Below are 43,357 nucleotides of genomic sequence, written 5' to 3'. Positions count from 1 at the left end.
CCCCGCCGCACCGACCTCGAGGCGACCTCGTTCCTGTTGAGCCCGCCGCAGTGGCTCCAGGACGCGGCCGACGCCGCGGGCATCCCGGACCGGCGCAAGTCCAGCAGCGACCAGGAGCCCGCCGCGTCACCGGCCCCCGGCCCCGGCACGACGCCGCCCGCCGCCGCGTCCCCCGAGCCACCGCCGACCGGGCAGCCGTTGGGCGCCGCACCGGCGGCGTCCCCCGGCGCCGGTGCCGCGGTTCCACCCGCGGGGCACGCCACGCCGCCGGCCGACCCCCAGGCCGCCGCCTACCCCCCGCCCACCGGCCCGGCCTGGAACATGGCCGCGCCCGACGGGCCGTCGAACACCGACGGGGGTGCCGCCGGGCCTCCGGGGGCCGGGACCGCCCCGACGCCCTGGGCCGGCACCGACACCACCGACACCGGGCACGGCGACTCCGTGGCGCCGCCGCCCACGGTGTTCGCCCCGCCGCTGACCGCCGACTCCGACGATGACGCGCCCACGGGGCCCACCACGTCGTCCGAGGCCAGGACGGAGTTGCTGCCCGCCGGCAGCATGGACCCCAACAGTGCGTTCGCCAAGGCCGGGCGGGCCGCCCTCGGCCTGCCCTCGCCGGAGGACCAGGCGGCGCCCGGGGCGGGCGACCCCACGCCGCGGCAGGCCCCGCAACCAGAGCCCGGCCCTCCCGGGGAGGGCCCGCCGAGCCCACCGGAGCCGGGCAGCGACAGCCTGGCCAGGACCCTGCTCGTCCCGCCGGTGGACGGCTCGTTGGGCGGGGGGCAGCACCCCGCCGCCCCGCAGCCCCCGGACCCGCAGGCCCCCGGGCCGTACCAGCCCGGCGCCCCGCAGCCTGGCCCCCCGCAGCCCGGCGCGCCCGAGCCACAGTCGCAGCCGGAGCCGCGGCGCAGGCGCGGACTGCGGTTCGGACGGAAGAAGAACGCCGCGGAGGACCAACCCGCCGCCCACGCCGGCCCGGGTGGGGAGCCGCAGCCGCACCAGGGGTTCGGCTACGGTCACCCCGGCGGAGGGCCGGGCGTGCCCCCCGTGGGGCCCGGAGTCGGACAGCCCCAGCCGACCAGCGGGCCCGAACCGGGCGCCGGCACACCACCACCCGCGCCGGGCGCCGGGTCCCCACCGGGGATGGGCGGACACGCCGCGCCGACGGTGCTCGCCCAGCCGCCCGCCGGCCCCGGGGCCCCGCTCCCGCCGCCCGCGGCGGCCCCGGCGGGTCCCCAACCCGGCGCTGGCGCCCCGCCGGTGAGCGCGGGCCCACCCCCGCCGCCGCCCCCACCGGGGCGCGTCGGGCCGGACATCGCCTCGGCGAGCACCCAGCGGGCCGAGCCCAGGCCCGGTTCGGCCACCCCGCCCCAGCCCCCGGGCGGCCCTTCGGCGGGCGGCCCCGCGGCCAGCGGTCACGTGCCCAACCAGGGTGTGCCGCCCCGCGGTCCCGGCGAGCCGGCCGCTGCCGGTTCCGGCCAGGTCCCGGGCCAGCGCACCCCCCAGCCCCCGGGGGCGCCGCAGCCACCGGCCGGGGCCCAGCCCCCCGGTGCCGGTGCGCACGCCGCGCCGACGGTCCTGGCCCAGCCACCCGGCCCGGCCGGCCCACCGCCGGGCATGGCCCAGCCCCCGGGCGTGGCCGGCCCGCCGCCCCCCGGCCCGCACACGCCGCCGCCCCCGGTGCCGCCGGCCCCGTTCCCCGTCCAGCCCGGGGTGCCCACCGTCGGCCCCGGCTACATGGCGGTGCTGCGCTACCGCGCGCCGGACGGCTCGGAGCAGCAGATCATCCGGCGCAGCGCACCGGGCACGCCGCACCCCGAGTGGCAGATCCTGTACGAGCTGCGCAACCTCAACGTCCCGCCGCAGCAGGTCCTCGAGCTCCACACCGAGCTGGAGTCCTGTGACCTGCCCGGCGGCTACTGCTCCCGCATGATCCGGGAGTCGTGGCCCTCGGTGCGGATCAGCCACACCGCCCCGTACGGCCGGGACCACGCCTCCCGTCAGCAGGGCGTGAACCACCTGATCGAGCACCAGGGGGAGTTGCACCAGGTCGCCGGTGGTCCCGCGCGGCCCCGTCCGCAGCGGGTTCCGCTGCCGCACCCCAGCCAGGTCCAGCGGATTCCGCTGATCCCGCCGGACGGCATCGGGCAGGAGCTCGCCCAGGCCTTCGGACCGCAGGGCGTGTTCCGTTTCGACCAGCGTGCGGTGTCCCGGGGCGGGGTGCCGGACGCGGTGGCCCAGACCCTGGTGTGGGCGGGTCTGCCGAGGGACTTCGGGCCGTTCTTCTGGGCCCAGGCCCTGCCGGGCCGGCCGGTGCCGACGCTGGCGGAGCTGGCCGTGGAACGGGGCCGGCAGCCCGGCCCGGACGCCGCGTCCTACCTGGTGATGGGCAACGACTACGGGCGGCAGTTGTGCGTGCAGTACGGCTCGGCGGCCATCGTTGCGGTGCCCCTGGAGGCGGACCCGAGCGGTCAGCCGGCCGTTCCGCAGTTCGTCAACACCGGGCTCCCCGAGTTCGTGCGCTGCCTCGCCCTGCTCGGTCGGATGTGGCGGCTGCGGCTCGGGCTGACACCCGACCAGGCGGGCCGGTGGACGGTGGACTTCCAGGCGCACCTGGCCGGCCTCGATCCGGCGGCGCTGGCGTCCCCGGACAACTGGTGGTCGGTGCTGCTGGAACAGATGTGGGACGGGTTGTTGTAGTGCGGCCGTGCTCACCGAGGACGGTCAGGCGCAGGGGAGAACGGAATGGAGCCGACCGCGTCGTCGGGCGGTCCGCACGACTCGGAGTTCCGCTCCGGGTTCGGCCGCGGTTACCGACCCGATCAGGTGCGGGCCGTGCTGGCGACGCTGACCGCGGAACGGGAGGCCGCGGCCGAGCGGGAGGCACACCTGGCAGCGGTGGCCGACGAGTTGCAGAGCTCGTTGGCCACGCTGCGCCGACAGGTGGCGGCGCTGCCGCCGCCCGCCTTCGAGCACCTGGGCAAACGGGCCAGGACGCTGCTGGACCTGGTGGAGGAGGAGGCCCGGGAGGTGGCGGCCGGCGGAGAGTCGGCGGCGGACGCCGAACGGGACCGTGCCCGCCGGCTGGGCCGGCAGGAGCTGGACCGGGCCGCGGAGGCCGCCGAGCGCCTGCGGGCTGAGGCCGAGCGGTACGTCGAGCGGGTGCTCGACGACGCGGGGAAGCGGGCCGCGGTGCTGCGCCAGGCCGCGGAGGACGACGCGGCCCGGGTGCGCGAGGAGGCGGAGCGCGAGGCGGCCGGGGTCCGGGAGAGGGCCGCCGGCATCCTCGCCGACTTCGAGAAGATGCGGGAGCTCCAGCAGCGCCGTGCCGAGCAGGAGTTGGCGGGGCGGGAGGCGGCGATGACGGTGCGGCTGCGCCGGCTCGACCAGGAGGTCCGGCGCCGGCTCGTCGCGGCGGAACGGGAACACGCCGAGGCGGAGAAGACCGCGCGGCACGACACTGAGGACGCCGCCGCCCGCGCCAAGGCGCTGCTCACCAGGGCCACCGCCCAGGCCGAACGGATACGCAGGGAAGGCGAGCGGTTCCAGCGCGACCACGACAAGCGCCGTGACGACCTCCGGGCGTACCTGCGGCACGTCCGGCTCAGCCTGGCGGCACTGACCGCGTCCTCGATCGTCAACGACTATCCGGACGAGCCGGAGGACCTCGAGCCCGGCGACGGTGACACCGGGCGTTAGGTGTTCGGCCCACGGGTCGGGCGTCGGCGGACGGTGATCACCTCTGGGGCGCGCCGGGGTCCTCGACCCGGTCAGGTGCCGGTGGAGCCCGGTGGGCCGGGCAGCAGGGCCCCGGTCAGCTCTCCAGGACGGCGGTGAGGAACTCCCGTGCCCAGGCCAGCAGTTCCCGCCCCACCACCGGCTTGCCACCGATGCGGGCGGTGGCCGGTCGTGGCACCAGGAGCTGCCGGGTGGCCGGCTTGACCACGGAACGCGGGTAGAGCCGGCCGAGTCGCAGTTCCTGGGACTCCCGCAGCTCCACGGGGGAGAACCGGACGTTGCCGCCCTGCAGGGTGATGTCCGAGACGCCGACCCGCCGGGCCAGCAACCGCAGGCCGGCCACGAGCAGCAGGTTCTCCACCGGTTCCGGGAGCTGGCCGTAGCGGTCCACGACCTCCTCACGCACCGCCGCGATGTCCTCCTCCGAGTTCACCGAGGCGATGGAGCGGTAGACCTGGAGCCGCAGCCGCTCCCCCGGGGCGTACTCGTGCGGTACGTGGGCGTCCACCGGAAGTTCGATCTTGACCTCGAGCGGGAGTTCCTCGACCTCGGCGCCACCCGCCTCCAGGGTCGCCCGGTAGTCCGCGACGGCCTCGCCGACCATCCGCACGTACAGGTCGAAGCCGACGCCGGCGATGTGCCCCGACTGCTCGCCGCCGAGCAGGTTCCCCGCCCCGCGGATCTCCAGGTCCTTCATCGCCACGTACATGCCGGCGCCCATCTCGGTGTGCTGGGCGATGGTGGCCAGCCGCTCGTGGGCGGTCTCGGTGAGGGGTTTCTCCGGCGGGTACAGGAAGTAGGCGTAGCCGCGCTCCCGGCCGCGCCCGACCCGCCCGCGGAGCTGGTGGAGCTGGGAGAGGCCGAAGACGTCGCCGCGTTCCACGATCAGGGTGTTGGCGTTGGAGATGTCGATGCCGGACTCCACGATCGTGGTGGAGACCAGGACGTCGAACTTCTTCTCCCAGAAGTCCACCACGACCTGTTCCAGTGCGGTCTCGGACATCTGGCCGTGCGCGGTGGCGATCCGGGCCTCGGGAACGAGGTCGCGCAGCCGGGCCGCGGCCCGGTCGATCGACTCGACGCGGTTGTGGATGTAGAAGACCTGGCCCTCGCGGAGCAGCTCCCGGCGGACGGCCGCGGCGATCTGCCGTTCCTCGTAGGGGCCGACGAAGGTCAGCACCGGGTGCCGCTCCTCCGGTGGCGTCGTGATCGTGGACATCTCCCGGATACCGGTGACCGCCATCTCCAGGGTGCGGGGGATCGGGGTGGCGGACATGGTGAGCACGTCCACGTTGGCCCGGAGCTTCTTCAACTGCTCCTTGTGCTCCACCCCGAAACGCTGCTCCTCGTCAACGATCACCAGGCCGAGGTCCTTGAACTTGGTCTGCGAGGAGAACAGCCGGTGTGTTCCGATGACCACGTCCACCGTGCCGTCGAACAGGCCGTCAAGCACGGCCTTGGCCTCGGTGTCGCTCTGGAACCTGGACAGCGCCCTGACCACCACGGGGAACTGCGCGTACCGCTCGGAGAAGGTGGCGAAGTGCTGCTGGACCAGGAGGGTGGTGGGGACCAGCACGGCGACCTGCTTGCCGTCCTGGACGGCCTTGAACGCGGCCCGGACCGCGATCTCGGTCTTGCCGTAACCGACGTCGCCGCAGATCAGCCGGTCCATCGGCACCGGCTTGCACATGTCCTCCTTGACCTCGGCGATCGTGGAGAGCTGGTCCGGGGTCTCCGCGTAGGGGAACGCGTCCTCCAGCTCCCGCTGCCACGGGGTGTCCGGGCCGAAGGCGTGCCCCGGGGCGGCCATCCGCGCGGAGTACAGCCTGATCAGGTCCGCGGCGATCTCCTTGACCGCCCGCTTCGCCCGTGCCTTGGTCTTCGTCCAGTCGGCGCCGCCGAGCCGGTGCAGCGAGGGGGCCTCGCCGCCCACGTACTTGGTGATCTGCTCGAGCTGGTCGGTGGGGACGAACAGCCGGTCACCGGGCTGGCCCCGTTTGGCCGGCGCGTACTCCAGCACCAGGTACTCGCGGGTCGCGCCCTGCACGGTGCGCTGCACCATCTCCACGTAGCGGCCCACCCCGTGCTGCTCGTGCACCACGTAGTCACCGGAGACCAGGGTCAGCGGGTCGATGGTCTTGCGGCGCCTGGACGGCATCCGACCCATGTCCCGGGTGGACGACCGCTGTCCGGTGAGGTCGGTCTCGGTCAGCACCACCAACCGCAGTCCGGGATCGACGAAGCCGTGCTCCAGCCGTCCGCACGCCACGTGCACCAGCGCCGGCCCCGGGGGAGCCGCCAGGTCGGTGTCGAGTCGCGCCGCGATGCCCTCCCCGCCCAGCACCTCGACCATGCGGGCGGCCGGGCCCTGGCCCTCGGTGAGGAACACGGTGCGCCAGCCGTCGGCGAGCCAGCCCTTGGCGTCGGCCAGGGCCCGTGCCGTGTCCCCCCGGTAGTTCTCCGGGGAGCGCATCCCCAGCCGCAGCGAGTCGTCCTCTTCGGTGACGCCGGCCTCGGCGGCGAACTGGCTCACCGACCACCACGGCATCCCGATCTCCCTGGCCCGCTCGCGGACCTCGGCGATGGACCGCAGGGAGGCGGAGCCGAGGTCTATCGGGGCCTCGCCGCCGCCGGCCGACGCCGCCCAGGAGGCGGTGAGGAACTCCTGGGAGGTGGCGACCAGGCCCGTGGCCCTGGTGCGCACCCGCTCCGGGTCGCAGACCACGGCCAGGCTGCCCTGCGGCAGCACGTCGATCAGCAACTCCATGTCGTCCACCAGCACCGGTGCCAGGGACTCCATGCCCTCGACCGCGATCCCCTCCGCGATCTTCCCCAGCAGGTCGGCCAGCTCCGGATGCTGCTCGGCCAGCCGGGCGGCCCGCTCCCTGACCTCGGCGGTCAGCAGCAGCTCGCGGCACGGGGGCGCCCACAGGCCGTGCTCGGCCACCTCCAGGGAGCGCTGGTCCGCCACCTTGAAGTAGCGGATCTCCTCGATGTCGTCGCCCCAGAACTCGAGTCGCAGCGGGTGTTCCTCGGTGGGCGGGAACACGTCGAGGATTCCGCCGCGCACCGCGAACTCCCCGCGCTTCTCGACCAGCTCCACCCGGGCGTAGGCGGCGGCGGCCAGCCGTTCCACGACCTGCTGGAGGTCGGCCCGCTCACCGGTCCGCAGGGCCACCGGTTCCAGGTCGCCGAGCCCCGCCACCTGCGGTTGCAGCACCGAGCGGACCGGCGCCACCACGACCTGCACCGGCCCGGCGGCCGGGTCGTCCCGGCGGGGGTGGGCCAGCCGCCGGAGCACGGCCAGCCGGCGGCCCACGGTGTCTGAACGCGGCGAGAGCCGCTCGTGGGGGAGGGTCTCCCACGCCGGGTACTCCACCACCGCCTCCTGGGGCAGCAGCGACCCCAGCGCCGCCACCAGGTCCTCGGCCTCCCGCCCGGTGGCGGTCACGGCCAGGATCGGCCGTCCCGCCCGGGCCAGCGCGGCCAGCGCGAACGGCCGCGCCGCGGGTGGCCCCACCAGGTCCAGGTACGGGCGGTGGCCATCCCGAGCGGCTGCCACCGCTTCGGCGAGGGCAGGGTCCTCAACGACGACATCGAGCAGGCCAGTCAGGCTCATGGGTGGTAACGTCCCGTGACTTCCGGATGACGGACAACGCGAAACCGCCCGGCGCTGTCGCGACCGGGGGGTTCCCAGCCTACGACTGTTTGTTGTCCCTGCGCGTGTTCGCCCGCCTCCAGCCGTGCGGAGCCCCTGCCCGAGGTCCCCGCGCAGCGCGCTCACCCCTGCCGGCGGCCGCGCGGGGTCACCCCGGGACGGCGTGGCCGGTCCCGGGGCGGTGGTTCGCCCACGGCGGGGTGAGGGTGCTGCCGTCACCGAGGGTGGCGGTGAGGCCGACGCGGGTGGTGACCCACATCCGTGCCGGCTCGTCGGTCCGGTTGGCGACCGCTATCCGGGAGCCGGCAGGGGCGACGGCCGCGTCGCCGGGCAGCAGGTCGGCGGTGTCGCCGTCGATGGTGAGCCGGACCTCGCCGGACAGCAGGTAGAAGACCTCCTCGTGGGAGACGACGTGGGGGACGGGTGCCGATCCCGCCGGGACCTCGGTGCGCCAGGCGGCGAGGTCCCGGCTGCCGGTGCCGGGGTTGGCGTAGGCGGTGAAGCGCGCGCCGTGGACCTCATGGGTGACGGCCTCGGCGCCGCGGACGAAGGGCATGACGACCTCCTTGATGGACAAGCTCCTTGTCCATATAGACAAACCCCTTGTCTGGTTATAGTCAAGTCATGGATGACGCCCTGGCTTTCTCCGCTCTGGTGCTCGCGCTCTCGGGACAGTTGGTGCAGGAGATCCACTCCCGGGTGTCGCAGCAGGGGTTCGCGGACCTGCGCCCGGCCCACGGCTTCGCCTTCGCCCGGATCACGGCAGGCGCCACCACGACCGCGCACCTCGCCGATCACCTGGGGGTGAGCAAGCAGGCGGCTGCCCAGCTCGTCGAGGAACTCGTCCGCAAGGGCTACGTGGTGCGCCGCCCGCACCCCGGGGACGCCCGGGCCAGGCTCCTGGAGCTGACCGAACGGGGATGGGCCGCCACCCGGGCCGCGGATCGAGCGGCGCGGGCCGCCGTGGCCCCGTGGCGGGAAGCGCTCGGCGACGCGCGGTTCGGTGCGCTCGTCGCCGACCTGACCCGGCTGCGACCCTCGGGACCGATCCGTCCCGCGTGGTGATCCGGCCGGCACCGGTCACCCGGCCGGAGCCGCCGCGGGCCCTTCCCCAGGCTGAGCTGTTTGCCGTTGTGGCAACGAAGCTTGCCGACAAACGGGTCGGTGGTCGAGGCTCTCCCGTGACGCGGGCGCACCGCCGCTCGACCATTCGACGACGGAGGACAGGCCGATGACCGACGACGAGACGCACCTCTCGGCCGAGGAGTACTGGAACGCCCGCTACGGCTCAAGCGAACGGATCTGGAGCGGGAAGCCCAATGCCGTGCTGGTCCGCGAGGTGACCGGACTGACCCCGGGCCGGGCCCTCGACCTGGGGTGCGGCGAGGGAGCCGACGCGGTCTGGCTCGCCCGGCAGGGCTGGCACGTCACCGCCGTCGACGTCTCCTCGGTCGCCCTCGACCGTGCCCGGGACCACGCACGCCAGGCCGGCGTCGCGGACCGGATCGACTGGCAGCAGCACGACCTGGCGGTGTCCTTCCCCACCGGGACGTTCGACCTCGTCTCCGCCCAGTTCCTGCACTCGCAGTTCGAGCTGCCCAGGGAACGCATCCTGCGCACCGCCGCGGCGGCCGTCGCCCCCGGCGGGGTACTGCTGGTCGGTGGGCACGCCGGCCACCCCACGTGGTGGGAGCACCCCCACCCCACCATGCGCTTCCCCACCCCGCAGGAGGTCTTCCACGACCTCGGCCTGCCGGCCGACGCGTGGGAGGTGCTGGTGAGCGAGGAGTACGAGCGCGACGTCACCGACCCCGAAGGGCGGCCGGCCGTCCGCACCGACAACGTGCTGAAGGTCCGCCGGCTGGCCCGTTGACCCGGTGGACGGCAACCCACCCGGTGACCAACCCGGACGGGCTCGCGAGGGTCGGGCGGGACGGGACCGCGGCGCCGCGGGAGGCAGACGGGGCGCCGTGGCCCCGCCGGTGAGCTGGCCCCGCCGGTGAGCTGGCCGCGGCGGTGTTCCCCGCCGACGTTCGGCGTGGCCGACGCGAAGGGACGGCGAACATTGCCGGAACACGGCAGTGTGCGCCGGGTCCGACTCTGGCAGTTTCGTTGTCGGAACCGAGGTGCCCGGCGCGGACGGGGAGGGGGAGGCCGTGACGTTCCTGCTCGTTGCCGGCATCGTCGGGGTCGTCCTGCTGGCGCTCTCCCTCGTCCTCGACGGCGTCCTGGAAGGGGTCTTCGACGGCGTTGACGCCTTCGGGGGCCTGTTCTCGCTCCCGGTGGTGACCGCGTTCCTGTCCATGCTCGGGTTCGTCGGCGCCATCGTGCTGGGCACCACCGAACTCGGCGCCGGGGCCGCTGCCCTGGTGGGCGCGGGGGCAGGGGTGGGCACCGCGGCGCTGGTGTGGTGGCTGGGCAGGGCCCTGATGCGTGACCGCGGCGGCGCCCCGCGCAACGAGGACCTCGTGGGCACGTCGGGTTCCGTGGTGACCGCGATCCCGGCCGGCGGCTACGGAGAGGTGCTGCTGCACCTGTCGGGCCAACCGGTGAAGCTCGCCGCCAGGTGTGCCGTGGCCCTGGCCCGTGGCACGGAGGTCTGGGTGGAGGCGGTTCCGTCGCCCACCTCGGTCGCGGTGCGCCCGGTGGAACGCTGACGTCCGTTCCGGCCGGGCCGAGTCCTGTACGTCCTGCCCCCGCGTGGGGCCCGTTCGAAGGGCACTGCCTTGAGTCCTGTTGTCATCGCCACGCTGGGAATCGTGGTGCTCCTGGTGCTCCTGGCGCTCGCCGTGATCAGCCGGTACAAGGTGGCGGGTCCCAGTGAGGCGTTCATCGTCACCGGACGGCGCGGCCAGAGGTCCACCGATCCGCAGACCGGACGGGTGTTCACCGACAACAGCGGCCAGAAGGTCGTGGTTGGCGGCGGCGTCTTCGTGGTGCCGTTCGTGCAGCAGAGGTTCTCCCTCGACCTGTCCAGCCGCCACATCCCGGTTGCCGTGCGGGGCGCGGTCACCCTGCGCGGGGTGAAGGCCAACCTCGAGGGCGTGGCCATCGTCAAGGTCGGCGGCACCGAGGACTCGATCCGCGCCGCCGCGCAGCGCTTCCTCCAGCAGCAGAGCGGGATCGTCGGCTTCACCCAGGAAGTGCTCTCCGGGGCGCTGCGGTCCATCGTGGGCCGGATGTCCGTCGAGGACATCATCCGGGATCGGGCGGCGTTCGCCGGGCAGGTCGCCGAGGAGGCCGAGGCGAGCCTGTCCGGGCAGGGCCTGGTCCTGGACGCCTTCCAGATCCAGGACATCACCACGGAGGGCTCGTACCTGGAGGACCTCGGTCGCCCGGAGGCGGCCCGGGCCAGGCAGGAAGCGGACATCGCCGAGGCCGAGGCACGGCGCGCCGCCGAGCAGGCCAGGCTGAAGGCGGAGGAGGAGATCGCCGTCGCCCAGCGGACCCTGTACCTGAAGCAGGCCGAGATCAAGGCCCAGACCGACGAGGCCGCCGCCCGGGCCAACGCCGCGGGCCCGTTGGCCGAGGCCGCGCGCCGGCAGGAGGTCCTCAGCGAGCAGGAGAAGGTCGCGGCCCGGCAGGCCGCGCTCACCGACCGGGAGCTGGACACCCAGGTCCGCAAGCCCGCCGACGCCGCCAGGTACCAGGCCGAGCAGGAGGCCGAGGCCCGCCGGGTCGCCGCGGTCAAGGAGGCGGAGGCCGCCGCGGAGCGGTCACGGCTGACCGGTGAGGGCGAGAAGGCGCGGCGCGCGGCGCTGGCCGACGCGGTGCGCATCGAGGGCGAGGCCGAGGGGGCGGCGATCTGCGCCAGGGGTTCCGCGGAGGCCGAGGCGATGCGGAGGAAGGCTGACGCGTTCGCCCAGTACGGGGACGCGGCGATGCTCCAGATGCTCGTCGAGGTGCTGCCGCAGGTCGTGGCCAAGGCGTCGGAGCCGCTGAGCGCCGTGGACACGATGACGGTGATCTCCACGGACGGTGCCGGGCGGCTGCCGCGCGCGGTCGCCGACAACGTGGCGCAGGGCGTCGAACTCCTCCGCTCCACCACCGGGGTGGACCTCGCCGCGCTGCTGAAGGGCGTGGCCGCGAAGAACGGGGGCGGACTGCCGGTGCCGGGGACCCCGGCCGGTGCCGAGCCCGTCCCGGCGACCACCTCCGGCTGACCGCGGACCGCGGCACCACGACCGACGGGCCCGGCTTCCGAGGGGAAGCCGGGCCCGTCCGCTGTCACCGCCGTGGCGGCTAGTCCGTCGCGATGGCGTTGAGGACGTTCATCCGGCCCGCGCGGTAGGCGGGGATGACCGCCGCCAGCAGACCCACCACGGCCGACCCGACGAAGACGTAGGCGATGGTGGCCCAGGGGATCTCCAGGACCTTCAGGCCCCCGAGCTCCATCAGCTTCTGGGCGGCGATGCCCCAGGCGAGGCCGAGCCCGAGACCGAGGATCGCCCCGAAGAGGGAGATCACCACCGACTCCAGCCGGATCATCCGCCGGGTCTGGAGGCGGGACATCCCGATCGCCCGGATCAGGCCGATCTCCCTGGTGCGCTCGACCACCGACAGGGCCAGGGTGTTCACCACACCCAGGATGGCCACCACGATGGCCAGGCCCAGCAGGCCGTAGACCAAGTTGAGGAGCTGGCCGACCTGGTCCTCGAGCACCTTCTTGTAGTCGGCCTGGTCACGGACCTTGACCTGCGGGTACTCCTCCAGGTTCTGCTTGAGCACCGTGTACGCCTGGTCCTCCTGGCCGTCCTTGGCGCTGGCCAGCATGATCTCGGCCAGGGGGCGCTTGTCCTCGGGGAGGTTGCGCTCCATCGTGGCCGTGCTGATGAAGCGGGCACCGTGGCTGAGCATGGTGTCGTCGGCGGTGATCGCGGCGATCCGCAGCGTGGCGGTCTTGCCCTCGACGAAGGCGACGGTCAGCTTGTCACCGACCTTCAGCTCGTTGTCCTCGGCGAATCCCTCGGGGACCGAGACGGTGTTGACGGTGTTGTAGACGGTGGCGAGGTCACCGGCCACGGCCTTGGTCCGCACGTCCTGCATGTACGTCGGGTCGGTGGCCTCCAGGGTTCCCTTCTCGTCCTTGCCGCCCGGGGTGGTCACCTTGGCGTTGACGGACCGGAAGTTGGTGATGTGGTCCAGCTTCCCCTTGGCCGCCACGACCGCCTGGGTCACCTGTGGTGCCAGCGGCTGCCCCATGTCGGAACCCACGATGAAGTCCGCGCCCACCGACTTGTCCAACTCGTCGGTGGCCGACGCCACCATGGAGGAGCTGACCACGGCCAGACCGGAGACCAGCGCCAGACCGATCATCAGGGCGGCGGCGGTGGCGCCGGTGCGCCGCGGGTTGCGCAGCGCGTTCCGCTCGGCCATCCGGCCGACCGCACCGAACACCCGCAGGCCGAGGAAGCCCAGCACGCGGACCACCACGGAGGCCAGCAGCGGCCCGATGACGATGAACCCGATCAGCGTGAGCAGGATGCCGAGGCCGAGGTACTGGCCGGCGACGCCCCCGTCGTCCTCGGTGGTGGCCAGCACCAGGCCGGCTCCGCCGACACCGGTGATCAGCAGCCCGAGCGCGGCCCGCACCTTTCCTGACTTGCCGTCGGCCGGGGTTCCGGCGTCGCGCAGCGCGGCCATCGGGGACACCTTGCCGGCGCGGCGGGCGGGCAGGTAGGCGGCGAGGACGGTGACGACCACGCCGAGGACCAGGCCGATGAGCGGGGTGGAGACCTTGATGGTGAGGTCGGAGGTGCTGAGGTGCATGCCGGCCTTGCCCATCAGCTTCATCAGGCCGACGGCCAGGCCGATCCCGGAGGCGATGCCGAGCAGGGACCCGACCACGCCCAGCAGCACCGCCTCGACCAGCACCGAACGGTTGACCTGCTTCCGGCTGGCACCGACGGCGCGCAGCAGGCCGATCTCCCGGGTGCGCTGGGTGACCAGCATGGAGAAGGTGTTGACGATGAGGAAGATGCCGACGATGACCGAGACGAGGGCGAAGGCCAGCATCGCGTACTTCATGAAGTCGAAGAAGCTGCCGAGGTCGTCGGCCGCGTCGTCCGCGGTCTCGGACTGGGTCTTCACGTCGTAGTCGGAGCCGAGGGCGGCCAGGACGTTCTTCTTCAGCTCGTCGTTGCTCACCCCGGCGGCGGCGTCGAGGTCCACCTCGACGGTCTCCTTGGTGCTGCCCAGCAGCTTCGCCTGCGCGGTCGGGGTGTCGAAGATGACCAGCGTGGCGCCGGGGTTGGTGGCCGTGAACGAGGCGATGCCGGTGACCTTGACCTCGAAGGTGCCGGGGATGGCGATGACCTTGAGGGTGTCGCCGATCTCCACGTCCTTCTTGTCCGCGGTGTCCTTGTCGAGCACGGCCTCGCCCGGGCCCTTGGCGAGCCGGCCGGAGCTGAGCTCCAGCGGGTTGCGGTCGGACTCCTGCCAGTTGACGCCGACGGTGGGGGCGCCACTGGTGGGGCCGATGTTGTCGTTGTCGGAGTCAACAACAGTGATCTTGTCGGAGGAGACGTCCAGGTAGGCGGCCTTGACGCCCTCGATCCGCTTCGCCTTCTCCAGCAGGGTGACCGGCACGGTCGCGACCTTGCCGTTGTCCTGCGCGTCGTCGATCTCCTTGGCGGAGATGGTGACGTCGGCCGCGCTGTCGTTGAACAGCTTGTCGAAGGTGTGGTCCATGGTGTCGGTGAACACCAGCGTGCCGCAGACGAACGCGACCGAGAGCAGGACGGCTATCCCGGAAAGGATCATCCGTCCCTTGTGCGCGAAGAAGTTGCGCAGGGAGGTCTTCAGGACCGTCATGCGGTCCTCCCCGAGCCGAACTGGGACGTGGAGGGGTGACCGGGCTGTGCCGTCTCGCTGGCGGTGAAGCGCAGCATCCGCTCCAGGACCGCCTCGGCGGTGGGGTTGTGCATCTCGTCCACGATGCGGCCGTCGGCCAGGAAGAGCACGCGGTCCGCGTAGGACGCGGCCACCGGGTCGTGGGTGACCATCACGATGGTCTGGCCCAGTTCGTCCACCGAGCGGCGGAGGAAGCCCAGGATCTCCGCGCCGGCGCGGGAGTCGAGGTTCCCGGTCGGCTCGTCACCGAAGATGATCTCCGGGCGGGCGGCCAGGGCGCGGGCGACCGCGACGCGCTGCTGTTGGCCACCGGAGAGCTGGTTGGGGCGGTGCTTCAGCCGGCCGCCGAGGCCCACGGTCTCCACCACCCGGTCCAGCCACTCCCGGTCGGGCTTGCGACCGGCGATGTCCATGGGGAGGGTGATGTTCTCCGCGGCGCTCAGGGTGGGAAGCAGGTTGAAGGCCTGGAATATGAAGCCGATCTTGTCCCGGCGCAGCCGGGTGAGCTTGCGGTCGTTCAGCTTGGTGATCTCGGACTCGCCGATCCAGATGCGCCCCTCGGTGACGCTGTCGAGTCCGGCCAGGCAGTGCATCAGGGTGGACTTGCCCGAGCCGGACGGGCCCATGATCGCGGTGAAGCGACCGCGGGCGATGTCGACGTCCACGTTGTCCAGCGCCACGACACGGGTCTCGCCGGAACCGTAGGCCTTGGTCACCTGGCGGGTGCGGGCCGCCACGGCGGTGTGTCCTCCGCTGCCCTCGGTCTGCGCTGTGGCCACTACCGTCGTCACTGTTGTCTCCTGCGGTTCTCGTTGATCATGTGTCGTCGGCGACTGGTTGGTTGCGTACACAGCCTGCCGTCCGGCCGTCGTGGCTGCGATGGGGCGTGGCGCCGTCTTGGACCGGGGGTAAACCCCACCCTCCTGGTCCCGCGGGCACCCGGGTGCCCGCCGAGTCGCTTCCCCCCACAGAGCCCGTGAAAGCCCTGAGCCGACCTGCGTGACCCACGATATGGTCGGCCGCGCGACGGGGCCCTCATGCCGGGGGACGAACCCTGCCACCGAAAGTCGTACGCGGTGCCCCTAGGGGCTCATACCAGCGACCGGCCAGTGTGCGCCCACCGTGGCGCTGGTTCCCGCCCCCGTTGCCCGGTGTGCCCGGCCAGGGCGCCCCCCTGCCTGGAACACACGGGGGAAAAGGCGCGAAAAGGGGCGGGTTGGCTGGGTGGAGTGCCTCCGTCGGGAGGAGGACACGACGGTCGGCCCTGCTCGGGGGGCTCCCAGAGTTCCCACAGCGGGAGTTGACGCCGGGTCGGCCGCGTGCCGGTGCGGACGCCGGCCCGCACACCCGCCGGTGGCCGAGGGGCGGGGCCGGTGCACGGACGGCGGGAGGAAGAACGGCGGAGGGAGCGTCATGAAGGAGTCGGCTGGTGCGTCACGGCAGGGGGGCACCGGGCGGAACGGTGGGTCCTCCGGGCACCCTCCGGTCGGTGCCCCGGGAGGACCGGGCTCGGAACCCGGTGGGGAGGCGCAGCAGCCGGGACACCGCCGTCTGCTGGTGCTCGCCCTGATGCTCACCATGGCGCTCGCCGCCATGGACAGCACCATCGTGTCCACCTCGGTGCCCAACATCGTGGGCGACATCGGTGGCTTCTCCATCTTCAGTTGGGTGTTCAGCGCGTACCTGCTCGCCCAGACGGTGACCATCCCGGTGTACGGCAAGCTCGCGGACCTCTACGGCCGCAAGCCGGTGCTCGTCGCCGGAACCCTGACCTTCCTGCTCGGCTCGCTGCTGTGCGCCGTGGCGTGGAACATGCCGTCGCTGATCGTCTTCCGGGCCGTGCAGGGGCTCGGCGCCGGTCCCATCCAGGCCACCGTCCTGACCCTCGCCGGTGACCTCTACCCGCTCAAGGAGCGCGGTCGCATCCAGGCCGCGCTGTCCACGGTCTGGGGGGTGGCCGCGGTGGGGGGCCCCGCGCTCGGCGGGGCGTTCGCCGAGTACGTGTCCTGGCGGTGGGTCTTCCTGGTCAACCTGCCCGTGGGGGTGGCCGCGCTCGCCCTGATCGTGCGGCACCTCCACGAGCGGCGGCGCCGGGGCAGCGCCACCGTCGACTGGCTCGGCGCCACCGTGATGCTGGGCGCCGGGGTGAGCCTGATCCTCGCCCTGCTCCAGGGCGGGGTGGCCTGGTCCTGGGGATCGCCGCCGAGCCTGGCGCTGCTGGGGACGGCCGCGGTGCTGGTGGCCCTGACGGTGGTGGTGGAGCGGCGTGCCGAGGAGCCGGTGATGCCGCCGTGGGTGTGGACCCGCAAGGTGCTCGCCGGGATCAACATCTCCCAGCTCTCCATCGGCGTGATCATGATCGGACCAGGCGTCTTCCTGCCGGTGTACGCGCAGGAGGTGCTGGGCCTCGGGGCGATCCAGGCGGGTCTGGTGATGGCCACCATGACCATGAGCTGGCCGGTGGCCTCCGCGGTGTGCAGCCAGTTGTACCTGCGGATCGGCTTCCGGGACACGGCCCTGATCGGCGCGGCGGTGGCGACCCTGGCCGCGGGGTGGATGCTGGCCCTCCCCTTCGACCCGCCGCTGTGGCACGTGGTCGGGGCGACCCTGCTGCTCGGCGCCGGACTCGGCCTGTTCTCGCCGACGTTGGTGGTCGGGGCGCAGAGCACGGTCGGGCACCGGCAGCGCGGCACGGTCACCGCGGCGGTGGTGTTCTCCCGCTACCTCGGCCAGAGCCTGGGCGCGGCGATCCTGGGCGCGGTGTCCAACGCCGCGCTCCGGGCGAGCCTGGACGGGGCCCCGGCCGGCCTGCGGGGTGAGGTCCCGGACGACGTGGACGACATCGGTGAGGTCCTCGGGTCCGACGGCGCGCTCAGCCCGGAGGCCGCCGACTACCTGCGGCGGGCCCTGGACCTGGCGACCCACCGGGTGTACGTCGGGGTGACGGTGGTCTGTGTGGCCGCCGTGCTGTTGTTGCTGGCCATGATCCCCCGCAGGTTCCCGGTCTCCCAGGAGGAGCCCGAGGCCGAGCCCGGGGACGTCAGGGGCACGGAGGCTGGTACCTCACGTGCGGGAAGTACTTCGCCCACTGCTCACGGGTGATCTTGGGGCGGGCGAGTCGGCAGATGTTCGAGACGATCTCCTCCGGGTTGGTCTCCCACAGCCGGGCCGTGTGGTCCTGGCTCGCGGTGGCCAGGACGTGCCCGTTCGGGTGGAACGACAACGCGTAGACGTGGGCCGTGTGGCCGGTGAGCGCCGCCAGTTCCTCGGGTTCGTCCGGGTCGGAGGCGTCCCACAGCCGGACGGTGCTGTCCGCGCCCCCGGTCGCCAGGGTCTGGCCGTCCGAGCTGAACGCCACCGAGTAGACGGCGCCGACGTGGTTGTTGAGCGTGGCCGCGGTGGTGAGCCGGCGTCCGTTGGTCACGTGCCACAGCCGAACGGTGCCGCTGAACCCGGCGCTGGCCAGGGTCCGGCCGTCGGAGCTGAACGCCACCGAGGTGACGCGCTCGTCGCGGCTCGACACGCTGGTCAGGACCCTCGGCTCACGCGGGTGCCGGACGGACCAGAGCTGCAGGGGCCGGTCGTCCCCGGCAGCCGCGAGCAGGTCGCCGTCCGGGCTGAAGGCGACGGTGGTGACGTTGCCGGGCTGGAGGGCCCGGGAGTGCAGGGCACGGGACATCTCGGGGTTGCCCACGTCCCACAGGCGGACGCCACCGCTGCCGCCGGCGGCCAGGACGCGACCGTCCGGACTGAACACGATCTCGTGGATCGCCCCCACGCCCGCGTCGAGGCGCCTCAACAGCCGGGGGTGCTGGGGATCGGCGAGGTCCCAGAGCTGCACCGAGTGGTCCAGGCTGGCCGTCGCCAGGACGGAGCCGTCAGGGTTGAACGCGACCCCGCACACGGCTGCCCGGTGACCCGGGAGGGTGGCCAGGCGCCGGGGTTGCCGGGGGGTCGCCGCCGTCCACAGCCGCGCGGTCCTGTCCCACCCACCGGTGGCGAGGACCCGCTGGTCCGGGCTGAACGCCACCGCGCACACCGCGTCGGAGTGGCCGCTGACCGTGGGGTTGGGGATGTCCCACAGCCGGATGTCGTGGTCGCGGCTGGTGGTGGCGAGGACCTTCTCGTCCGGGCTCAGGGCCAGACCGGTCAGCGCGTCGGTGTGGCCGCTGTGGGTGACGGCCAGCCGGGGCAGGCGCGGGTTGGCGAGGTCCCAGGCCCGGGAGGTCTGGTCACGGCTCGCGGTGACCAGCACGTCGCCGTGCGAGCTGAACGTGGCCGCGCTCAGGCCGTCGGTGTGCCCGCGCATGGTGGACAGGCGCACCGGCCGGGCCGGGTGGGCGGTGTCCCACAGCATGGCGGTGCGGTCCTCGCTCGCCGTGGCCAGGACGGATCTTCGTCGCGGCGCGAAGCCCACCCAGGTGACGGCCCCGCGGTGCGCGTCGAGCCGCTTCGCCAGGCGCACCCGCGTGCCCTCCACTGCCCGGGCGTGGCCCCTGACCTCCCTCCGGATGGTCCACAGCCGGACGACGCCTTTCGCGTCGCCGCTGGCCAGCAGGTCGTCCCGGGGCGAGAAGGCCACTCCGAGGACCGGCCCGGCGTGCTCCAGCGGGGACGTCAGCGCGGTGGGGTCCCGGGGGTCGGAGATGTCCCACAGCCGCAGCCCGCCGTCCCGGGCACCGGTGGCCAGGAGCCGGCTCCGGCTGTCGAAGGCGACGGCGTCGACCTCCTGGGGGTGCGCGATGGCGGCCAGCTCCCGCGGGTCGTGGGGGTCCGAGACGTCCCACAGCCGCACCCGGTCGCCGGCGCCCGCGGTAGCGAGCAGCGTGCCGTCCGGGCTGAACTGCACCACGGTGACCGGACCGCCGGGGTCGCTCCTGGTGGCCAGCCCGAGCGGCTGGTGGGGGTCCGCGACGTCCCACAGGCGCAGCGTGCGGTCGTCGCTGACGGTGGCCAGGACCCTGCCGTCGGGGCTGAAGTCCACGGCGTTGACCGCCTTGGTGTGGCCGGTGAGGACCGCGGCGTAGGTGGCCGCGAACGTGCTCAGCAGGCTGCCCCTGGCCTCGTCGGTGGGGGAGAGCCGGTAGGCCGCGAGGCTGAGTTGGCCGGCCAGGGAGGGATCGGTGGCGCGCAGCCCCGCCGCCTGCCCGGCGACCGTCTGGGAGAGCGCGGAGTTCCGCTGCTTGGTCGCGGTGTTCCTGGCGCGGACGGCGTACAGCGACACCACGGAGACCAGCAACAGCAACGCCGTCAGCAGCGCCGCCAGTTGGCGCAGCCGGCGGGTGCGGCGCCGCTCGGTGAGCTGCTCCCGGTCCTGCGCGGCCAGGCTGGCGTTGAGGAACTCCAGCTCCCGCGCGGTCAGCGTCCGCTCGTCCGCACGGGCCAGCCAGTCCCGGGTCAGCTCGAGCCGGGTCCCCCGGTACAGCGCCCCCGGGTCGTGGCCGAGCAGTTCCCAGGACTCCGCTGACTGGGTGAGCTGACGGTGCAGCCGCAGCCCCTCCCGGTCCTCGGTGAGCCAGCGGCGGAGCCGCGGCCAGGCGGAGATGACGGCCTCGTGGGTGACCTCCACGGTGTTCCGGTCCAGGACGATGAGCCGGGCGCTGGCCAGCTCCTCGAGCAGGGACTCGATCTCGTCGGCGAGGGGCAGGCCGGCGATCTCGGCCCGGCTGATCCTGCGTCGGGTGTCGTCGGTGCCGTCGCCCAGGGCGGTCAGCCGGACGAAGACGTTGCGCAGCGCCTGCTGCTGCCGCGGGGTGCAGCGGGTGTAGACCTCCTCGGCGGTCTGGGCCACGGCACCCTGGACGCCGCCGCTGGCGTGGTAGTCCGTCAGGTGCAGGGCGGCGCCCTGCCGGCGGTGCCAGAGCTGCCGCAGCAGGTGCGCCACCAGGGGCAGGCTGCCGGGTTGGTCGGAGGCGTCGGCGATCAGGGTCGCCAGCAGGTCGGCGTCCACCGCCACCCCGCGGCGCCTGGCGGGTTCCACGATCAACTCGCGTAGCTCGTCGGGGGCGGGGGGGCCGATCGGCAGTTGCACGCCGTCCCTGAGCGCGCCCACCAGACCGGGGTGGGCGGAGCAGTGCGGGTAGAAGTCCGCGCGGACCGTGATCAGCACCCGCACGCGGTTCTCCCCGGAGTTGGCCAGCAGCGCGATCGCGTCCAGGAACGCGTGGCGTTCGGCCTCGTCGGCACAGACCGTGAAGATCTCCTCGAACTGGTCCACGACCAGCGCCAGCCGCGTGGCGTCCGGCTGGGTGAGGAGCCAGGTGGTCAACGCGACGTCGGCCGCCGACGGGTCCCCGGCCAGTTCGCGCCGCAGGTCCCCGGCCCCGCCACCGGTGTCGGTGTCGGTGGCGGCACCCTCGGGACCGGTGGCGCTGGCCACCGCGGCGGCCAGCGCGGTGAGCGGTGTGGCGCCGGGGGTGAACACCAGGGAGCGCCAGTGCCCGGGGAGGGAGGGCAGCACCCCGGCCCGCAGCAGGGAGGACTTCCCGCTCCCGGAGGCGCCGAACACGGCGACGAGCCGGGCGTTGCCGTCGCGTTCCAGGTGGTCTGCGACCTGCCCGATCAGGTTCTGCCGGCCGAAGAACAACTCGGCGTCCTGTTCCTGGAACGCCGCGAGGCCCGGGTAGGGGCAGGGCGGTCCCGGGTCGGGTGAGCCCGAACTGCCGTGCGGCCCCGCCGGCTCGCGCGGGTCGGCCACCCCGGGCCCGCCGGCCGACGGGGCCACCAGTGCGGCCGTCGCCTGCCACCTGGTCTTCCACTCGGCTTCCGGGCCGCCGCAGGCCCGCACGTAGGCGAGGGTGACCTCGAGCGTGGGCAGTCGGTCGCCCTTGGCGGCGTCCGCCAGGGTGCTGGCGGCGTAGTGGGCCTTGCGGGCGAGTAACCGGTAGCTGGGGGACCCCGCCTCCTCCCGCAACCCCCGTAGCTCCCAGGCCAGTCGCTGTACCGGTCCCGCATCCGGGTCCACCGGTCGCTCTGGCCGCCCCGCGCCCCTTCTCACCACAGCGTCACGCCATTTCCGGCCCACAAAGGGAGCACTCCCTGCGCTCCGCATCGATTGTTCGATTGTTTGTCCTGGTGGACCAGTGCTTCCGGACAATCTCCAGCCGCTCCACAGTCGAACTGTTCCGGTTGCTCGAGCGAACCGGTCATCGTCTCGAGCTGGACCCCATCCGATTGGGGGGCCGCCAACGGCACAGGGGGACGCTGGCGGCTTGTTGGCTGTTCACCCAGGACGGGGGCGATCGGGGAAGTGCGGCCCGGAGCGTTCGACGCGAACGCCGGGCGGCCAACGGGGGTCTTCGACGGCATGCGGGGGCTGAGGGCCGTTGGACCGGAACACGCGGGAAAGGTCGGTGGCGTCAACGGCACCGACTGGCCGGCGGACGTGGACAGGGCTCACACGTCCGCCGGCGCCGGCTCCCCCCCCACAGGGCATTCGCCCCTCGGCCCGCAGCGGGTTGGAGCTGCGGGGAGCCGCGAGCCGAGGGCGACGGTGGCGCCGGAGCCCACCCCCGTGAGGCTCCGGCGATCGGAACACCACTGACAGTAGGAGGTTCCCGGGCACCGGGCGTCAGGTGGTGGTGTGGGGTTTTACCCCCAACCGAGGACCTACGGGGACGGGCGTCTACAACCAACGTGGTAGGACAACTGCCCCACCTGCTGTTGACGGTTTGGCCCGGGGCCGCGGGCTACGCTGCGGCGATGCGGACCGGAGCATCGCTGATCAGACGGCTGACGACCACGAACCCGCTGGTGGGGGACGTGGCGTTGGCGGCGGCGGCGTCCGTCGTCAGTCTGTTGCTGACGCATGAGCGGACCCCGGAGAACGGTCTTTGGGCGCCGACCGACACCACGGGCCAGATCCTGATCGTGCTCAGCAGTGCGCCGCTGGTCGCCCGGAGGCGCGCGCCGGTGGTGACCTGGGCACTGGCCTGCGCGGTGTGGACGGTGGAGATGGCCAGCGGCTACTGGCCGGTCGCGGCGAGCTTCGGCCCGTTGCTCTGCCTCTACACGGTGGCCGCCGCCCGGCCGCCCCGCACCATCGCGGTGTGCACCGTCCTCACCTGCGCGGGGTGGGGGTACTCCGCGGTGGTGGACGAGATCAACGCTGTTCCGGCGCTCGTCGGCAAGGTGGTGGTGACCGCTGTGCTGTGCGCGCTCGGACTGACCCACCGGGAGTTGGCGCGGCGCAACGAACGACTGGCCACGCTGACCGAGCAGTTGCGGCGCGAACAGGAGGAACGGGCACGGCGCGCGGTCGCCGAGGAACGGGTCAGGATCGCCCGTGAACTCCACGACGTGGTGGCTCACCACATGTCGGTCATATCGGTGCAGGCGGGTCTCGCCGGGTACGTGTTCGGCTCGGACCCGGGGACCGCGAGACAGGCCCTGGGCACGATCGCCACCACCAGCCAGGAGGCGCTGGAGGAGATGCGCCGCCTGCTGTCGGTGCTGCGGGTGGACCAGCGCGGGGAGGGGGGCGTCCCCTACGACGCGGTGCCGGGGATGGCCCGGATCGGCGAACTCGCGGAGCGGGTCGGCGCAGCCGGGGTCCAGGTGGAGGTGCGGACCAGCGGTGAGCCGCGTGCTCTCGCCCCGGGGGTCGAGCTGTGCGCCTACCGGGTCATCCAGGAAGCGTTGACCAACGTGCTCAAGCACGCCGCTCCCGCGCGGGCGGTCGTCCGAGTTCAGTACCATCCGCACCAGTTGGTGGTGGTTGTCACCGACGACGGTGCACCGGCGATGCCCCCGCGTGCCGCCGATGGCCTGTCGTCCTCTGGCCATGGCTTGATAGGCATGAGGGAGCGCGCCAGGCTTTACGGGGGAACGGTGACCGTCGGTCCGCGGCCCGAGGGAGGGTTCGAGGTCCGGCTCACCCTGCCGACGTCGGCGCGCGCCGACTGACCGGGCTAAGGGGCGTGCGGATGTGACCAGGGTCCTCGTGGTGGACGACCAGATCCTGGTCCGGGCCGGCCTTGCGGCGCTGCTGCGCGCCGCCCCCGGAATCGAGGTGGTCGGCGAGGCCGCGGACGGAGCGGAGGCGGTGGCCGTCGCCGCCGAGACCCGACCGGACGTGATCCTGATGGACATCCGGATGCCCGGGATGAGCGGGGTGACCGCGACCGAACGCATCCTCGCCGAAGCCGCCGGGCACGACGGCGTCCCCCCGCCCCGCGTCCTGGTCCTGACCACGTTCGACCTCGACGAGTACGTGTACGCCGCCCTGCGCGCCGGGGCCAGTGGCTTCCTGCTGAAGGACACCGGGCCCGAGCGGCTGCTCGCCGCGATCGGTGCCATCGCCGCGGGCGACACCCTCTTCGCGCCCAGCGTCACCCGCCGCCTGGTGGCGGCCTACACCCAGCGGGCCGTCCCGGTCTCCCGGTCCGTCACCGAACTCGGGGCGCTGACCGCCCGGGAGCTGGAGGTGCTCCGGCTGATCGCCACCGGGATGTCCAACGCGGAGATCGCCACCGAGCTGGTGATCAGCGAGGCGACCGTGAAGACCCACGTCAACCGCATGATGGCCAAGTTGGGGCTCACCAGCAGGGCGCAGGCGGTGGTGGTTGCCTACGAGTCCCGCCTGGTGGTCCCGCACTCCGGGGCCGCCACCGGGGACTGAACCGCGGCCCGCCACGGCCCGGTCAGAGACGGTCCCGTTTCACCAGAAAGTGCGGTGCGCCGCAAGGATGCGCCATTCTGACGGGTCATGGCCACATACATGCCCTTCCCCCGCTCGGTGACGGCGGTGCTGGCAGCCGCCGGGATGCTCCTCGCCGGATGCGGTCCCCTCCAGGACGGCGCCCCCGACGGGCACCGGGGCGGCACCTCGGCCGGCCCCCCGGACGGACGCGGGCCCGCCGCGCCGGACGGCCGGGGGGGCAGCCCGCTCCAGAACCCGGACGGCACGAAGCCCGGGCTCGGGCCCGTGAGCACGGACGCGGACAGGGCCGAGGCCCGCGCGCTCATAGCGGACCTGTCCACGAGGGGACGGGGCCCGAAGACGGGCTACGACCGGGACGCGTTCGGCTACGCCTGGATGGACACGGCCGACGGGGTGCCGCTGGCACGCAATGGTTGTGACACGCGGAACGACCTGCTGAAGCTCCATGGCCGGAACGTCCGGTTCCGAGCTGGTTCCGACTGCGTGGTCGTTTCGATGGACCTGTACGACCCGTACACCGGCAAGGACATCGCCTGGAAGAAGGCGAAGGCGGCCGAGGTGCAGATCGACCACGTGGTCCCGCTCTCCTATAGCTGGCAGATGGGCGCCGCCCGATGGACGGAGAGCAAGCGCAAGCAACTGGCGAACGACGTGCTCAATCTGCTTCCTGTCGAAGGGCGCGCCAATTCGGCGAAGCGGGACTCGGGGCCCGCGTCCTGGCTGCCGCCGAACAAGAAGATCCGCTGCTCGTACGCGGTGCGGTTCGCACAGGTCGCCGACAAGTACGAGCTTCCGGTGACGACGGCGGACAAGGCGATGATGCTGAAGCAGTGCGAAGGCTGATCGAGCCGCAGCGACCTGGGAAAACGCCATCGGCTTCGGGCTGTGGGACACGTACGCTCCCAACCGTGGCTGACCACATACAGAAGATCGTGACGAGGTTGCCAGGCTCGAAGAGTGTCACCGACGTGTGGAAGGCGGCTGACCGCAGGCTCGCCGACCTCGGTGTCGCTCTCGCTGGGGCTCACGGCTCTGACGCCGGGCTACGGGGCCGGGACGGCCCGCATCGCGCGGCGGAGACCGGCCACGATGCGGCGAACCCGCTGGGGGCCAGGCTGATCGGGCGAGCGAGCCTGCAGGTGCCAGAAGCCGCTCCGTATACTCCTCGGGGCATGTTCACGCCACCGACCGGGCCAGCCGTCCGCGCCGCCCGATCGGCCACGGGCGTACAGGGGAAAGGTTCGTCGTCGGAAAACTTGGGGGTTCTCATGAATTGCTTATCGCACCTGCGTCGGCAGAGTGAGAACGATGGTCCCGAACGAGAATTCCGAGCGAGCCCGAAGGTTGAGCATGAGCGACTCCCTCCCCCCGCTGTCACCTAACTACGCCACGCTGAAGAATCGTTCCTTCACGGAAAGCGTGGAAATGCACGGAAAGTGGCCGGTGGAATTCCAGTTCCGCCCGGCCCGAGGGGACCACCGGCATCTGCTCGTGGTGTTCTCGTCGGTGGGCAGCAAGTACGGGTTCGGGAACATGCTGGAAATGGTCCAGTGCAACATCCTGCGGATTCGTGACCACTTCGACGGGGCGGCCTCGTACTATGTGGCCAGGAACATGGACTTCAGTGTCTCGGACTCGATCCAGTCCCTCATAAGAAGCTACATGGACCGGCTTCGGGTCACCCGGAACGAAGTCACCCTGCTGGGCGCCTCGAAAGGCGCGAGCGCGGCTCTCTACTACGGCGTGAAGTACGACTACAAGAACATCATCGCCTCGACGCCGCAGTACTGGTTGGGAAGCTACTCCAAGGGGCACGGTCAGCTCGGGGACGCGGTCCTCGGAGAGGGGCAGCCGGACGAGAACGTGGCCGTCATGGACGCCGTCATGAAGGACGTCCTGGCGAAGGAGGTGGACTTCGACCGGAACATATACGTCATCTCCTCGCCCGGCGACTACCAGTACGAACAGGAAGTGAAGTACTACCTCCCCGCTCTCCGGGAGTACCGGAATTTCAACTTCCTCTTCGTGGACTCGCCCACCGTGCGGCGGCACGAAGAGGTGGTCAGGCAGGGTCTCCCGTCGATCTGGAGCATCATCCACTCCCTGACCGAAGGCGCCGCACCGCGCTGGGGCGACGTCCGGATCGGCCCCGCCGCCCCCGAGGACCCCGACGAGGCGGCGGAGTACCTGGAGAAGCTCCGGAACAGCAACACCGCGCTGGCCGTCCTCACCAGGATCCTCGGTGTCGGAGGGAAGGTGCAGATGAACGGTCACGCCTTCATTCCCGGAGTCTCCCCCGAGGGCGTGGCCGAAGAGACCAAGCGGCTCGTCCTCGAGCGGGACGGCAGGACCTGGGTCTACCCGCTGGAGACCACCAAGGAGATGAGGCTCTACCGGGAGTACTTCGACGAGTACTTCTGCGAGTACGAGATGGGCGGCTTCGCCACCCAGGAGGACCTGTCCTTCGAATCGCTCCCCCGGGGGACCTACGACGTCTCCGTCTGCATCACCAGCGAGAACGAGGGCATCGAGCGCAGGACCCGCCTGATCTCCCCCAAGGTCGTGGACAGGCGGCAGGCATGTGGTGACTCGGAGCTCCTCGTCAGGGGATCCAGGGGCGGGGTCAAGGTCATCAAGAGGGACATCGTCGGCAACGACTCCCCCGGCGTGGTCTTCACCGTCGAGAACAAATGGGAGCGTGACCAGAGGCTCCACGCGGAAGGGGTGTTCTTCCTGCCGGGAAGGAGCGCCGGCGGGGAAACCCACTCCATGTACTACCTCGCCCTGCAAGGCAGGTCCCAGTGCTACTCGTTCCCGTTGGAGGCGAGGAAGAACCCCAACGTGGTGCGCCCGTGCATTCCCGCCGGGGACATCGGCAACTACGACTGCGGGTACTTCAGCACGCCGGGGGACAAGGGCGTGGACACCACCGACGTTCCGGCCGGCAGGTACACCGTGTGGGTCTCCATGAGCACGGGTGGGGCGCTGTTCAGCAAGAAGGTCGGCAAGTTCAGTCTGAGGAAACCGCGTTGACCCGGCGGCGCGAGGGGGCGCCCCCCGTCGAGGGCCGGACGGCGGCGGCGTAGGCTGCGCCCTGTGATGGGAGACTCAGGGACGTCGCCGCGGTGCCGGCGGACGACGCCGGGCGGGGCATCGTGGGACGAATCCCCCCTCACGCTGGATCTGGGGCCCATCCTGTCCATATTCTCGATCTCGCGCATACTCTCGAGCGAGAGCCGGCAGCACCCCGCATCGGTCCTGTCCCGCCAGGAGGTCTAGTGATCCGCCGCCCCGCGTCCGCATCCCGCTTGGCCGTGCGTCGCACGGCGGTCCTGGCTGCGGGCGTCCTATTCGCCGGGATTCCGCTGCTCACCGCGTGCGGCACCCCCCACCAGGGCGCGGCAGCCGTGGTCGAGGAGGACCAGATCAGCGTCTCCTCGCTCCAGTCCCAGGTGAACGACGTGCGGGCGGCACAGGCCAAGCTGCCGAACGGGGACCAGCTCCGCGAGCAGTCCGGCAACCTGTCCAGCTCGACGCTGTTCAACCTGGTGCTCGCCCGGGTCACCGACCGGGCGCTGGAGGACGCGGGCCTCACCATCAGCCGCCGCGAACTCCAGGACTACCTCAAGGACAACGAGCAGTACATCGGCGGGCGCAAGGTGCTGGAGACGGTGATGCTGCAACAGCGCGGCGTCGCACCGGACCAGATCGATGCGTACCTCCGTACCGATCTCGCGCTGAACAAGCTCGCCGAGCACATCGGTGCACGCCGGGACAGCCCGGAGGGGCAACTCCGGCTCGGGGAGTTGCTGACCAAGACCGCCAAGTCCATGGACATCAGCGTCAACCCCCGGTACGGCAAGTGGAACTCCACCGACCTCACCATCGACCCGACCGCCGAGCCCTGGCTGCCCAAGCCCACCGGGCCGGGCGCCGTCTGAGCCCACCCCGCGGGACGGGAGGTTCACCCGAGGTAGTTTCGACGGGTGAACGCGCACGCTGATGACCCAGGCCGCCTCGTCCTGCTCAGTACCAGCCACCGGGTCGCCCCCGGCCTGCTGTCCTGGCCCGCCTGGCGGGCCCTGCACGCCGCGGACCTGGTGCTGTGCCCGGACCCGGAGCACCCCCAGTTGCCCTACCTGCGGGACGCCGGGGTTCCGGTGGAGACCGGCGCGGTGCCGGTGGCCCGGGAACTGCTGGCCCGGTGCGCCGGTCGGACCGTGGTGGTGGTCACCGGTGCCGACCCCGGCTCCGCGGCGCTCGCCGAGGAGCTCGCCGCCCTGGCCGGGTCCGGGCAGGTCACCCCGCCCGAGCTGGAGCTGCTGCCGGCCTCCTACGACCTGCCGGGAGCCCGCCTGCTCGACCTGGTCACCGTCATGGACCGGCTCCGGGGGCCGGGAGGCTGCCCGTGGGACGCCGAGCAGACCCACACCTCATTGGTGAAGTACCTGATCGAAGAGGCGTACGAACTCGTCGAGACCATCGAGGAGGGGGACCGGAAGGCGTTGCGCGAGGAACTCGGCGACGTCCTGCTCCAGGTGGTGTTCCACGCCCGGATCGCCGAGGAGGACGAGAAGGACCCGTTCTCCATCGACGACGTGGCCGGCGGCATCGTGGACAAGCTCGTCTACCGGCACCCGCATGTCTTCGGCACCGGTGAGGCGGACACCGCCGAGCAGGTCCAGGCGAACTGGGAGCAGCTCAAGGCCGCCGAGAAGCGCCGCACGTCGGTGACCGAGGGGGTGCCGCTGGGGCAGCCGGCGCTGGCCCTGGCCGCGAAGCTGATCACCCGGGCGGAGAAGGCCGGGCTCGACGTCTCCGTCACCACCCCCGTCACCCGTCCGGAGCACCCGGACGCACACTCCGTGGGTCAGCTACTGCTCGCCGTCACCGCCCTGGCCTGTGCCCACGGGATCGACGCCGAGGACGCGGCGCGGTCGGCCGCGCGGGAGTACCGGAATCGGATTCTGGACGCCGAACGCGGGTAGCCGCGAGGTATGCGATCACTGAGCATGGAACTGACAGCGTCGCTGGTGAACGCGCTGGCCGGGCTCGGCCCGCTGATCGCCGGCGTCCTGTTCGTGGTCGGGCTCATGGTGGCGCGCGTCCTGTGGCTCCGCCGCAAGCGTGAGGAGCCTCCGGTGCCCGGCCGCCAGCCGCGCGCCGGGGCCTGGCAGACCAGGGACGAACTGGACCACGAGCCCCCGCCTGACCACGGACCGGGGCACCAGGACGGCCCGCCGCCCAAGGAGTACGACTACAGCGAGGCGCCTCCGGAGGAGGTGGACCACGACAAGCGGCGCTACCCCGGTGAGCTGGGCAACGACTACCGCACCAGCCCACCCAAGTAGGCCCCGCCGGGTACCCCGGTAGGGTCCTCCCCGGCGGGGCCGGCGCCCCGCGGGGGGGATGGGACCGTGGAGATCGAGGTGCCGCACGCCTGGCCTGACGACGAGGCCGAGGCACTGCGGATCCAGGACGCCCTGCGCCCGCTGGTGGACACCGTGGGCCCGGGCCCACGCGCCCCCCGCACCGTCGCCGGCGTCGATGTCGCCTACGGCGCGGACCGCCCCGACGGCAGCACCCCGGTGGCCGCCGCGGTCGTGGTCCTGGACACCGTGACCCTGCGGCCGGTCGCCACCGCGACGGCCGTGGGATCGACCACGTTCCCCTACCGCCCAGGACTGTTCGCCTTCCGCGAGCTCCCCACCGTCATCACGGCGCTGCGCTCCCTGCACCACACCCCCGACCTGCTGCTCTGCGACGGACAGGGCCTGGCCCACCCCCGCAGGTTCGGGCTCGCCTGCCACCTCGGTGTCCTCACCGGGCTGCCGACCGCCGGAGTGGCGAAGAACGCTTTCGTCGGCACCTTCTCCGGACTCGGCACCGAGCGCGGCGAGTGGGCCCCGCTGCTGGACGGCACCGAGGTCGTGGGCCGCGCCCTGCGCACCCGCTCCGGGGTGAAACCGGTCTTCGTCTCCGTGGGACACGCCATCGACCTCGCCACCGCCTCCCGTCACGTCCTGGCCCTCGCCCCCGGCTACCGCCTGCCGGAGACCACCCGCCTCGCCGACCGCCTCTGCCGTCAGGTGCTGCGCGGCTGAGCCCCGGGTACGGGGGAGGCGGCTGGGGCGTCGGGCCAGTGGTTAGGGTCGTGGGGTGCCGGAGAAGAACCCCCACCCGCTGTTCACCCAGGAGTTCGCCGCGGACCCCTACCCGGCGTACGGCTGGCTGCGCGAGCACGCCCCGGTGCACCGCACCACCCTGCCGAGCGGGGTGGACGCCTGGCTGGTCACCCGGTACGCCGACGCCCGGCAGGCGCTCGCCGACCCCAGGCTGTCCAAGGACCCCGCCCGGCACAGCGCCCGGGCCCACAGCAGGGGCAGGATCGGCATCCCGGGGGAACGCACCGCGGACCTGGTGTCGCACCTGCTCAACATCGACCCACCGGACCACACCCGGCTGCGCCGCCTGGTGTCCGCGGCGTTCACCCCGCGTCGGGTCGCCGAGTTCGCCCCGCGGGTGCGGGAGCTGACCGACCGGCTCATCGACGGCTTCGCGTCCCGGGGGAGCGCCGACCTGATCGCCGAGTTCGCGTTCCCCCTGCCCATCTACGCCATCTGCGACATGCTCGGGGTCCCCCGCACGGACCAGGACGACTTCCGGGACTGGGCCGGGATGATGCTGCACACCCCGGGAGCCGGGGGCACCGGGTCCAGGGGCGGGGTGGCCCGCTCGGTGAAGCGGATGCGCGCCTACCTGGCCGAGCTGATCCACCGCAAGCGCGCGGACCCCGGCGACGACCTGATCTCCGGTCTGATCCAGGCCAGCGACCACGGCGAGCACCTGTCCGAGAAGGAGGCCGCGGCCATGGCCTTCATCCTGCTGTTCGCCGGCTTCGAGACCACGGTGAACCTGGTGGGCAACGGCACGCTCGCCCTGCTGCGCGACGACGCGGAACGGACGAGGCTCCAGCGTTCCCTGGACCGCGGGGAAACGGAGCTGCTGGCCACCGCGGTGGAGGAGCTGCTGCGTTACGACGGCCCGGTCGAGCTCGCCACCTGGCGCTTCGCCACGGAACCGCTGCGCCTGGGCGGGACGGAGGTGGCGCCGGGCGACGCGGTGCTCGTGGTGCTCGCCGCCGCCGACCGCGACCCCGAGCGATTCGACCGCCCCGACGTGCTGGACCTGGGCCGCACCAGTAACCCGCACCTGGGGTTCGGGCACGGCATCCACTACTGCATCGGGGCCCCGCTGGCCCGGCTCGAGGGGCGGACGGCGCTGGCCGCCCTGCTGGGCCGGCTGCCTGACCTCGCGCTCGCGGTGCCCCCGGAGGAACTGCGCTGGCGCGGTGGGCTGATCATGCGAGGGCTGCGGGCGCTCCCGGTGACGTTCACCCCGGAATCGTCCGGGATCGCCCCACACCCAGGGTAGTTGTCCGGTAATCGGCACGTGATAATCGCTACACCAGCTTGTGATCTGATCGTTTGTCGCCCTACGGTCGGGGACGGCCCGCCGCTCGCGGGCCCCGTCGCCGGACCGCCGAATCCCGCCGCCGGTTGACGGGACGTTTGCCACGACCTGACCGAAGGCGGGAGCGGGGGAACCACGTTAGGCGCCGAGCCACCACCGGCTCGGCTCGGGGTGAAGCCGCCTCAGCGACGAGCGGCCGGGCCACCTCACGGCCCGAACCCGACAGCTCACCTCGTAGGCGTCGGAGAGGGACACGTTCATGCTGCGGTCCGGCAACGGACGCCACCGTCGCCCACGCCAGACGCCCAGGATCGTCGTCGCCGCCGGGGTCACCGGCGCCAGCGTCGCCATCCCGTTCATCGGTGCCACCAGCGCCTCGGCCACCTCGAACGCCGCCTGGGACAAGATCGCCACCTGTGAGAGCGGCGGGAGCTGGAGCGCCAACAGCGGCAACGGCTACTTCGGCGGCCTCCAGATCACCCAGAACAACTGGGACGCCTACGGCGGGAAGAAGTACGCGCCCCGACCCGACCTGGCCAGTCGCATGGAGCAGATCAGCGTGGCCGAGCGGCTCCTCGCCGCCCAGGGCCCCCTGGTGTGGGCGTCCTGCGCGGTCGACGCCGGCATCGGGCAGGACGACACCCCCGCCCCGTCGGACACCGACACCGCGGCCACCGAGGACCCCGTCGCTCCGTCGCCGGACGGCCAGGGCACCGACGAGCCCTCCGCCGAGGTGTCACCCACCGCGACCACCACTCCGTCCCCGGACGCCTCCCCCACCGGGGAGCCCACCGCCGACACCACCCGGGACACCGAGCGGTCGCAGACCCCGCCGTCCGCCACCACCTCCCCCACGGCGGACCCGTCCGCCACCGACCGGGTCGAGCGCCCCACCGGCGACCAGTCGCTGACCACCCCCGGCACCACCGGCGGGGCCCCGCGGCACGCCGCTCCCCGGAGCCCCGAGGGGGAACCCGCCGCGGAACGCCCCTCCCGCGGCGGAGGCAAGCACCGCGCCCCCGACCGCGTCCAGGACCAGGACCAGGACCGGGGCCAGCGCCCCGCCGACTACACGGTGGCCCCGGGCGACAGCCTCTCCGCCATCGCCGCCGACCACGACTCCCCGGGCGGCTGGCGCGACCTGTACGACGCGAACCGGGACACCATCGGGGACGACCCCGACCTGATCATCCCGGGGCAGCGGCTGCTGCTGCCCGGAGGCGAGTGAGCGCGGGACCGATGAGCAGGTGAGGTTAGGCTCAGGCTGCAAGGCTCCACACACAGCCATAAGGAGATGCTCGTGCCCTCCATCGACGTCGTCGTAGCCCGGGAGATCCTCGACTCACGAGGCAACCCCACCGTCGAGGTCGAGGTAGGCCTCGACGACGGGAGCACCGGGCGGGCCGCGGTCCCCTCGGGGGCGTCCACCGGTGCGTTCGAGGCGCTGGAACTCCGGGACGGCGACAAGTCCCGTTACGGCGGCAAGGGCGTCGAGAAGGCGGTCCTCGCCGTGATCGAGCAGATCGGTCCCGAGCTCGTCGGCTACGACGCCACCGAGCAGCGGCTGATCGACCAGGCGATGTTCGACCTGGACGCCACCCCGGACAAGTCCAGCCTCGGGGCCAACGCCATCCTCGGCGTGTCCCTGGCCGTGGCGCACGCCGCGTCCGAGGCGTCGGACCTCCCGCTCTTCCGTTACCTCGGTGGCCCCAACGCGCACCTGCTGCCGGTCCCGATGATGAACATCCTCAACGGCGGTTCCCACGCCGACTCCAACGTGGACATCCAGGAGTTCATGATCGCTCCCATCGGCGCGGAGTCCTTCTCCGAGGCCGTGCGCTGGGGTGCCGAGGTCTACCACACCCTGAAGGCGGTGCTGAAGGAGCGCGGTCTGTCCACCGGCCTCGGCGACGAGGGCGGATTCGCCCCGAACCTGGACAGCAACCGCGAGGCCCTGGACCTGATCATCGAGGCGATCCAGCGGGCCGGTTACACCCCGGGGCAGGACATCGCGCTCGCCCTGGACGTCGCCGCCAGCGAGTTCCACGACGACGGCACCTACACCTTCGAGGGCTCCTCCCGCACCGCACAGGAGATGACGGACTACTACGCCGACCTGGTCGAGTCCTACCCGTTGGTGTCCATCGAGGACCCGCTGAACGAGGAGGACTGGGACGGCTGGAAGGCGCTCACCGAACGGCTGGGCGACAGGGTCCAGATCGTCGGTGACGACCTGTTCGTCACCAACCCGGAGCGGCTGGCCAAGGGCATCGCCTCCGGTACCGCCAACGCCCTGCTGGTCAAGGTGAACCAGATCGGATCGCTCACCGAGACCCTGGACGCCGTCGAGCTGGCCCAGCGCAGCGGCTACACCTGCATGATGTCGCACCGCTCCGGTGAGACCGAGGACGTGACCATCGCCGACCTCGCGGTCGCCACCAACTGCGGGCAGATCAAGACCGGTGCCCCCGCCAGGTCGGAGCGGGTGGCCAAGTACAACCAGCTCCTGCGGATCGAGGAGATCCTCGACGACGCGGCGGTGTACGCCGGACGTTCGGCGTTCCCGCGTTTTAAGCTCGGCTGAACACGTGTCCACCCGTCCGGCGCGACCGCGCCGGACCGGAGGCACGTCGTTCCCGGGCGATGGACGGACGAGTTCGTCCGCCGCGACACCCCCCGGCGGGGGCGTCGCGGCGGACGGGCGGCAGGAGGGCAACGTGGGTGCGGACCGGGACCGTGACCGGGCCGACCGCTTTCCGGCGACCAGCGCCCGGCTGCGGGCGTTGGGCAGGCAGGCACAGGCGCGTGTGTACCGGGCGTCAGGTCGGCACCCGGGTCCGCCCCGGCGCAGTCGGTTCACGGGGCGTGCCGCGGTGCTCGCGTTCGTGGTGTGCACCCTGGTGGTGGCCCTGGCCTACCCGACCCGCCAGTACGTCGCCCAGCGCGCGGAGATCGCCGAGCAGCGGAAGCAGACGGAACAGGCGCGGGAACGGGTGGCGGAGCTGCGCCGCACCAAGGCCCGCTGGCAGGACCCGGCGTATGTGAAGGCCCAGGCCAGGGAGCGGCTGCACTACGTGCAACCCGGTGAGACCGGGTTCACCGTGGTCGCCCCGGAGCAGCAGGGCGACGCCGAACGCTCCGCGAGCCGGACCGACGCCGGCCGCACCTGGTACGACAAGCTCTGGCGGGACGTGGACCGGGCGGACTCCCCCCGGGCGGCTGCGGCAAGATAGTGGTCCGGACGACCAGCAGTCGGCCCGACGAGCAGCCGGCCAGGCCCGCGTGCGCCGCGGGCAGCCGACTGGACGAGCAGAGATGATGGACGCGAGAACGCCCTGATGGATTCCTCCTCCGTGCCCCCGTCCCGGGGCACCGCTCCCGGCCCCGCTGACCCGGCGGACCAAGCCCGAGGCGTCACCGACGTCCCCCGCGTGGCCGAGACCGACCGCGCCGCCGTGGCCGCCCAGCTGGGACGGACCCCCCGCGGGCTGCGAGCCGTCGCCCACCGTTGCCCGTGCGGGCTGCCCGACGTGGTGGAGACGGCCCCCCGCCTTGAGGACGGGACGCCGTTCCCCACCCTCTACTACCTCACCTGCCCGCGGGCGGCCTCGGCCATCGGCACCCTGGAGGCCGACGGGGTGATGCGGGAGATGACCGAGCGCCTGGCCACGGACGAGGACCTGGCCGCCGCCTACCGCCGGGCCCACGAGGACTACCTCACCCGCCGGGACGCCATCGAGGTCCTGGCCGGCTTCCCCAGCGCCGGTGGCATGCCGGACCGGGTCAAGTGCCTCCACGTCCTGGTCGGTCACGCCCTCGCCGCGGGCCCCGGGGTCAACCCGCTGGGCGACGAGACCCTGGCCATGCTCCCCGAATGGTGGCGCAAGGGCCCCTGCGTCACCCCGCCCCAGCCCGCCGACCAGCAGCACGGTGCCGCCCCAGCGCCGGGGGACGCCGCCCCGCGTCCCAACCCGCCGGAGGCGAGCGAACCCCGGCGCGACGTGAGCGAGCCAAAGGCCGCTGCCCCGGCCGAAGAGACGAAGCCCGCGACCGAGGAACGAGGGAGCGCGCTGAGGAACGCCGGCGGGGGCCCCGCAAAGCGGCCGGCGGCGAGCGAACCCATAAAACAAAACGTGAGCGAGCCAAAGGCCGCGCCCCTGCCAAGAGACGATGCCAGCGACCGAGGAACGAGGGAGCCGGCTGAGGAATGCCGGCAGGGGCACCGAAGGCGGCCGGAGGCGAGCGAACACAAAAGGCGAATCGCCGCCATCGACTGCGGGACCAACTCGATCCGTCTGCTGGTCGCCGACGTCGATCCGGTCACCGGTGGGCTGAGGGACCTCGACCGCCGGATGACCATCGTCCGGCTCGGCCAGGGGGTGGACCGTACCGGGCGGTTGGCACCGGACGCCCTCGCGCGGACGTTCGACGCCTGCCGGGAGTACGCGGGGGTGATCCGGGAGCTGGGTGCGGAGCGGGTGAGGTTCATCGCGACCAGTGCGTCCCGGGACGCGGAGAACCGTCAGGAGTTCGTGGACGGCGTGCGGGAGATCCTCGGGGTCGAGCCGGAGGTGATCACGGGGGCGCTCGAGGCGGAGCTGTCGTTCACCGGGGCGACCCGGGAGCTGGCCGGGCGGGCCGACCTGGCCAAGCCGTTCCTGGTGGTGGACATCGGCGGCGGGTCCACCGAGTTCGTGGTGGGCGAGGACCGGGCACGGGCGGCCCGCTCGGTGGACGTGGGCTGTGTGCGGCTGACCGAGCGGCACCTGGTCCGGGACGGGCGGGCCCTCGATCCGGCCCCGCCGGAGCGGGTGGCGGCGATAAGGGCGGACGTCGAGGCCGCGCTCGACCTGGCGGCTCGGTCCGTACCGCTGGGGGAGGCGCGCACCCTGGTGGGCCTGGCCGGCTCGGTGACCACGGTGGCCGCTGTGGCGTTGGGGCTTCCGGAGTACGATCCGACGGTGATCCACCACGCCCGGATCTCCCTGGAGCAGGTCCGCGAGGTGACCGAGCGGATGCTGTCGATGACCCACGACCAGCGCGCGGCGATCCCGGTGATGCACCCGGGCCGGACGGACGTGATCGGTGCCGGCGCCCTGGTGTTGCTGACCATCATGGAACGTGTCGGCGCCGCCGAGGTGGTGGCCAGCGAGCACGACATCCTGGACGGCATCGCCTATTACACGGCCGAGTCGCCGTCGTAGGCCACCTCGACGGGATCGCCCGGTCTTCGGTCCGACCGCCTACAGGTTGCGGTAGACGTCCCGCCGGTCGCCCACCTTGACGACGAGGATGACGAGTTCACCATCGTTGATCTGGTAGGCGACCCGGTAGCTTCCGACCCGGAGCCGGTAGAGCCCCGACGGGCCGGTGAGCTTCTTGACGTCGGCGTCCTCGCGGTACGGGTCGTCGCCGAGCGCGGTCAGTGCGGTCAGGACGCGCATGGCGTCGGGCCGGCTGATGGCCCGGAGTTGCCGCTGCGCTGCCGTGGTGAACCGGAAGGCGTACTTCACGCCGCTTCGCCGTCGTGCTCGGTGAACAGATCCGCCAGCAGTTCCGCCATCGTCACGGTGGGACCGCCCTCGGCCAGGACCGCTTCGGCTTCGCGCGCCAACATCACGTCGGCCGCCTCCTCCAGCGCCTCGAAGTCCGCGATCGGAACCACGGCCGCCACCGGAGCGCCGTTGCGCGTAATGACGGTCGGAACGCCTTCCTCGGCCCGGTTGATGTGGTCGGCGAGGTGCGCGCGGGCTTCCCGTACGGTCACGGTGTTCTCAGTCATGCGGACAGTGTACGCATCAGCGTGTACACGGCGCATCCGTGAGGGAAGTGCGCTCGTGCGCGATCCTCGACGGCATCGCCTATTACACGGCCGAGTCGCCGTCGTAGGCCACGCCGACGGGACCGCCCGGTCTTCGGCCCGACCGCCTACAGGTTGCGGTTCACGTCCCGCCGGTCGCCCACCTTGACGACGAGGATGACCAGTTCACCATCGTTGATCTGGTACGCGACCCGGTGGTTTCCGACCCGGAGCCGGTAGAGCCCGGACGGGCCAGTGAGCTTCTTGACGTCGGCGTCCTGGCGGTACGGGTCGTCGCCGAGCGTTACATATGAGGGTTTGAGTGTGAGGGACGAGCGACGCCACGGGCGCCCCGTGGTCCCCGCCCTTGGGCTGCCGGCGGGGTCGAACTCCCCGTCCGCGGGCGGAGTTGGGGCCGTCGGGGGAACTTCGTGAATTTCTTCACATGAAGAACCCCGGAAATATCCCCGAGAGGGCTACATGAGGGGCGCCTGGGGCTTGTGGGCCGCCGTTCCAGGGGTCTCCGCGTCCCCCAGGGGGCGGAGCGACGCCGACGGAAGCTCTCGTTCCATGAAGAACGCCGCTGCTCAGCGAGGGTTCACAGGGAAACGTCCGAGGGGTGGACAGCGGGGGCGGGGAGTGTAGCACGATGGGTGGGGGAGCTTGTGACTGGCCTCACGAGGTTGTGCCCCCTTCGTCCGGGATACTTCTTGTTATGAGCACCACGGAGCGTCCCCGGATCCTCGTAGTCGGAGGCGGGTACGTCGGCTTGTACGCGGCGCGGCGCATCATGAAGAAGTTGCGCTACGACGAGGCGACCCTCACGGTCGTCGACCCCCGGTCGTACATGACGTACCAGCCCTTCCTCCCCGAAACTGCCGCCGGCAGCATCTCCCCGCGCCACGTCGTGGTCCCACTGCGGCGGATGCTCCCCAAGGCGGAGGTCCTGACCGGTCACGTCACCTCCATCGACCAGGAGCGCCGGGTCGCCACCGTGGCCCCGCTGGTGGGCGACCCGTACGAGCTGCGGTTCGACTACCTGGTCATAGCCCTGGGTGCGGTCTCCCGCACCTTCCCCATCCCGGGCCTCGCCGAGAACGGCATCGGGATGAAGGGCGTCGAGGAGGCCATCTCCCTGCGCAACCACATCCTCGAGCAGCTCGACAAGGCGGACTCCACCACCGATGAGGAGGTCCGGCGCAAGGCGCTGACGTTCGTTTTCGTCGGCGGCGGCTTCGCCGGGGCGGAGACCATCGGCGAGGTCGAGGACATGGCCCGCTACGCCACGAAGTACTACCGCAACGTCAAGCGCGAGGACATGCGCTTCATCCTGGTCGACGCGGCGAACCGGGTGCTGCCCGAGGTCGGCCCCAAGCTCGGTGCCTGGGGGCTGAAGCACCTCAAGGAGCGTGGGATCGAGGTGTACCTCGAGACCAGCCTGGTGTCCTGCGTGGACAAGCACGTGGTGCTCAAGAACGGCCTCGAGGTGGACGCCTCCACCATCGTGTGGACGGCCGGGGTCAAACCCAACCCGGCGCTGGCCAACTTCGGGCTGCCGCTCGGACCCCGTGGCCATGTGGACACCGCGCCCAACCTCCAGGTCCGCGGCACCGACTACGTCTGGGCCGCGGGAGACAACGCCCAGGTGCCGGACCTGGCCGTGGGAGAGGGCGCCTGGTGCCCGCCGAACGCCCAGCACGCGCTGCGGCAGAGCAAGGTCCTGGCGGACAACGTGATCGCGGCGATGCGCGGTTTCCCGCAGGTCGAGTACAAGCACAAGAACAAGGGCGCGGTCGCCGGCCTCGGCCTGCACAAGGGCGTGGCCCTGCTCTTCGGGAAGATCAGGCTGAAGGGCCGACTCGCCTGGTACTGCCACCGCGGGTACCACGGGCTGGCGATGCCCACCTTCAACCGCAAGATCAGGGTCTTCGCCGAGTGGCTGCTCGCCGCCTTCCTCAAGCGCGACGTGGTGTCCCTGGGCGCCATGGAGCACCCCCGCGAGGAGTTCTCCCTGGCAGCGGCCCCGCCGCAGCCGCTGGTGCAGCAGCCGCAGCAGCAGCCGTCGCACGGGTCCGCGGAGCGGATCGCCGAGCTCGGCAGGGTCAGTCAACGGGAGCGAGTGGGATGATCCCGCGTGGCCCCGGGGGACCGGGGCCACGCCAGGCAACGCCGACGCGCCGACGACGGGCGCCCGCCATCCGTGGGGCGGGCGCCCGTCGCGCGTTGGCCGGGCGGTGCGACGGGTTCCTCGCGGTGAGGAACCCGTCGCCGTTCCGTCAGTCGCTCTTGATGGCGGCCAGCACGTTCAGTCGGGACGCCCGCCGGGCCGGCCACAGCGCGGCCAGCACCCCGATGGTGGCGGCGAGCACGGTGAAGATCCCCAGCGTGGTCCACGGCATGACCATTCCGTAGCTGGCCATCTTGTCGGTGATCAGCTCGCCGGCGCCCCAGGCGAGGAACACCCCGAGGCCGATGCCGAGCGCCGCGCCGAACAGCGAGATGGCCACCGACTCCAGCCGGACCATCTGCCGCACCCGGCGCCGGTCGAGTCCGACGGCGCGCAGCATCCCGATCTCCCGGGACCGTTCGAAGACGGACATGGCCAGGGTGTTGACCACGCCCAGCACCGCGATGACCACCGCCATCCCGAGCAGGCCGTACATGATGCTCAGCGTCATGCTGATCATCTTGTTGATGTCGTCGGTGACCTCGGCGTCGGTCTGCACCTTGACGGCCGGGTTGTCGCCCAGCGCCTTCTCGATCAGGTCCCTGGACTCCTGGCTGACACCGGCCTCGGTGTTGACCATGATCCGGGGGTCCCGGATGTCCCGCAGGTGCGGGTCGAGCGTGGCCGTGGGCAGCATGATCCCGTCCATCATCTCGCTGCCCCGGTAGATGCCGCGGACCGTCAGCCGTTCGGTGGCCTGGTCACTGCGGTAGGTCAGGGGGACGGTGTCGCCGACCTGCCAGCCCCGGTCCTCGGCGGTGTCGTCGTCCACGATCAGCCCGCCGTCGTCGATCCGGTCGAGGGAACCGCTGGTGAACTCCAGGTTGAGCAGGCTGGAGACCGTCCGGGGGTTGACCCCGGTGATGGTCTCGTGGTGTCCCTGCACCTCGGTGTCGGCCAGGCGCATCGGGCTGACCTCGGTCACCCCCGGGGTGTCGGCCAGCATCTCGGCCACGTCCCCGGACAACGGTGCGAAGTTGGCCATGCTGATGGTGTAGTCGGCCTTGATCGAGTCGGCGGCCATCTTGTCGATGCTGTCCTGCAGCGAGGACGCGACCACGGTCAACGTGGTGATCAGTGTCAGGCCGATCATCAACGCCGCGGCGGTGGCGGCCGTGCGGCGCGGGTTGCGGACCGTGTTCTGCCGGGCCAGCTTCCCGGAGACCCCGAACAGCCGCAGGACGGGTTCCGCGAGCGCCATCGCCGGACGGGACAGCAGCGGGGTGAGCACGATGAAGCCGGTCAGCGTCACCACGGCACCGACACCCACCCACGGGGCACTGGCGTCGGCCGCGCCGAGCAGGACCAGTGCCACGCCCAGCGTGGTGAGGGCGGCACCGATGGCGTTGCGCACCAGCAGGCCGCGGGTCGTCGGAGCCTGGTCCACGCTGCTCATCGCCGCCACCGGCGGGATCTTCGAGGCCCTGCGGGCGGGCAGCCAGGCGGCGAGCATGGTGACGAGAACGCCGACCAGCACCGCGGCCAGCACCGTGCGGGGCGCCACCACCAAGGGGCCCTCGGGCACGTTGCTGCCCATCAGCGAGCGCATGCCCATCGCGATCAGTATTCCGAGCCCGAACCCGGCGCTCGCGGCGACCGATCCCACCACGAACGACTCGGCGAGCACCGAACGGGTGACCTGGCGACGGGTGGCGCCGACGGCCCGCAGCAGCGCGAGTTCCCGGGTGCGCTGGGCGACCAGCATCGAGAAGGTGTTGGCGATGACGAAGATCCCGACGAACAGGGCGACCGCGGCGAAGGCCAGCAGCACGGTGCTGAGCGTCTTGGTCGCCTCGGCGATGTTGTCGGCCTGCTCGTCGGCGAGGTAGGTACCGGTCTGCGCCTCGGTGCCCTTCGGGAGGAGCTCCTCCACCTGCTGCTTCAGCTTCTCCTCGGAGGTGCCGGGGGCCGCCTTGAGGATGATCTCGTTGTACTTGCCGGGTTCGGCGAAGAGCTTCTGGGCGGTGGGGGTGTCGAACAGGGCGAGGCTGCCACCGGCCGCCACCTGACCGTCATCGGTGGTGAACACGCCGACGAGCTTCTGCTTGAGGACCGGGCCGTCCACCGAGAGCCGGATGGTGTCACCGAGGGCGTACCCGGTGCGGTCCACCGTCTCGGAGTCCAGGGCGATCTCGTTGGGCGCGGCCGGTGCCCGGCCCTCCACGAGCGGGTAACGGCTGTCGCGGGTGCCGGAGTAGTTGCCACCCCGGGTGGTCCAGCCGTCGCCCACCAGGTCGCCGTCCTTCTCGGCGATCGCGGTGAACCCGCTGAGCGAACCGGTGACGGACGCGGCGCCGGGCAGCTCGCCGAGCTGGTCCAGCAGGGACTGGTCGAGGTAGGTGAGTTCCTCCGGTGCCTCGCCCGGGTCGCTGTCGCCTACCGCGGTGGCGTTCTCCGCGCGGACGGCGACCGAGGTGTTGGCGAAGCTCTGGGCGGAGCTGTTGGTGTACGCGTCCCCCACGGTGTCGGTGAACACCAGGGTGCCGGAGACGAAGGACACGCCGAGGAGGACCGCTATCACGGTCATCATCAGCCGGGCTTTGTGCGCGAGGACGTTGCGCAGGGCAGTGCGGAACATGGGCAGTCCAGGGAGAGGTGGGAGCGGTCGGGCCGGCGGGTGGTCAGCTCGTGCGACCCCTGCCGTCGAACCGCTTCATGCGGTTCAGCACGTCCTCGGCGGTCGGGTTGGCCAGTTCGTCCACGATCCGGCCGTCGGCGAGGAAGACCACCCGGTCCGCGTAGGAGGCGGCCACCGGGTCATGGGTGACCATCACGATGGTCTGTCCCAGCTCACGTACCGAGTTCCGCAGGAACCCCAGGATCTCCGCGCCGGAACGCGAGTCCAGGTTCCCGGTGGGCTCGTCAGCGAAGATGATCTCCGGCCGGGAGGCGAGCGCGCGGGCACAGGCCACCCGCTGCTGCTGCCCGCCGGAGAGCTGGCCGGGCCGGTGGGACAGCCGCTCGGACAGGCCGACCGTGTCGATCACCTGGGAGAGCCACGCCTGGTCCGGCTTGCGTCCGGCGATGTCCATGGGCAGCGTGATGTTCTCCGCCGCGGTCAGGGTGGGCAGCAGGTTGAACGCCTGGAAGACGAAGCCGATCTTGTCGCGGCGAAGCTGGGTGAGCTTCTTGTCCTTCAGTGCGGTCAGTTCGACGTCACCGATGCGCGCCGACCCGGACGAGACCGAGTCCAGACCCGCCATGCAGTGCATGAGGGTGGACTTCCCGGAGCCGGACGGGCCCATGATGGCGGTGAACTCCGCCCGCCGGAAGTCCACGGAGACCGCGTCCAGGGCGACCACCCGGGTCTCGCCGGCGCCGTAGACCTTGGACAGCTCCGTGGCGCGGGCAGCCACGGCGTCCCCGCTGCCTTGGGGCGCGGCGTACTCGGTGGTGCTGATGGTGGTCACGGGAACTCCTGACGGGGATGTGTTCGGTGGACGTTCCCATGGTGGGTGGCCGTCCCGGCACTGGAGTCAGACCGTGCTGCTGTTCTCGTCCCACTCTCGGGGCGTACTCGATATCCGCCCGATCCTCCCCAGGTATGACCGAACCCCGAGTGGGCGGGGCGCGGCGCGGGGCTCATGTACCGGTTCGTGACAGTGAGCGTCCGGTGACGGCGAGTTTGCGTCATTCGTGCGCAATCGACGGGGAAGAACGCAGGAGGGGCGTCACCAAGAGCGGCCAGTAAGTGGGCTTATCCGTGCGCCGCCGACTCTGCTGATGTGTCGTCAGATGTCAATGAAATAAGACAACATGGCGCTAGCAGTGTGCTGTCACCTGGTCAGGAACAGCTAGTCTCGTTGTGTCGCCGGAACCACTTCTGAACAGGCCGCATGCACCTTGCTGCCCGGATGGTGGAATGCAGACACGAGGAGCTTAAACCTCCTTGGCCCAGAGGCCGTGCGGGTTCAAGTCCCGCTCCGGGCACTCGGTGTGGTTCCAGCG

At 72.0% G+C, this 43,357-nt stretch carries 30 protein-coding genes, 1 tRNA gene, 1 pseudogene and 1 riboswitch; of the genes and pseudogenes, 22 read left to right on the top strand and 10 right to left on the bottom strand.

Going from position 1 to position 43,357, the window contains the following annotated elements; genetic code table 11:
* Positions 1–2,700: SUKH-4 family immunity protein (locus tag A3IG_RS0118595; protein WP_018385099.1), on the top strand; the 2,700-nt coding region annotated here is incomplete at its 5' end.
* A 45-nt stretch (positions 2,701–2,745) separates the two neighbouring features.
* Positions 2,746–3,699 (top strand): coiled-coil domain-containing protein, encoded by a 954-nt coding sequence (locus tag A3IG_RS30345; RefSeq protein WP_018385098.1) that lies wholly within the window; start codon positions 2,746–2,748, stop codon positions 3,697–3,699.
* A 115-nt stretch (positions 3,700–3,814) separates the two neighbouring features.
* Here the strand turns inward: A3IG_RS30345 and mfd are convergent, their stop codons facing one another.
* Together mfd and A3IG_RS30340 are read right to left on the bottom strand one after the other, a co-directional pair.
* On the bottom strand, positions 3,815–7,357 hold the full coding sequence (gene mfd / locus A3IG_RS0118585; protein ID WP_026220403.1) for a transcription-repair coupling factor: 3,543 nt from the start codon (positions 7,355–7,357) through the stop codon (positions 3,815–3,817).
* 187 nt (positions 7,358–7,544) lie between these two features.
* Positions 7,545–7,952 carry a cupin domain-containing protein gene (locus A3IG_RS30340; RefSeq protein ID WP_040911867.1) on the bottom strand — a complete coding sequence of 136 codons (408 nt, stop codon included), beginning with the start codon at positions 7,950–7,952 and terminating at the stop codon, positions 7,545–7,547.
* 68 nt (positions 7,953–8,020) lie between these two features.
* On the opposite strand from A3IG_RS30340, the gene A3IG_RS0118575 reads away from it, so the two are divergent.
* The 4 genes from A3IG_RS0118575 (at position 8,021) to A3IG_RS0118560 (ending at position 11,559) form a co-directional block, all read left to right on the top strand.
* Entirely contained in the window at positions 8,021–8,461 is a 441-nt protein-coding gene (locus A3IG_RS0118575) for a MarR family winged helix-turn-helix transcriptional regulator (RefSeq protein ID WP_018385094.1), read from the top strand.
* Positions 8,462–8,627: 166 nt separating this feature from the next.
* Positions 8,628–9,269: an SAM-dependent methyltransferase gene (locus A3IG_RS0118570; protein ID WP_018385093.1), complete on the top strand. Its 642-nt coding sequence runs from the start codon at positions 8,628–8,630 to the stop codon at positions 9,267–9,269.
* Positions 9,270–9,552: 283 nt separating this feature from the next.
* Positions 9,553–10,053: a hypothetical protein gene (locus A3IG_RS0118565; RefSeq protein WP_026220402.1), complete on the top strand. Its 501-nt coding sequence runs from the start codon at positions 9,553–9,555 to the stop codon at positions 10,051–10,053.
* Positions 10,054–10,122: 69 nt separating this feature from the next.
* A complete protein-coding gene (locus A3IG_RS0118560) occupies positions 10,123–11,559 on the top strand; it encodes a flotillin family protein (protein ID WP_040911861.1) in 1,437 nt (478 codons plus the stop codon).
* 79 nt (positions 11,560–11,638) lie between these two features.
* Here A3IG_RS0118560 and A3IG_RS0118555 read toward each other — a convergent pair whose 3' ends face one another.
* Both A3IG_RS0118555 and A3IG_RS30335 read right to left on the bottom strand, forming a co-directional pair.
* Complete coding sequence (locus A3IG_RS0118555; protein WP_018385090.1) at positions 11,639–14,209, bottom strand: ABC transporter permease; 2,571 nt, start codon at positions 14,207–14,209, stop codon at positions 11,639–11,641.
* A complete protein-coding gene (locus A3IG_RS30335; RefSeq protein ID WP_169366230.1) occupies positions 14,206–14,985 on the bottom strand; it encodes an ABC transporter ATP-binding protein in 780 nt (259 codons plus the stop codon). Before A3IG_RS30335 ends, A3IG_RS0118555 begins: the two co-directional genes overlap by 4 nt.
* A gap of 676 nt (positions 14,986–15,661) precedes the next feature.
* On the opposite strand from A3IG_RS30335, the gene A3IG_RS0118545 reads away from it, so the two are divergent.
* Positions 15,662–17,350, top strand: a complete 1,689-nt coding sequence (locus A3IG_RS0118545; RefSeq protein WP_018385088.1) for an MDR family MFS transporter — start codon at positions 15,662–15,664, stop codon at positions 17,348–17,350.
* On the opposite strand, the gene A3IG_RS0118540 is transcribed toward A3IG_RS0118545, so the two are convergent.
* On the bottom strand, positions 17,289–21,212 hold the full coding sequence (locus tag A3IG_RS0118540) for an nSTAND1 domain-containing NTPase (protein WP_026220401.1): 3,924 nt from the start codon (positions 21,210–21,212) through the stop codon (positions 17,289–17,291). The two genes, A3IG_RS0118545 and A3IG_RS0118540, sit on opposite strands and share 62 nt — an antisense overlap.
* Positions 21,213–21,949: 737 nt before the next feature.
* On the opposite strand from A3IG_RS0118540, the gene A3IG_RS0118535 reads away from it, so the two are divergent.
* From A3IG_RS0118535 to A3IG_RS35285, 13 genes are all read left to right on the top strand, one after another.
* Positions 21,950–23,152 (top strand): sensor histidine kinase, encoded by a 1,203-nt coding sequence (locus A3IG_RS0118535; protein ID WP_018385086.1) that lies wholly within the window; start codon positions 21,950–21,952, stop codon positions 23,150–23,152.
* Positions 23,153–23,174: 22 nt separating this feature from the next.
* Positions 23,175–23,867, top strand: a complete 693-nt coding sequence (locus A3IG_RS0118530; RefSeq protein WP_018385085.1) for a response regulator — start codon at positions 23,175–23,177, stop codon at positions 23,865–23,867.
* A gap of 87 nt (positions 23,868–23,954) precedes the next feature.
* On the top strand, positions 23,955–24,752 hold the full coding sequence (locus A3IG_RS0118525; protein ID WP_051087552.1) for an HNH endonuclease family protein: 798 nt from the start codon (positions 23,955–23,957) through the stop codon (positions 24,750–24,752).
* Positions 24,753–25,259: 507 nt separating this feature from the next.
* The gene (locus A3IG_RS0118520) at positions 25,260–26,942 is read left to right on the top strand and encodes a hypothetical protein (RefSeq protein WP_026220399.1); all 1,683 of its coding nucleotides are present in this window, start codon (positions 25,260–25,262) and stop codon (positions 26,940–26,942) included.
* Positions 26,943–27,223: 281 nt separating this feature from the next.
* Entirely contained in the window at positions 27,224–27,850 is a 627-nt protein-coding gene (locus tag A3IG_RS0118510; RefSeq protein ID WP_236719165.1) for a SurA N-terminal domain-containing protein, read from the top strand.
* Positions 27,851–27,895: 45 nt separating this feature from the next.
* A complete protein-coding gene (locus A3IG_RS0118505; protein ID WP_018385080.1) occupies positions 27,896–28,897 on the top strand; it encodes a MazG family protein in 1,002 nt (333 codons plus the stop codon).
* A gap of 24 nt (positions 28,898–28,921) precedes the next feature.
* The gene (locus tag A3IG_RS31995) at positions 28,922–29,260 is read left to right on the top strand and encodes a DUF6479 family protein (RefSeq protein WP_018385079.1); all 339 of its coding nucleotides are present in this window, start codon (positions 28,922–28,924) and stop codon (positions 29,258–29,260) included.
* Between the two features lie 66 nt (positions 29,261–29,326).
* Positions 29,327–30,013 carry an endonuclease V gene (locus A3IG_RS0118495; protein WP_018385078.1) on the top strand — a complete coding sequence of 229 codons (687 nt, stop codon included), beginning with the start codon at positions 29,327–29,329 and terminating at the stop codon, positions 30,011–30,013.
* A 55-nt stretch (positions 30,014–30,068) separates the two neighbouring features.
* Positions 30,069–31,343, top strand: a complete 1,275-nt coding sequence (locus A3IG_RS0118490; RefSeq protein ID WP_018385077.1) for a cytochrome P450 family protein — start codon at positions 30,069–30,071, stop codon at positions 31,341–31,343.
* Positions 31,344–31,471: 128 nt separating this feature from the next.
* Positions 31,472–31,638, top strand: a riboswitch (cyclic di-AMP (ydaO/yuaA leader).
* Positions 31,639–31,641: 3 nt separating this feature from the next.
* On the top strand, positions 31,642–32,610 hold the full coding sequence (locus tag A3IG_RS35730; RefSeq protein WP_018385076.1) for a transglycosylase family protein: 969 nt from the start codon (positions 31,642–31,644) through the stop codon (positions 32,608–32,610).
* A gap of 72 nt (positions 32,611–32,682) precedes the next feature.
* Positions 32,683–33,966: a phosphopyruvate hydratase gene (gene eno / locus A3IG_RS0118480; protein ID WP_026220396.1), complete on the top strand. Its 1,284-nt coding sequence runs from the start codon at positions 32,683–32,685 to the stop codon at positions 33,964–33,966.
* 133 nt (positions 33,967–34,099) lie between these two features.
* Positions 34,100–34,615 (top strand): FtsB family cell division protein, encoded by a 516-nt coding sequence (locus tag A3IG_RS0118475; protein ID WP_018385074.1) that lies wholly within the window; start codon positions 34,100–34,102, stop codon positions 34,613–34,615.
* 105 nt (positions 34,616–34,720) lie between these two features.
* Positions 34,721–36,586 (top strand): DUF501 domain-containing protein, encoded by a 1,866-nt coding sequence (locus tag A3IG_RS35285; RefSeq protein WP_018385073.1) that lies wholly within the window; start codon positions 34,721–34,723, stop codon positions 36,584–36,586.
* A 39-nt stretch (positions 36,587–36,625) separates the two neighbouring features.
* Here A3IG_RS35285 and A3IG_RS0118465 read toward each other — a convergent pair whose 3' ends face one another.
* The 3 genes and pseudogenes from A3IG_RS0118465 to A3IG_RS32725 form a co-directional block, all read right to left on the bottom strand.
* Complete coding sequence (locus A3IG_RS0118465; protein WP_018385072.1) at positions 36,626–36,895, bottom strand: type II toxin-antitoxin system RelE family toxin; 270 nt, start codon at positions 36,893–36,895, stop codon at positions 36,626–36,628.
* Positions 36,892–37,164 (bottom strand): type II toxin-antitoxin system Phd/YefM family antitoxin, encoded by a 273-nt coding sequence (locus A3IG_RS0118460; protein ID WP_018385071.1) that lies wholly within the window; start codon positions 37,162–37,164, stop codon positions 36,892–36,894. Before A3IG_RS0118460 ends, A3IG_RS0118465 begins: the two co-directional genes overlap by 4 nt.
* Positions 37,165–37,310: 146 nt before the next feature.
* Positions 37,311–37,487: pseudogene (locus A3IG_RS32725) on the bottom strand (type II toxin-antitoxin system RelE family toxin); the annotation flags it as partial.
* 410 nt (positions 37,488–37,897) lie between these two features.
* On the opposite strand from A3IG_RS32725, the gene A3IG_RS0118455 reads away from it, so the two are divergent.
* Positions 37,898–39,310: an NAD(P)/FAD-dependent oxidoreductase gene (locus A3IG_RS0118455; protein WP_018385070.1), complete on the top strand. Its 1,413-nt coding sequence runs from the start codon at positions 37,898–37,900 to the stop codon at positions 39,308–39,310.
* A 148-nt stretch (positions 39,311–39,458) separates the two neighbouring features.
* Here the strand turns inward: A3IG_RS0118455 and A3IG_RS0118450 are convergent, their stop codons facing one another.
* Complete coding sequence (locus A3IG_RS0118450; protein WP_018385069.1) at positions 39,459–41,987, bottom strand: ABC transporter permease; 2,529 nt, start codon at positions 41,985–41,987, stop codon at positions 39,459–39,461.
* A 43-nt stretch (positions 41,988–42,030) separates the two neighbouring features.
* Positions 42,031–42,819, bottom strand: a complete 789-nt coding sequence (locus A3IG_RS0118445) for an ABC transporter ATP-binding protein (protein WP_018385068.1) — start codon at positions 42,817–42,819, stop codon at positions 42,031–42,033.
* Positions 42,820–43,257: 438 nt separating this feature from the next.
* Here A3IG_RS0118445 and A3IG_RS0118440 point away from each other — a divergent pair.
* A tRNA-Leu gene (locus tag A3IG_RS0118440) sits at positions 43,258–43,339 on the top strand.
* Positions 43,340–43,357: the final 18 nt, after the last annotated feature.

It is taken from the genome of Wenjunlia vitaminophila DSM 41686 (assembly GCF_000380165.1).
Classification (GTDB): Bacteria; Actinomycetota; Actinomycetes; order Streptomycetales; family Streptomycetaceae; genus Wenjunlia; species Wenjunlia vitaminophila.
Note: the sequence above shows the minus strand (reverse complement) of the source record. Positions and strands in the feature narration are given on the sequence as shown.

Coding starts and splice junctions, on each gene's coding strand:
- A3IG_RS0118450 (WP_018385069.1), bottom strand. CDS start 41,987: ATGTTCCGCACTGCCCTGCGCAACGTCCTCGCGCACAAAGCCCGGCTG.
- A3IG_RS0118535 (WP_018385086.1), top strand. CDS start 21,950: ATGCGGACCGGAGCATCGCTGATCAGACGGCTGACGACCACGAACCCG.
- A3IG_RS30340 (WP_040911867.1), bottom strand. CDS start 7,952: ATGCCCTTCGTCCGCGGCGCCGAGGCCGTCACCCATGAGGTCCACGGC.
- A3IG_RS0118545 (WP_018385088.1), top strand. CDS start 15,662: ATGAAGGAGTCGGCTGGTGCGTCACGGCAGGGGGGCACCGGGCGGAAC.
- A3IG_RS0118575 (WP_018385094.1), top strand. CDS start 8,021: ATGGATGACGCCCTGGCTTTCTCCGCTCTGGTGCTCGCGCTCTCGGGA.
- A3IG_RS0118455 (WP_018385070.1), top strand. CDS start 37,898: ATGAGCACCACGGAGCGTCCCCGGATCCTCGTAGTCGGAGGCGGGTAC.
- A3IG_RS0118570 (WP_018385093.1), top strand. CDS start 8,628: ATGACCGACGACGAGACGCACCTCTCGGCCGAGGAGTACTGGAACGCC.
- A3IG_RS35730 (WP_018385076.1), top strand. CDS start 31,642: ATGCTGCGGTCCGGCAACGGACGCCACCGTCGCCCACGCCAGACGCCC.
- A3IG_RS0118460 (WP_018385071.1), bottom strand. CDS start 37,164: ATGACTGAGAACACCGTGACCGTACGGGAAGCCCGCGCGCACCTCGCC.
- A3IG_RS0118555 (WP_018385090.1), bottom strand. CDS start 14,209: ATGACGGTCCTGAAGACCTCCCTGCGCAACTTCTTCGCGCACAAGGGA.
- A3IG_RS30345 (WP_018385098.1), top strand. CDS start 2,746: ATGGAGCCGACCGCGTCGTCGGGCGGTCCGCACGACTCGGAGTTCCGC.
- A3IG_RS35285 (WP_018385073.1), top strand. CDS start 34,721: ATGGATTCCTCCTCCGTGCCCCCGTCCCGGGGCACCGCTCCCGGCCCC.
- mfd (WP_026220403.1), bottom strand. CDS start 7,357: ATGAGCCTGACTGGCCTGCTCGATGTCGTCGTTGAGGACCCTGCCCTC.
- A3IG_RS0118520 (WP_026220399.1), top strand. CDS start 25,260: ATGAGCGACTCCCTCCCCCCGCTGTCACCTAACTACGCCACGCTGAAG.
- A3IG_RS0118525 (WP_051087552.1), top strand. CDS start 23,955: ATGGCCACATACATGCCCTTCCCCCGCTCGGTGACGGCGGTGCTGGCA.
- A3IG_RS31995 (WP_018385079.1), top strand. CDS start 28,922: ATGGAACTGACAGCGTCGCTGGTGAACGCGCTGGCCGGGCTCGGCCCG.